Below are 55,861 nucleotides of genomic sequence, written 5' to 3'. Positions count from 1 at the left end.
CGGACTGACCCCCCAGGAGTCGGCGAGGCTCTCCACCAGGATCAGCCCACGGCCGTGCGTACCGTCGTCGGCGGGCGGTGCGTGCGACTCGGGCGGCATGCCCGTGACGAAGTCCCGCACCTCGACACGCAGACGCCGCGGGGCCACGCTCACGGCGACGACCGCGCCGTCGTCCGTGTGCACCAGGGCGTTGGTCACCAGCTCGCTGAGCAGCAGCTCGGCCACCTGCGCCGGCTCCTCCTTCCACCGATGGCGCAGTAACTCCCGCACCGCGCCTCGCACTTCACCCACAGCGGCCAGATCGGACCGGTCCACCCTGCGGTGCATCCGGGCCACTTCGTGACGCTCCATCGTTTCCCCCGCCCACACGGCCATTCGCCCCCTGCCTCGAAGGTGCTCACGCAATGCATGCCCCGCCTACGGGCTGTCACGCTTGCGGAACCCCGCGAACAGGGGTGAATCCGGTGCGGCTCAGGCCCGCTTGTAGTAGTGGTCGAACCCGCTGACGTTGTGCTGGATGCCACCGCCGTTGATGACGGAGCAGGACGGATCCATCTGGCCGCAGCGGTAACCCGGATTGGGGCCGGCGAGCTTGGCGGCGCCGATATTCAGGCGACTGCTGGAGGACGCGCGCGGCGGGGTCCACGCGGTGACCCGCGCCTACCTCCGCTTCGTCCAGGAGCATCCCGACGCGGCCCGGCTCATGCACTCGGTCACCGCGGACCGCGAGATCACCGAGCACGCCCGGCAGATCCGCGGCGCCCAGGAGGCCCGGCCCGCCCCGCTCGCCGCCCGGCTCCGCGCCCACCAGCAGTCGGGCGCACTCGTCCCGCTCCCGCTGCCCGTCCTGGAGTCCCTGATACTGGGTCCGGTGACGGGCATCGCGCGCCGCTGGCTCTCCGTCGGGGACATCGACATCGAGGAGGCCGCCCGCACGGTCCCGTACCACATCTGGCGTTCCGTCAGCCCGTGAGCACACCTCGGACTGCCGTTCGAGCGCCGCACCTGCGTGGGACCACACCACCCCCGGGAGAGGGATGTGTTCCCTCTCCCCGGTCAACTCTCACACATTTCACCCGGGTTGGCGTTGACGCGGCGCTGTCTACGCGCGTCATCATGATGAGTATGCGAATCCCCCCACGGATCACCACGCTCGGCGGCACCGCCGCCCTCCTGTCCGCTCTCTTCGTCGGCGGCCCCCTCACGGCGACCGCCACCGCCTCGGCCACCTCGGTCGGCAGCATCTGCTATTCGGACCTGCCCTCCCAGGCCCACGACACCCTCGACCTCATCGACGCCGGCGGGCCGTTCCCGTACGACCAGGACGGCACCGTCTTCCAGAACCGCGAGGGCGTGCTGCCCTCGCAGAGCACCGGCTACTACCACGAGTACACCGTGATCACCCCCGGCTCCTCGACGCGCGGCGCGCGGCGCATCGTCACGGGCGAGGAGAGCCAGGAGGACTACTACACCGCCGACCACTACGAGACGTTCGACCTGGTCGACCACGACTGCTGACCCGTTTCCCCGGTCCGGTCCGCGCCGCAGTCCCCCACCTGCGGCGCGGATCACCGGACCGTCCGGCTTGTACGCTCGCCCCATGACCGTGACCTATGTGATCGAGGGTTCCCGGGTCACCGGTCCGGAGAGCTTCTGGACCGTGATCGGCGAGGCGGTGAACGGGCCGGGCGGCTACTTCGGCCGGAATCTCGACGCCTTCGCGGACTGCCTGGGCGGCGGCATGGGCACGCCGGACGACGGCGATTACGTCATCGAGTGGCGCGACCACGCCCTGTCGGCCCGTGCGCTGGGGCACGAGGAGACCGCCCGGTACCTGGACGGGCTGGCCGGCCGCGCCCATGAGAGCAACCGGAGCCGCCTGCGCGAGGAATCCGCGCAGGCGGCTGCTGGGCTCGGTCCGACCCTCTTCGACCGGCTGGTGGAGATCATCCGGGACCGGACGCGCCCGGGCACGCTGCGTCTGCGCTGAGACGTGCCCGGGCGCGGGGCCGTACCGCCCGGCCGGGTCAGTACCGCGTGGAGACGCTCACCTGGCCGAAGTCCTGCACCGCGTACAGGCTGATGTAGTGAACGCCTGCCGCCGGGTGGTCGACCGTGAGCGTGTGCGCGTTGCCGCTGCCGGTGGACCGCGCGGTGTACGAACCGGTGGTCGCCCAGCCGTCCGCGCTGTAGTAGAGGTCGGCGTCGCCGGTGCCGCCGCTGCTGGTGATGGTCAGCCGGGCGGTGCCGGCGGGTATGTAGAGGTAGAGGTAGGCGTAGTTGCCCCGGGTGGCCTGCCGGCCGTCGCGGGCGCAGTCCTGGCCGAGCTCGCGGTCGTCGGCGCCGGTGCACCGGGTGGCGGGGTCGGTGGGGTCGGTGGGCGGGTTGGTCGTGGTGCCGCAACTGCCGGCCGCGCACGCCGTCAGCCAGGTGTTCCAGTCGGAGTCGTAGCGGCTGCCGATGGTGGAGGTGAGCAGGGTGCGGGCGCCGTTCCAGTCACCGGCGCGGTAGAGGCCCAGGAGCTTGTCCGTGTCGGCGCGGTGCGACTGGAGCATGTAACGGACGGCCAGGTAGCCCCAGTTGTAGATGCGGGTCTGGTCGGCGTTCTCGTAGGTGGTGTCGAACAGCGTGCGCAGGGTGTAGGTGTGCGCGGCGGCCTGGGTGACCGCGTCGTCGTAGGTGACACCTCGGTAGGAGTAGGAGACGTACTCCGCGAAGCCCTCGACCCACCAGATCGTCGGGGTGGTGACACCGGCCTCGAAGTCGCCCGCCATGTCGAACCGGCCGTCGAGGTAGTGCGTGTACTCGTGGTTGAGGTTCCATATCTGGAAGTCCGGCCGGACCCACTCGGCCTCGTAGGCGATGAAGCGCGGCTGGTTGCCGACTGCCGCCGGGTCGCCCTCCAGGTACATGCCGCCGTTGTTGGTGTCGATGCCGTAGATGGCTCCGGCGTAGGTCTGGTAGTCGGTGCTGGAGTCGAAGACGACCACCTCGATGGTGGTGTTGTGGTCGTTGGCGACGGGCCCGTTGTCCTTGGCCACCTGGTGGAAGTAGGCGTCCTGGCCGCGCAGGCTGGTGCATGCCTTCGTCAGGTCGGCCGATGACATCTGCTGGGCGAGGATGCGGATGCTGTCGCTGCACGTGTACGAGACCGGCAGGACGGCGCTCTTGAGGCGTGCGGCCAGGTCACAGGTGCCGTACGTCGCGCAGTTGGCGCTGTCGTAGTAGTCGGCCATCTCCGCGAGGCCGACCCACAGCGGCGCGGTGCGCCCGGTCAGGGAGCTGCGGCCGAGGAGGTCGGTGACCAGCGGCCGGGCCTTGGGCCGCAGGGTGCCCTCCTGGAGGAAGCGGGCGAGTTCGCGGCCGGCGTTGGAGGTCAGGTACGACTGGTCCGTGCCCAGCAGGTCGAGGTGGTCGCGGGCGAAGCCGGCGAGCGCGTCGAGCAGGCTCGGATCGGCCTCGACGGCGCTGACGAACGCGGGCAGTTGGTGGCCGCGGAAGGTCACGGTGTAGACGTTGTTGACCGCGTTGAGCATGTACCAGGAGCTGTTGTACGAGGAGTTGTAGCCGGCCAGCAGCCGCTTCAGGACGTTCAGGTAGCGGGCGTTCTGCTCGGCGCTGTCGATGAGGGTGACGGCCTCGGCCAGGGTCTCGCCGTTGGCGTCCGTGACGTCACGCGAGTGCGCCGAGGCGAAGAAGGCGTCCAGGCCGCCCTGGATGGCGGTGCGCAGCGGCGCCCCGTAGCTGCCGACGGTGCCGGGGTCGTAGTACTGCACGTAGTAGCCGGCCCGCAGGAAGAGCACCAGTTGCGGCATGCCGGTGCTGCTGTTGCCGGGGTAGGCGGCCGATCCGTCGCGCAGGGCGTTGGCGACGCTGACCATCTGCGCCTCGCGGAAGGCCAGGTAGCCGTCGTCGCCCTTGACGGAGAACAGGGTGTTGACGCAGTCGGTGGTCGAGGACTTGATCTGCTGGACGAGGGCGCTGCCGGTGCGGCTGGTGAAGTCGGCGACGGAGCAGGCGGCGGTGCTCCCCGTCGCCTTCGCCGCGGTGCGGGACTTCGCCTTCATGGAGGGGGCGGGGTGGCTCGGTGCGGCGGCGCGGGGGTCGTCGTAGTCGCGTTTCAGCGCGTCCTTCGAGGCGCTGAGTGGGGCCCGTTCGGCGGGGCTGAGGGCCGTGTCGCCCAGGTGGGCGGCGTCCTGGACGGGTGCGGTGAGGGCCTGCGCCGCGGGGCCGCCGGGCTCGGGCGACGCGGCGTCGGCCGCCCGGTGCGCGAAGGCGGTCGCGGTCGCGGCCGCCGGGGCGGAGGGCCGGGGTTCGGCGGCCCGGGCCGGTGCGGCGAGCATGCCGACACCCAGGCAGGCCGCCAGGGCCGCGGTGGATAGTCCGGTGAATCTCTGTCGGACCGTACGGTTCTTCACGTGCCGCCTCCCAGCGGTGTGGTGGCCGCGCGACGCTGCGCGGCGGTGGGGGATGGTGCGCGGTGGGGCCGGGCGGGATGACCGACCTAGCGGCCTGACATGAACACGACCTCAACGGCGACCGTCTGTACAATGGCACATGTCACATGTTCTTAGGAAGGTGCGGCACGCACATTCATTCGCCCGCCAACTCCGCGCTCACTGCGAGCGCATGACAGCCCGGCACACGCTTACGGGCCCGCGTCCAGGACGCGGGCCCGTAAGCCGTAAGCCGGGTTCCTTCGGAGCGGGCCTGCCCTACGCCTGACCGGCCGGAGTCGTCGCCCGTTCGACCTTGAGCTGACCGGGTACGCCGCTCGGGGTGCTGCCGGCCCAGAGGGAGCGGACGTGTGACATGTGGGCGAGCATGCACGCCTCGGCGCCCTCGACGTCACCGGCGACCACCAGATCGAGCAGCTCCACGTGCTCCTCGGCCGATGCGATCAACTGCCCCGACTCCGCCAGGCGGTTGAGCCCGAAGAGGCGGGAGCGCTTGCGCAGTTCGCCGACCTGCTCGACCAGCCGGCGGTTGCCGGCCAGCCCCAGCAGGGCGAGGTGGAAGCGCCGGTCGGCCTCCAGGTACGCCAGGATGTCCTGCTGCCGCGCGGCCTCGACGATCTCCACCGCGACGGGCCGCAGCGCCTCCAGTTCGCGCCTCAGCCCCATCCGCGCGATCCGGCCGACGGTGGGGACCTCGATCATCGCGCGCAGCTCGGTGAAGTCGTCCAGGTCCTGCTCGGTCAGCTCGGTGATGCGGAAGCCCTTGTTGCGGACGGCCTCGACCAGGCCCTCGCGGGCCAGGTCGAGCATCGCCTCACGGACGGGCGTCGCGGAGACACCGAACTCGGCGGCGAGCGCTGGCGCCGAGTAGACCGTGCCCGGCTGCAGCTCGCCCGAGATGAGCGCCGCCCGCAGTGCGTGCGCCACCTGGTCGCGCAGGTGCTCCTGCGCCGAGATCGTGTTGAGCGACGTCAGGCGGGCCATGTCTGTTCCTCCAGCACCGTGCGGAGTCCCAGACTACAATGTCACGTTGCCCGTGACCGGGGTTGTGCACTGCTGCCGGCCGCAGGCGCGGGTTCACAGCAGGAACCCCTCCGGGAAGGGGTCCGCCGGGTCCAGGAAGTACTGCGCGGTCCCGGTGATCCAGGCGCGCCCCGTGACCGTCGGGACGACCGCCGGCAGTGTGCCCACCATCGTCTCCCCGACCAGCCGGCCGGTGAACCGGGTGCCGATGAAGGACTCGTTGACGAAGTCCCGGTCCAGGGGAAGTTCCCCCCGGGCGTGCAGCTGCGCCATGCGCGCGGAGGTGCCGGTGCCGCACGGCGAGCGGTCGAACCAGCCGGGGTGGATGGCCATGGCGTGCCGCGAGTGGGCCGCGTCGGAGCCGGGCGCGATCAGCTGGACGTGCTTGAGCCCGTGGATGGCCGGGTCCAGCGGGTGGACCGGCCGGTCGTCGGACGCGTTGACCTCCTCCATCAACGCCAGCCCCGCGGCCAGAAGTTCGTCCTTCCGTGACCGGTCGAACGGCAGGCCCAGGTCCTCCAGCCGCACCATCGCGTAGAAGTTGCCCCCGTAGGCCAGGTCGTAGGGCACGGCGCCGTGTCCGGGGACCTTCGCGGTGAGCCCGAGCCCGGCGCTGAAGGCCGGGACGTTGGTGAAGGTGACGGAGGTGGCGGCGCCGGCCTCCACGCGTACGTCGACCGTGACCAGCCCGGCGGGGGTGTCGAGCCGTACGGTCGTGACCGGTTCGGTGACCGTCACCATGCCGGTCTCCACCAGCACGGTGGCCACCCCGATGGTGCCGTGCCCGCACATCGGCAGGCAGCCGGAGACCTCCATGAACAGGACCCCGAAGTCGGCGTCCGGCCGGGTCGGCGGCTGGAGGACGGCACCGCTCATCGCGGCGTGGCCGCGCGGCTCGTACATCAGCAGGGTGCGCACCGCGTCCCGGTGCGCCATGAAGTGGGTGCGGCGCTCGGCCATGGTGGCGCCGGGGAGCGTGCCGATCCCGCCGGTGATCACGCGGGTGGGCATGCCCTCGGTGTGCGAGTCGACGGCGTGGAAGATGTGGCGGCTGCGCAAGGGGTCCTCCTGCAACTTCGTCGGGAGTCTGCGGGTTCAGTCCAGGCCCTCGGCGAGCGCCTTCTCGGTGGCGGCGCGTACGGCGGCCAGGGCCTCGGCGTCGAGCGGCAGGCGCGGGGGCCGGGTGGGTCCGCCGTGCCGCCCGACGATGTCCATGGACGCCTTGATCGCCTGGACGAACTCCGGCTTGGAGTCCCAGCGCAACAACGGGTGCAGCCGCCGGTACAGCGGCAGGGCGGCCTCCAGGTCCCCGGACACCGCCGCCCGGTACAGGGTGACGCAGCCGGCCGGAAGCATGTTGGGGCAGCCGGCGATCCAGCCGACTGCCCCGGCCAGGGCGAGTTCCAGCAGGACGTCGTCGGCACCGACGAGCAGGTCGAGCCCTGGCGCCTCCTCGGCGATCTCGTACGCCCTGCGGACGTCGCCGCTGAACTCCTTGACGGCCACGATCGATCCCTCCGCGTGGAGCCGGCCGAGCAGCCGGGGCGTCAGGTCCACCTTGGTGTCGTACGGGTTGTTGTACGCGACGACCGGCAGGCCCGCCCCGGCGACCTCGGCGTAGTGGGCGCGGACGGCCGCGTCCTCGCAGGAGTAGCCGTTGGGCGGCAGCAGCAGGACGGAACCGGCCCCTGCGTCGGCGGCCTCCTCGGCACGGCGGCGCGACTGGGCGCTGTCGTACGAGGAGACCCCGGGCATCACCCTGGCCCCGTCCCCGGCCGCCTCGACGGCGACGCGCACCACGTCCCGGCGTTCGCGGTCACTGAGGGTCTGGTACTCCCCCAGCGACCCGTTGGGCACCACGCCGTCGCAGCCGGCGGCGATGAGATCGCGGACGTGTGCGGCGTACGCGTCGAAGTCGATGGACCGGTCCTCGCGCAGGGTGAGCGGGGTGGCGACCATGACGCCCCGCCAAGGGGCCGTGTTGCCGGTGTCGGTGTCGGCGTCGGTTCCGGTGCCGGTTCCGGCGTCGGTTCCGGTGCCGGTTCCGGCGTCGGTTCCGGTGCCGGTTCCGGCGTCGGTTCCGGTGCCGGTTCCGGTGTCGGTTCCGGTGCCGGTTCCGGTGCCGGTGTCGGTTCCGGTGCCGGTTCCGGTGCCGGTGTCGGTTCCGGTGGAGTCGGTCGTCATGAGGGCTCCTTGAAAGGTGGGTGCGGGTGGGTGCCGGTGCGGGTGGTGTACGTGCTCACTCGTCCTCGGGCCGGGCGGCCCGGGCGAGCGTGGAGAGGGGTACGGGGCAGGCGAGCGGGCGGCGGTCGGGAGCGCCCGCCTCGGCCCGGCCGGCGAGTTCCCGGACGGCGAAGCCGCACGTGCGGCCCTGGCACCAGCCCATGCCGGCGCGGGTGAGGAGCTTGGCCGTACGGCTGTCGCCGGCGCCGAGCTCGTCCACTGCGGTGCGGACGGCCCCGGCGGTGACCTCTTCGCACCGGCAGACCTCGGTGTCCGGCGCGAGCCACCCGGTCCACCCCGGTCCCGGCCGGTGCACGGCCCCCATCAGCCCGGCGAACCGGCGCATCCGGCGGCGGCCCCGGCGGAGCGCGGCCACGCGCGCGCCGCTCCGGCCGGGGCGGCCGTCCCGGGCGTCCGCGATCACCGAGAGGGCGGCCAGTTCGCCTTCCGCCAGGGCGAGATGCACGCCGCCGATGCCTCCGGTCTCGCCGGCGGCCCAGACGCCTGGCACGGTGGTGCGCAGCTCCTCGTCCAGTTCCAGCGCGGCCGAACCGTCCGTGCCGGGCCGGGTGGCGCAGCCGAGGCCGAGGGCGAGGTCCAGTTGCGGGACGAGGCCGTGCCCGACGGCGAGGGTGTCGCAGTCGATGCGCCGCCCGGTCCCCGGCACCGGGCGCCAGGCGCGGTCGAGCCGGCTGACGGTGACACCTTCCACGCGCTCGGTGCCGTGGACGGCGGTGACGGCGCGGTGCGTGAGCATCCGCACCCCGTGCCGGGCGAGGCCCGCGCGGTGGCGCACGCCCTCCGCGAGCCGGTCCGGGTTCGCGGCCAGGACCAGGGGCGCGCGGGCGTACGCCCCGTACCCGGCGGCCTCCACCAGCGCGGGCACCTGGGCCCCGGCCCGGGCCAGCGAGAGGGCGACGGCCTGGAGCAGCGGCCCGCTCCCGGCGACGACGACGCGCCGGCCCGGCAGCACGAGCCCGGACTTGAGCATGGCCTGCGCCCCGGCCGCGCCCACCACGCCCGGCAGGGTCCAGCCGGGGAAGGGCAGTTGGCGTTCGTGGGCGCCGGTCGCGATGACGAGCCGGCGGGCACGAACGGCGACATCACCGTCACGGCCGTCGGGTCCGGTGACCGCGTGCAGGGTCCAGTCCTCGCCGGTCCGCCGCGCCGCCCATACCTGGTGACCTGTGGCATGGCACAGGCGCCCGGACTCCCGGTGCCGCGCGAGGCGCGCGGTGAGACTGGTGAAGGCCGCCCAGCCGTGGTGCAGGGCCTCCGGCCGGGTGGCGCCGAGGCCGGGGGCGGGCGCGCGGTAGAACTGGCCGCCGGGGGCGTCCGCCGCGTCGATCAGGACCACGTCAAGCCCTCCGTCGGCGGCGGTCACGGCGGCCGCGAGCCCGGCGGGCCCGGCCCCCACCACCGCGAGCCCGGCGCGTTCAGGGACGGGGAGCGGCATGCCCAGTCCCCTCCTGGGTGGTGACGGCGTCACCCGGGCGGGCGGGCACCAGACAGGCGCGCAGGCCGGGCTCCCCATTGACGGTGGCCAGGCAGTCGAAGCAGGAGCCGATGCCGCAGAAGGCGCCCCTGGGGCGGCCGTTGACCCGGGTGGTGCGCCAGCTGAGGACGGAGGCACCCCACAGCGCGGCCGCGACGCTCTGGCCGGGCAGGGCGGTGACCGGCCGGCCGTCGAAGGTGATCTCGAACCCCGGCCCGGGCTCGGCACCGGCCAGAGCGGCCGGGGTGCGTGCGGGGTCGCGTCGGCGTGCTCGTCTCACCGGGGCTCCTGTCTGGTCTGTCACGCGGTACGGGGAGGGGGCTGAGCGGGAGGAAGGGCTGTGCGGGAGGAAGGGCTGTGCGGCCGGGCGGGCTGTGCGGGAGGGGGCCGTGCGGGGAGGCGGGCTGTGCGGGAGGGGGCCCGAGCAGGCAGGCGGGTGGCGAGGCTGCGCACCGGGCGGCTCACCCCGGGGCCTGCGGCCCGGACCCGGTCCCGGACCCGGTCTCGGGCCCGGCTCCGGCTCCAGCCCCGGCCGCGCCCCCGGCCGCCTCGCCGAATCGGTCCGGGCTGAACGGCTTCGGGTCGAGGGGCGGTTCCTCGCCCCGGATCGCCGCCGTGACCAGGGCCGCCGTCGCGGGGGCGAGTCCGATGCCCGCGCCCTCGTGGCCGCAGGCGTGGAAGAGGCCGGGGACGCGGTGGTCGGGGCCGATCGCGGGGAGGTGGTCGGGCAGGTAGGGGCGGAAGCCCTGGTAGGCGCGCAGCACCCGGGTGTCACCGAGGACCGGGAAGAGCGCGGCCGCCGCAGCGGCCAGTCTGCTGACCACCGGCACGGACAGGGTGCGGTCGAAGCCGACCCGCTCCCGGCTGGCCCCGACCAGGACGGGCCCCGAGGGGGTGCCCTCCACGACCGGTGACGTCTGGAGGGCGGCCGAGGCGCTCGCCACGTCGGCCACGTACTCCGCCGCGTACACCTTGTGCCGGATCAGGGGCGGCAGGGGCTCGGTCACCAGGACGAAGCCGCGCCGGGGCAGCACCGGAAGTTCCACCCCGGCCAGTGCGGCGAACTCCCCGCCCCGCACACCGGTCGCGTTGACCACGGCGGGCGCAAGCAGATCCCCAGCCCCGGTGCGTACGCCTCGCACCGCGCCCGTCGGGCCGGTGAGCACGGCGGTGACCGGTGTGCCGAGGTGCAGGCGCGCCCCGGCGTCCCGGGCGGCCCGGATCAAGTGGGCCGCGGCGAGGGCGGGTTGTACCTGGGCGTCCTGCGGGTAGAGGACGCCACCGGCCAGCCCGGGCGCGAGGTGCGGTTCGACCTCGGGCAGTTCGTGCGGGGCGACGGCCGTGGTGCGTACCCCTGCCTGCGCCTGCCCTTCGGCGGTCGCGGTCAGGGTGGCGAGGGACGCCTCGTCCGCCGCGACGACCAGTCCGCCCTTCTGCTCGAACTCGACCGTTTCGGGCAGGACTTCGGACAGCTCACGCCAGAGCGAGGCGGAGAGGAGCGCGAGGGAGAGTTCGGGGCCGGGCGGTTTGTCGGAGACCAGGAGATTGCCCTCCCCCGCCCCCGTGGTGCCACCGGCGACCGGTCCGCTGTCCACCACCGCGACCGAGAGTCCGGACCGGGTGGTGTAGTACGCGCAGGCGGCGCCGACCACACCGGCTCCGACGACGACAACATCCAGGGGCTGTCTCGTGAACACGTCAGTAATATGTCACATGGCGCAGAGGGTGCCAAGGGGCCGCCTACAGAACATGTATGACACCTCGTCACAACCGGAACTGCGCCGCGTTTCACGCTGTCGTTTCGATAGCGTGTCGCCAATCCCCGCTGATCCCGACCCTTATTGATGCCCCGTCAGCCAGCTGACCGCCCTTCCCCCCGCGGCCGCTGGTCACTGGAGGAGAGGCACACCTAGGGCCGGGGCACGTTGCGGAGGTTGGAGCGGGCCATCTGGACCATCCGGCCCACTCCGCCGTCCAGGACGATCTTGCTGGCGGAGAGGGCGAAGCCGGTCACCATGTCCGCGCTGATCTTGGGCGGGATGGAGAGGGCGTTGGGGTCGGTGACGACGTCCACGAGCGCCGGGCCCTTGTGTTTGAAGGCGTCCTTGAGGGCGCTCGTCAGCTCCTTGGGCTTCTCGACGCGCACGCCGTACGCCCCGGCCGCGCGCGCGACGGCGGCGAAGTCCGGGTTCTTGTTGGTCGTACCGAAGGACGGCAGGCCCCCGACCAGCATCTCCAGTTCGACCATGCCCAGCGAGGAGTTGTTGAACAGCACGACCTTGACCGGCAGGTTGTACTGGACGAGGGTCAGGAAGTCGCCCATCAGCATGGTGAATCCGCCGTCGCCCGACATCGAGACGACCTGCCGGTCGCGGTCCGTGAACTGTGCGCCGATCGCCTGCGGCAGCGCGTTGGCCATCGAGCCGTGGCTGAACGAACCGATCACCCGCCGCTTGCCGTTGGGCGACAGATAGCGGGCCGCCCACACGTTGCACATGCCGGTGTCCACGGTGAACACGGCGTCGTCGTCGGCGAGTTCGTCCAGTACCGAAGCCACGTACTCGGGGTGGATCGGGATGTGCTTGTCGACCTTGCGGGTGTACGCCTTGACCACGCCCTCCAAGGCGTCGGCGTGCTTCTTGAGCATCCGGTCGAGGAACTTGCGGTCGCTCTTGGCCTTGACCCGGGGCGTCAGACAGCGCAGCGTCTCACGGACGTCGCCCCAGACGGCCAGGTCCAGCTTGGACCGCCGCCCGAGGTGTTCGGGGCGCACATCGACCTGCACGATCTTCACGTCGTCGGGCAGGAAGGCGTTGTACGGGAAGTCCGTGCCGAGCAGGATCAGCAGATCGCACTCGTGGGTGGCCTCGTAGGCGGCCCCGTAGCCGAGCAGGCCGCTCATGCCGACGTCGAACGGGTTGTCGTACTGGATCCACTCCTTGCCGCGCAGGGCGTGCCCGACCGGGGCCTTCACCCGCTCGGCGAACTCCATGACCTCGGCGTGCGCGCCGGCCGTGCCGCTGCCGCAGAACAGCGTCACCCGTTTGGCCTCGTCCACCATCCGGCAGAGCTTCTCGATCTCGCCGTCCCCCGGCCGCACGGTGGGCCGCGAGGTGACCAGGGCGTGTTCGATGGACTTCTCCGGTGCGGGCTGCGAGGCCACGTCACCCGGCATGGAGACGACGCTGACTCCGCCCTGGCCGATCGCGTGCTGGATGGCGGTCTGGAGCAGCCGGGGCATCTGCTGCGGGTTGGAGATCATCTCGTTGTAGTGGCTGCACTCCTGGAAGAGCAGCTCGGGGTGGGTCGCCTGGAAGTAGTTGAGGCCGATCTCGCTCGACGGGATGTGCGAGGCGAGCGCGAGCACGGGGGCCATGGAGCGGTGGGCGTCGTAGAGGCCGTTGATGAGGTGCAGGTTGCCCGGGCCGCAGGACCCGGCGCAGGCCGCCAGCGTGCCGGTGATCTGCGCCTCCGCGCCGGCCGCGAACGCGGCCGTCTCCTCGTGCCTGACCTGGATCCACTCCATGCCCGCGCGACGCCGGATGGCGTCGACGACCGGGTTGAGGCTGTCGCCGACGACCCCGTACAGGCGTTTGACGCCCGCCCGGGCGAGGATGTCGACGAACTGCTCCGACACGTTCTGCTTGGCCATGGGTGTCGCACTCCCTCTGCCTGGGCTCCGTGTACGTTCGGCTGTCCGGGACGCGGGGCGCGAAACCCGGCCGGACGGGTCTTCGGAGTCCATCAACCCATGGCGTGCGCCGTTACGCCTCCCAGACGCCGACCGCCGTCCGGTCGTCGGCGTACCCCGTGACCCGGATCTGGGTGTCCGCGAGGAACGCCCCGAGGCCGGGCGCCGCCACCGGCGACCAGCGCGCGGCGAGCTCGTCGGCCAGGGCGGGTTCGCCGCGCAGCGGCTCGGCGAGCCCCGTGCCGCACAGCAGCAGGGTGTCGCCCGGCCGGGCGACGGAGGCGCGGAAGCGGAACGGTTCGGCAGGTGGCGGGAGCGGGTCCTCGACGTACGGGGCCGGGCCGGTCGTGATCCCCAGGTCCATGGTCAGCCGGTCGCCTTCGGGCCCGCTCTCGGGCGCGGACGAGCCGAAACCGACCACGGGTTCCCCGGTGAGCCGCGCCGCAGGCACATCCGGTTCGAGGTCCTGCCAGCTGCCGTCCCGCAGCCGGAAGAGCCCGCCGTCGCCGATGCCGAAGAAGACCCGGGTGCGGCACTCGGGGTCGGCGGACAGCAGCAGGCAGCGCAGGCTCGCGGTGTACGCGTCCGGCTCCAGGCCGAGTTCGGCGGCACGGGTGCGCAGCTTGCCGTAGCCCCGGTCGGTGAGCCGGTGCAGCCCGGACTTGAGGTCGGCACGACGCCCCGCCCTTATGTCGTCGGAGAGCCGGGCGTGGCTGCGTCCGACGGCTTCGCCGATCCAGCGGCAGGCGTCGGCCGCGGCCGTGTGCACGCCCTCCGCGCCCCGGGCGGCGCCGGCGACGGCCACGAGGACGAGGGCGTCGTCCCCGGTCCCGAAGCGCACCGTCAGCAGCGCGTCGCGGCGCGGCTCGCCCCGGAACCGGGCGGAGTCACCGCGCACGGAGGCGGCCCGCAGGGTGTACGTCCCGTACCGGGCGCCGTCCAGCACCGTGTCGGGCACCAGGCTGTCGAGCTCGTACGGGTCGGTGTCGGGCAGCGCCGTGGGCTCGGCCTCGTAGGTGGGTGGCCGAGGGCCCACATGGGCGACGACGGGCCGGGGGACGGGGATCTCCTCGGCGGCCGGCCCGTCGTCGGCCGCCTCCGTCTCGGCGGGCTGCCGTCCCGTCGCCGGCCGGTCGGCGACGGGGCGCCTGGGCAGCGGGCGGGTCCCGGCGACACGGGGGTCGGCGGCGGGAGGATCGGGTTCCGGTTCCGGCTCGGGGGGTGGCGGCGGTCCGGGGAACGTACGCGGCTTCGCCGGGCCGGCCGGCGGCTCCCACGGCGCGCGCCCGGGCTCCGGCGGCGAGCCGCCCGCCATCCGGGTGACGGCCGGCGGTGGCGCCACCCCCCGACCGGGGGTCGCCCTCGGCGCCGGTGCCTCTCTCGGTTCCGGCACCTCCCTCGGTTCCGGCACCTCCGGGGCCGTCTCGTAGGCCGGGCGGCTGTCGGGCGCCACCGTGTCGGATGCCGAGTCGAAGCGGTCGTCGAGACTGTCGGCCGCCTGGCTCGCCCCGGCGTCCGGGGCGGATTCGTCATACAGCCGGCGCCACCAGTCGTCCTCGTGGGCTGCGGGCCTCTCCCCCTGCTGACTCATGCCCTTATTGTCCACCGCGGGGGCCGCGCGAAAACGGGCATCGGGAAAATGGTCCGCCGGGCGACCCCACCCCCCACGGGAAGGACGCCCGGCGGACCGGTCGGTTGAGCCGGCGTCAGCACCCGGCGCAAGCAGCGGCGCCGGACCGGACGGACGTATCGGCCTCCCCCGCCGATACCGCCCGAGGCGGGCGCAAACGTACGCGTTCCGGGGTTGTCGAGGCCACTGTGCCGCCACCTTGGCAGAGTGACGTGCGGTACGGGGATGATGTCCACGGCGGGTTTGCGCCGTGGCCGTTTTCCGCCACGGCCGACCGGCCGAGAGGCACGCCATCGCACGGGAACACTGCGCCCGGGGAGGGTTCGCGGATGCTGGGAGCCATAGGTCTCGACGAGAGGCAGGAGTCGGCCTACCGCGCGCTCGTGGCGCTGGGGGCGGCCGAGGTGTCCGACCTCTCGCACCGGCTGGCGCTGCCCGAACGGGACACGGAACGGGCGCTGCGCAGGCTGGAGCAGCACGGCCTGGCCGCCCAGTCCTCCGCCCGCACGGGCCGGTGGGTCGCGGCGCCGCCCGGGGTCGCGCTGGGCGCGCTGCTCACCCAGCAGCGCCACCACTTGGAGCAGGCGGAGCTCGCGGCGGCGCTGCTGGCCGAGGAGTACCGGGCGGACGCCGCCGAACCGGCCGTCCACGACCTGGTCGAGGTGGTCACCGGGGCGAGCGCGGTCGCGCACCGCTTCCACCAGCTCCAGCTGGGGGCGACGAGCGAGGTGTGCGCCCTGGTCACGGGCAAGCCGATCGCGGTCAGCGGTCTGGACAACGAGTCGGAGGAGCAGGCGGCCACGCGCGGGGTCTCGTTCCGGGTGGTGATCGAGCGCGAGGTGCTGGGCCTGGAATCCGGAATCCTCGAACTGTCGGCGGCGCTCAGCCGTGACGAGCAGTGCCGGGTCGTCGACCGGGTCCCCACGAAGCTGGTGATCGCCGACGCGGTGCTGGCCATGGTGCCGCTGACCGGCCGGGGCGCGGAGCCCGCGGCGCTGGTCGTGCACGGCTCGGGGCTGCTGGAGTCGCTGACGGGGCTGTTCGAGGCGGTGTGGCGCGAGGCCATGCCGTTGCGGCTCGGCGAGAGCGGGGCGGTCCTGGCGGAGGCGGGCGGCCCGGACCCGACGGACCTGGAGATCCTGTCGCTGCTGCTGGCCGGCCTGACCGACGCGAGCGTGGCCAAACAGCTGGACCTGGGGCTGCGGACCGTGCAGCGCCGGGTCAAGGGCCTGATGGAGCTGACCGGCGTCTCGACCCGCCTCCAGCTCGGCTGGCACGCCTACGAGCGGGGCTGGGTCGCCCGCGAACCCCGCACGCGCTCGTCGCCGTGACCGCGGCGTCTGGGCTGCGCGCTCGTCGCCGTAACAGCCTCTGAGCTGCGCCGACGGCCCCCGGTACGGCTCCGCGAACGGGCGGGAGCGGTCGCTCTCCGGCAGGCTGGTCAGATGAGTGTGTGGCAGCTCGTCGCCGTCGGTCTGGTCATGCTGCTCGGCCTGATCGGTGTGCTGGCGCCGGGTGTGCCCGGGCAGGCGATCGTCTGGGCCGCCGTCCTGTGGTGGGCGCTCACCGAGAGGACGCCGGTCGCCTGGGGCGTCCTGATCGGGGCGACGGCGCTCCTCCTGCTCAACCAGGCGCTCAAGGCCTTGCTGCCGCTGCGCCGGCCCCGTGAGTCGGGGGCGCCGCGCCGGACGCTGCTGCGGGGCGGGCTCGGCGCGATCACCGGCTTCTTCGTCGTCCCGGTCGTCGGCGCGGTCATCGGGTACGTCGGCGTGATCTACGGGGCGGAGCGGCTGCGCCTCGGCAGCCGGGGGGCGGGCTGGGCGTCGGTCCGCTCGGTGATGCGGGCGACCGGTTACTCGGTGCTGGCCGAACTCTTCGCGTGCCTGCTGGTGACGGGGGCGTGGCTGGGCGCGGTGGTCTGGGGCTGACCGTCCTGCCGCCGCCGTGCCCGGCGCACGCCGTAGGAGCGCCACGGCCGCCAGCGGTGCGCGCCGGGTGTGCCGTACGGGTCCACGTCGGGGTCGCCCAGGGCGCGCATCCGGATCAGCGCGGCGGTCGCGGGGCCGATGCCGGGCAGCCGCAGGAGGGCCTGTTCGGCCTCGTCCCGGTCGGCGCCCGCGTCGAGCCGTACGCCGCCGTCGGCGAGCGCGGCCGCGAGCGCCCGCAGCGACGGGTCGACGTCCGCGTCGGCGAGCACGTCCGGCTCGGGGAAGACATGGGTCAGCCCGCCGCACGGCACGTCCAGGGCCTTGCCGTACGCGGCGACGAGTTCTCCGGCGGCCGGGTGGCCGACCAGGGCCCGTACGGCGAACTCCTCCGCGTCCGCCGCCCCCGGCGAGCGCACGCCGGGCCGGGCGGCGACGTCCGGGGCGAGCCGCGGATCGGCGGCCAGCAGCTCGTCCACGGCGTACGGGTCGGCGTCCAGGTCGAAGAGGCGGCGCAGCCGCTGCACCGCCGTGGTCAGGTCGCGCAGATCGGTGAGGTGGAGGCGGGCGTCCAGCCAGTTGCCTGCGGAGCGCTCGTCCACGGCGGCGATGGCGGTGCCGTACGGGAGGCGCAGCGTGCGCCGGTGGGTGCGGGCGCCCGGTTCCCCGCTGACCTCCTCGACCCGGGCGACCGTATGGGCGGCGAGCAGGTCGAAGACGTCACCGGCCGCGTACGGGCCCCGGTGGGCGAGGCGGAGCGGGATGCCGGTGGTGCGGGCCTCCCGGACCGCCGCGCCGAGCCCGGTGCCGGCCTCGGCGCGCAGGGCGCTCGGGGTGCGGGCGTAGATCTGCCGGACGGTGTCGTTGAACTGGCGCACGCTGCTGAAACCGGCCGCGAAGGCGATCTCGGTGACGGGCAGCAAGGTGGTCTGGAGCAGGATCCGGGCGGTGTGCGCGCGCTGCGCGCGGGCCAGGGCGACGGGCCCCGCGCCCAGTTCGGCGTTGAGCTGGCGCTGCACCTGGCGGGAGCTGTAGCCGAGCCGGTGGGCGAGACCGGGGACGCCTTCCCGGTCCACCACACCGTCGCCGATCATGCGCATGGCGCGCCCGACGACATCGGCCCGCACGTTCCACGCGGCGGAGCCGGGGACGGCGTCCGGGCGGCAGCGGCGGCACGCCCGGAAACCGTTGGTCTGGGCGGCCGCCGCCGTCGGGTAGAAGCGGACGTTCTTCCGCTTGGGGGTGACGGCGGGGCAGCTCGGCCGGCAGTAGATGCCGGTCGTTTCGACGGCGAAGAAGAACTCGCCGTCGAAACGCGCGTCGCGGCTGCTCACCGCCTCGTACCTGGTCTCTTCGTCCATCACACCGTCCAGTGTGCGCCCCCTCGGGCACCCGCACTCGCGGTATTCGGACGTCGACCAGGGCGCCGCGGCTACGGCACGGCTACCGGATCCGGCCGCGCTTGGCCTCCATCGCGGCCCGGCCCTCGGCGCCCTTGCGCTTCCAGTCCCGCCGGATCTCGGCCCGGACGCGGGCGTCGGTCTTGGCGACGATGCGCTCGTTCTCGCGGAGCAGCTTGCGGTAGCTGTCGAAGCGACGCTGGGGCAGTGTGCCGTCCTCGATCGCGGCCAGCACCGCGCAGCCGGGCTCCGCCTCGTGGACGCAGTCGTGGAACCGGCAGCCCTCGGCCAGGTCCTCGATCTCGGAGAACACCTGCTCTACGCCGACCCCGGCGTCCCAGAGGCCGACCCCGCGCAGGCCGGGGGTGTCGATCAGGACCCCGCCCGAGGGCAGGACCAGCAGGTTGCGGGTGGTGGTGGTGTGCCGGCCCTTGCCGTCGACATCGCGGGCGGCCTGGACCTCCATCACCTCCCTGCCGAGCAGCGTGTTGGCGAGGGTGGACTTGCCCGCGCCGGAGGCCCCGAGGAGCACGCTCGTACCGCCGGAGACGATCGCCGCGAACACGTCGATGCCCTCGCCGGTGGCGGAGCTGACCGGCAGCACCTGCACCCCGGGGGCGATGTGTTCGATGTCCTGGACGAGGTGGGAGAGGACGGCCGCGTCCGGGACCAGGTCGGCCTTGGTGAGGACGACGAGCGGTTCGGCGGCCCGCTCCCCGGCCCCAGCGGCGGCGTCGCCGAGCAGCGCGTCGCCGCCGGCGCTGGACATGGCCAGGGCGAGGAAGCGCTCGACCCGGCCCAGGTCGAGCTCCACGGCCAGCGAGACGCAGATCGCGATGTGGTCGACGTTGGTGGCGAGCACCTGGCCCTCGGAGCGCTTGGACGAGGTGGAGCGGACGAACGCGGTGCGCCGCGGCAGCAGCGTACGGACGAACCGCGGGTCGCCGTCGGCGTCGACGGCGGCCCAGTCGCCGGTGCAGATGATCCGCATCGGGTCGCGGGGCACGACGAACGCGGTGTCCGCCCAGACCGTGCCCTGCGGAGTGGCGATGTCGCACCGGCCCCGGTCCACCCGCACCACACGGCCGGGCACCAGCCCCTGGGCGGCGTACGGGGCGAACTCGGCCGCCCAGTCGTCGTCCCAGCCGTACGCGGCCAGCGGGTGCGCGGCGGCGGAAGAGGAGGAGAGGGAAGAGAAGGAGGAAAGGGATGAAGACGGGAAAGACAAGGGAAACCCTTCACAGGGTGGCCCCGGCGGTGCGCGCGTCGGCGCGGAAAGTCCTGAAGGAGGTCAGCCGGTGGCCACGGGGGCGGGAACGAGGAACTTCGGCTCGTGGGCAGCGCCCATCACAACGACCGTCGCCAATGTCCTCACCTCCGCACTCATCCGTGTCCGGCACCGGCAGCCTGTCCGCCGTCCGTCTCGTCCCACACCATAGCCCCCGGTGCTCCGGCGGCCAACGCATTATTCGGCCCGGCTCGACTTGCCACCAGTCGTCCCCCGATCGGGTGATACGCATGGAGTTCGACCGGTCGCGGACGGTTAGGGTGCCGGACATGACCTCCCCTCAGACAGCCACCGGCACGTTCACGCAGGCCCAGTTGGGCACCCTCATCCTGATCGGCTGGAGCGGCGAGTACCAGCAGAGCGGCCGCGACGCCGCCTTCCTGCTCGCCTACTCGCTGGGCGACGGATCGGACGGCCCGGCGGCCGGCGAGCACGCCATGCGCCTCGCGTTGCAGCGCAGCGGACTCACCGTCGGCGGCGCCCCGGTGCGCGCCGACGAGACGCCGGGGCTCCCCGTGAAGCTCCTCGTCCAGGCCGGCCAGGCCGTCCTGACGCTGCCTCACTTCACCGCCCAGTACCCGGTGCCGCCCGAGTGGCTGGCGGCGGCGCGCGAACAGGGCGAGGTCCACGCGATGTTCGCCACCCGCCCGTGGCCGCAGGGCGCCCCGGGGCTCCCCATCGGCGAGGCGGAGCTGCGGGCCTTCGCCGGTGACCCCGAGGTCATCGCGACCTCGGCCCACTGCGTGCTTCCGGTCCGAAGCCTCGGCTGACCTCCCCGGCCCTCAACGGCGAGGCCCACCACCCGCGGAGGGTGGTGGGCCTCGGTCATGCCGTGCGTACACACGCGTCGCACAGGACGGACGACGCACGGCGGGCGGCCCGGAGGCCGGACCGCCCGCCGTCGGTGCACGGAATCAGTTGTTGCCGATGCCGTTCCCGGAGAGGACCGGGATGTCGTCCACCAGGTGCGACAGGGACTCGTCGCCCTTGGCCTGGGTGGAGTTCTCGGCGCACTGCTGGTTCTGCGGGTTGGACAGGACGTTGACGTCCTGGACCGTAACCGGGACGAGACCGACGAGCGAACCCAGGTTGGCCTTGACCGGGGCACCCACGCACAGCTTGTTCAGCGAGCCCTGGATGAGCTGGGCCTGCGGGCTGCCGTCGCCCCGGGTCACGCTGTTGCCGAACGAGCTGGCGGCGCCGTTGCCGTTGACCGACGTCGTGCCCCCGTCGTTACCGATCGCCATGGCCGAGGGGGCCGCGGCGGCCGACAGGCCGACCAGGGACACGGCTACTGCCGCGCCGGCCATCATCTTCTTCATCACGCTTCACCTTTCGGAGCGTTCCGTTCTGGAACGTACTGATCAACACCGTGCGGAGGTTTCGGTTCCGCTGATCCACCCGAATGGGTTGGATGCCGCATGAGTTCGACGGGCCGCCGTCAGCCCCGGCCGGCCTCGCCCGAGCTCCGCGCCGCGGGCACGAACCCGCCCGTGCGACAGGGGCCGGGCGCCGCGGGCTCGGCCGGGACCGGGTCGGCCCGCGCGGCCTGCCACTCGGCGAGGAGCCGGTCGTAGATCGGGGTGGCGCTTTCCGGGTGCCGACTGTCGTACTGGTCCATGAGGAGGCCCTACCCGTTACGGCGGAATCCCGCCGCCCCGGCTACGGCAACCGGCCCAGCGGGCCGCCCGTTCGAGCGAGCGGACGGGCGTGCGCACCCGCCCCGGACACGCACATGGGGCCGGCGGGTCCGGGCGGCCGGCAATGCGGCTGCCCGGGCCCACCGGCCCCACAGGTGCGTCAGGAAGGACGAGGCGCTCCGGGAACTACCCGTGTGTCAGGACCCGTTCAGGAGCCGCTCAGTCGTTGGCGGCACCGTTGCCCGAGAGGATCGGGATGTCGTCCAGGATGTGCGACAGGGCCTCGTCGCCCTTGGCCTGGGTGGAGTTCTCGGTGCACTGCTGGTTCTGCGGCGAGGACAGGACGTTGACGTCCTGGACCGTGACCGGGACGACCCCGAGCAGGGAACCGACGTTGGCCTTGGCCGGCAGGGCGATGCAGGGCTTGTTGAGCGAGCCCTGGATGAGCGCGAACTGCGGGCTCCAGTCACCGTGGGTGGCGGAGTTGCCGTACGACTGCATGGCGCCGTTGCCGTTGACCGTCGTGGTGCCCTGGTCGTTGCCGATGGCCATGGCCCCCGGGGCGACGGCGGCGGAGACGCCGACGATCGATGCGGCGACGGCTGCCGAGGCCATCATCTTCTTGATCATGAAACTGCCCTTCTGGTTTTCTCTGTGATGCCCGCCGGTGCCGAGCGCACTGATCAACTCGGCGTGACGGGAATGGTTGTGGCACTTCACCCGAAAGGTGCGCGCACACTCGAAAGGTGCGTACGCACTCGAACGGCGCGGGGGCCACGCCGCCGGTGCGAGGTCAGCGGGCGAGCGGGAGGCCGCCCAGCAGGGGCGCCGCACCCTTCACCGCTCCGGTGGCCTGGTCGGCGACCTCGGTGACGGTTCCGTTCTCGTGCAGGTTGTCGGCGGCGCCGCTGACGGTGTCGAGGACCGGGTCGACCGCCTGCGGAGCGGCCGCCACCACCTGGTTGACGCCTCCGTCGAGGCTGAAGCTGGGGGCCGTGGCGGTGGTGACGGCGAAGGCGGGGGCAGCCGTGCCGAGCGCAACCACGGAACCGGCAACGAGCGCGGCGGTCTTCGCGTACTTCACTTTCGGGTTCCCTTCTGCAGCGGCGTCTGTTTCGGTCGCGTCCCCGCGCCGCACGAGCCTTCTTTAGCCGTGACTTCTGCCGCTTTCCCCCTGACTAACGACCCGAATGCGGCCGGGCAACTGGACGGCGCGGCCTTTCTCGAAATCCCGGGTTCCGGAGCGCACGGGAAAGCCCCGGAACGCGGGGAGTGCGCTCCGGGGCCTTCGGTGCCGAGAAGAATTCGGCGGGGGTGAATCAGTCGTTGGCGCAGACGTTGCCGAAGGCCGGGTTCAGCAGGCCGATGATGTCGATGGTGTTGCCGCAGACGTTCACCGGGATGTGAATCGGAACCTGGACGACGTTGCCGGACAGGACGCCCGGGGAGTTGACGGCGGCACCCTCGGCGCCGGAGTCGGCGAAGGCCGGGGCAGCGGCACCCATGGCCATGAGGGTACCGGCGGCGACGGCGGCGATCTTGGTGTACTTCACGTGAAACCCTTTCTTCGGCGGAGTCCGGAGCGGCCACGGCTTTCGTGCCGCACGAGCGCGGACCTGATCGCTCGTGACCCCGCCGTTGTCATTCGTAACGATTTCGGACGGTAAGCGAAACTCTTCAACCAGAAGATTCTTCGAAGACCGCCCGAATGATGCAGTTCCAGTCAGCGGCCGACGTTCCCGCTGGAATCATTCGATTCCGGCCGGACGTGTGGGGCAGCAGCAGGCCCGGGCCGCTCGGAGGAGGAACGCCGGCGGCCCGGGCCTGGTGACGGCCGGATCAGCGGTTGCCGGCGCCGTTGCCCGACAGGACCGGGATGTTGTCCAGGATGTGCGACAGCGGCTCGTCGCCCTTGGCCTGGGTGGAGTTCTCGGTGCACTGCTGGTTCTGCGGGTTGGACAGGACGTTGACGTCCTGGACCGTAATCGGGACGACACCGATGAGTGAACCGACGTTGGCCTTGAGCGGCAGGCCGACGCAGGGCTTGTTCAGCGAGCCCTGGACCAGGTCGAACTGCGGGCTGCCATCGCCGTGCGTCACGGCGTTGCCGAAGGACTGCGAGGCGCCGTTGCCGTTCACGGAGGTCGTGCCGCCGTCGTTGCCGATGGCCATCGCCTGCGCGGCGCCGAGCCCGAGGATGGAGGCGGCGACAGCACCCGTAGCCAGGACCTTCTTGATCACGATGAACCCTTCTCGTACTGGGAGCCCCGTACCGGAGCGCCCTGCCCAACTCGTCCCCGGACGTTTGGTTATCACCATTCACCCGAATGCCAGGAAGTGGCGGACGCCCGTGCGAAAGCGATCGGGACATACTGACGGAAATCGACAGCGTCTCCCTTACGCGTAGCCCGTACGGGTGATCACAGAAAATTCACTGGTTTCACGTTTCTCGCGCACGCAGGCGTCGTTATGGGTGTCGTCAAGCTCGCCCGCCGGGAGGCTCCCCCAAGCATCACGGTCGGAACTGACGGCTGCTGCACCGCCTGACGAACGAACTGCGGCCGCGCGTTCGCGAGAAATGTCCCAAGGAAGGGCCCCAATGCGAAAAGCCTTGAGTAAAAGCGTGCTCGTCATGGCGGCGGCGTCAGGCATCCTGACCGCCTCCGGCGGCTACGCCTTCGCCGACGCCTCGGCCGACGGCGCCGCTGTCGGTTCGCCCGGCGTCGGGTCGGGCAACGTCGTGCAGGTCCCGGTGCACGTCCCGGTCAACATCTGCGGCAACACCGTCAACGTGATCGGCGCGCTGAACCCCGCCTTCGGCAACGAGTGCGAGAACGAGGGCGGCGACGCGGCCCCCGGCGACACCCAGGGCGCGAGTGCCGAGGGAGTGGCCGTCGGTTCCCCCGGCGTGCTCTCGGGCAACGTCGTGCAGGCCCCGGTCGACATCCCGGTCAACGTCTGCGGCAACAGTGTCAACGTGGTCGGTCTGCTGAACCCGGCCGCCGGCAACGAGTGCGAGAACAGTGGCGGCGAGGTCGAGAACCCGCCGCACCACAACCCCCCGCACAAGCCGCCGCACCACAAGCCCCCGACGCACAAGCCGCCGCACCACCACGACGACAACTGCCCTCCGGGACACCACCACAAGCCGCCGGCCCCGCCGGTGCACCACAAGCCGCCGCACCACAAGCCGCCGACGCACCACAAGCCCCCGACGCACAACCCGCCCACGCACAACCCGCCGACCCACGCGTGGCACCCGCACAACCCGCCGGCCCACACCTGGCACCACACCCCCAAGCACCACAAGCCGCCGCAGATGGCGCACACCGGCACCAACGACAAGCTGGGCATCGCCGGTGGCGCCAGCGCCGCGATGGTGCTCGGTGGCGGCCTGCTGATGCGCCGCGCCCGCGCCGCGCAGAAGTGAGCTGACGCTCCCCCACGCACCAAAGGTCCGGCCCGACAGCCTTCGCTGTCGGGCCGGACCTTTCGGTGTCCGGTGCTGCCGCCGTGTCAGACCGCGGCGATGCCCGCGCGCTCCAGGCAGGCGGCGATCGTCGCCGTCTCCTCGGCGTCGAGCCGGCGCATCGGCGGGCTCATCACGTTGGTGGCGATGACGCCGCGCAGCATCAGCGCGGTCTTGAACGCGCCGAGCCCGGCCGCCGTGGCGGATGCCGTGCCGGGGCGGGCGGCGCGGATGATGTCGAACAGTGCGACGAGGCGGTCCTGTTCGGCCCGGGCGGCGGCCCAGTCGCCGCGCACCGCGGCCTCGTGGAGGCGTACGTACCCGTGCGGGTCCACGTTGCCGAGCCCCGGCACCGACCCGTCGGCGCCACCCAGCATCATCGCGTCGACGACCAGCTCGTGGCCGGTGAGCACGGAGAACTCCGGGAGCTCGCGGGCCCCGATGGCCAGCCGCCGGAACGAGCCGTCGTCGCCGCTGGAGTCCTTCACACCGGCCAGCACGCCGTCGGCGGCGAGCGGGAGCAGCAGTTCCGGGTCGAGCTTGCTGTGGACGCAGACCGGCACGTCGTAGGCCAGGACCGGCAGGTCGAGGGCGGCGGCGACGTCCCGGAAGTGCCGGTCGATCTCCGTGTCGTGGGTGCGGGTGTAGAAGGGCGCGGTGACGACGACGGCGTCGGCACCGAGCTCCGCGGCGCGGCGGGCGCGCTCGATCGCCCGGTTGGTGGTGGTCTCGATAGCGCCGACGAGGACCGGCACCTGGCCGCCGGCCGCGGCGGTGATGGCCCTGATGACCCGGTCCTGCTGTCCGGGGGTGAGGTAGGCGGTCTCGCCGGAGCTGCCGAGGGCGAAGAGCCCGGTGACGCCGCCGTCGATCAGGTGCCCCACGACCCGCTCCAGCGAGGGGATGTCGAGCTCGCCGTCCGCGGTGAGCGGGGTGACGACGGGCGGGATGACTCCCGTGTAGCGGGGGGTTCGGGCGGTCATGCGGTGCTCCTTGCGGACGGTACGGGGGTCGGGTCCCCGGAGGGGGAAGCGGGGGTCTGGGGGTGGACGCAGTGCCAGCGGTGTTCCCGGGGCCCGAAGGTCTCGGCCGGGAAGGCGGTGGTGCACGCGTCGTCGGCCTTCCAGCAGCGGGTGCTGAACGGGCAGCCGGGCGGCGGGTTGGTGGCGGAGGGCACCGGGCCGGTGAGCACGATGCGCTCGGTCGCCTCCATCAGACTGGGCGTCGCGGAGAGCAGGGCCTCGGTGTACGGGTGCGAGGGGGCGCCCGCGACGTCGGCCGCGCGGCCCTCCTCGACGATGCGCCCGAGGTAGAGGACGGCGATGCGGTCGGCGAGGTAGCGCACGGTCTGGATGTCGTGCGAGATGAAGACCATGCCGAGGCCGAGGCGTTCGCGCAGGTCCACCAAGAGGTTGAGGACCTGGGCGCGGACCGAGACGTCGAGCGCGGAGGTGGGTTCGTCGGCGACGATCAGCTCGGGTTCGAGGGCCAGGGCGCGGGCGATGGCGACGCGCTGGCGCTGGCCGCCGGAGAGCTGTCCGGGCAGGGCCGCCAGGGTGTGTCCGGGGAGGCCGACCAGGTCGAGGAGTTCCTCGACGCGGGCCTCGCGCTCCTCGCGGGTGCCGCGGCGGTGCACGTCGAGCGGGTCGCGCAGGATCTGGCGGACCGTGAGCCTCGGGTTGAGCGCGGTGGACGGGTCCTGGAAGACGACGCCCACGGCCGAGCCGAAGTCGCTTCGCCGCTCGGCGCCCGACATCGCCCACAGGTCCTTGCCGTGGAAGAGGACCTCGCCCTCGGTGGGCTTCTGCAGTCCGGTCAGCACCCGGGCGAGCGTGGACTTGCCGCAGCCCGACTCGCCGACCAGGCCGACGATCTCGCCGCGTTTGACCTCCAGGGTGGCGTCGGTCAGGGCGTGGACGGCGTCGCGGCTGAAGATGCCTCCGCTGCGTGCCTTGTGGCGTACGTGAACGCCGTTGAGCCTGATCACAGGGCGCTCCCTTCGAGCTTCTTCGCGGTGGCACCGGCCGGGTGGTGGCACGCGAAGCCGTGGTCCTTCGTGTCGCCGCGCCCGGTGATGACGGGGGTGGTGGTGCGGCAGAGGTCGGTCGCCGCACCGCAGCGGCCGGCGAAGCGGCAGCCCGCGCCGAAGCCCTGGGGTGCGGGGACGACGCCGCGGATCTGGTGGAGCCGCTCGGCGCCGGCCTCCAGGGAGACGACGGAGCCGAGGAGGCCGCGGCTGTAGTGGTGGGCGGGGTCGGTGAGGACCGCCCGGGTGTCGCCGACCTCGGCGAGCCGTCCCGCGTACATCACGGCGACCCGGTGCGAGAGGTCGCCGACGAGGGCGAGGTCGTGCGAGACCAGCACCATGGCGAAGCCGAGCTCGTCGCGGAGCCGGATGAGGAGTTCGACGACCTGGGCCTGGACGGTGACGTCGAGGGCGGTGGTCGGCTCGTCCGCGATCAGGAGGCGGGGGCTGCGGGAGAGGGCCATGGCGATGAGGACGCGCTGGCGCTGGCCGCCGGAGAGCTCGTGCGGGTAGCTGCGCAGGGTGCGCTCGGGCGAGAGGCCGACGAGCTCCAGGAGCTCGGCGGGGGTCTTCGTTCCGCCGCGCGAGGTCAGCTGCTTGAGCTGGGTGCCCACGAGCACGGAGGGGTTGAGGGAGGACAGCGCGTCCTGGTAGACCATCGCGATCTCGGGGCCCATCAGGGCGCGGCGTTCCTTGGGCGGGAGCTTCAGCAGGTCCCGGCCGCGGTACATGATCTCGCCGCTGACCTCGGCGTTGCGGGCGAGGAGGCCCATGACGGCGAGGCTGGTGATGGACTTGCCGCAGCCGGACTCGCCGACCAGGCCGAGGGTCTCGCCCTCGTGGACGGTGAAGTTCAGCCTGTCGACGACGGGGATCTCGCCGTAGCGGTCCGGGAAGCGGATCGCGAGGTCGCGGACGACGAGGAGTTCGGCGGCGTCCTCGCGTACCGGTGTGATGGTGGGCTCGGTGGCGTTGACGTGCCGGGCGAGCTTGGCGAGGGCGGCGTCGATGTCGACGGTGGCGGCGGCCTCGACCGGGTCCGGTGCGGTGGCGGCCGTGGGGTCGACGGCGGCGCGGGCGCTCTTGGGCGCCGCGGAGGCGTCGGTGAGCCCTTCGGAGAGGATGTTGAGCGCGAGGACGGTGATCAGCAGGGCGAGGCCGGGGAAGAAGGTGGCCCACCAGCCGCCCGCCAGGAGGATCTGCCGGCCGTAGGCGAGGACGCTGCCCCAGCTGGGGTCGGGGTCCTGCACACCGGCGCCGATGAAGGAGAGGCTCGCCTCGAAGATGATCGCCTCGGCGACCATGACGGTGGCGAACACCATGACCGGAGCCATGCAGTTGACGGCGACGTGGCGCAGGATGATGTAGGCGCGCCGGGCGCCGATGACCTTCTCGGCGGCGACGTAGTCCTCGCCGTACTGGGAGAGGACGTTGGCGCGGACCACGCGGGCCAGCGAGGGGGTGTAGACGAAGGCGATCGTGAAGATGATCACCGGGATGCTGGTGCCGAACACGGCGACCAGGACGGCCGCGAGCGCGATCGGCGGGAACGACATGATGACGTCGAGGGTGCGCATGACGGACTCGTCGCCGAGCTTGCGCGAGGTGGCGGCGAGCGAGCCGAGGACGGCTCCGGCGACCAGGGCGCAGGCGGTCGAGCCGAGGCCGATGATCAGCGAGTAGCGCGAGCCGTGCATGACGCGGGCGAACACGTCGCGGCCTGCCCGGTCGGTGCCGAACCAGTGCGCGCCGCTCGGGGCCTGGACGGGGTTGCCCGTGGCCAGCGGGTCCTGGGTGAGCAGGGGGGCCAGTACGGCGCCGAGGAGGACGAGGATCAGGACGCCGAGGGCGACGCGGGAGGTTACCGGGAGGGCGCGGAAGGCGACGCCCGGTCGGGAGAGCTTCTTGGCCAGACGGCCCGTGGCGAACATGTCACACCGTCCTGATGCGCGGGTTGACCAGCAGGTAGAGCAGGTCGACGATGACGTTGACCACCAGGAACGCGATGGCGATGGTCAGTACGGTGCCCTGGACCAGGGCGATGTCGCCTCCGGTGACACCTTCGAGGATGAGTTTGCCCATGCCGGGCAGGTCGAAGATCGCTTCGATGACGACGGCGCCGCTGAGCAGGTAGCCGACCTTGACCCCGAGCACGGTGAGCGGGGTGACCAGGGCGTTGCGCAGCACCGAGCGGATGACCAGGAAGACCGGCAGGCCGTTGCCCTGGGCGGTGCGCACGTAGTCCCGGTCGAGTTCGGTGACCATCGCGGTGCGGATGAGGCGGGCGAGCGACGCGGCGACGGGCACGGCGAGCGAGACGGCGGGCAGGAACATCGTCCGGAGCCAGCCGCCGAACGAGTCGGCGATGTTGGTGTATCCGCCCGTCGGGAAGATCTGGCTGTTCAGGGCGAACTGCTGGATGAGCAGGACGCCGAGCCAGAAGGACGGGACGGCGACCCCGGCCATGGACAGGACCCGGAAGAGCTGGTCGGGCCAGCGGTCGCGGTACATCGCGCCCAGGACGCCGCCGATGACGGCGAGGACGATGGCGATGACGAGCCCGAGAATGGTGAGCTGGAGGGTGAGCGGGAAGGCGGCGGTGATCCGGTCGACCACGGGCTGGCTCGGTGGGACGGTCGAGCCGAGGTCCAGGTGGATCAGCTGGCCGAGGAAGTGGAAGTAGCGTACGGGCAGCGGGTCGTTGAGCCCGTTGGCCTCGGCGAATGCCTCCCGGGCCTCCGGGCCGGCGCTCTCCCCGAGCGCGTTGTAGGCCGGGTCGACCGGCGAGAACTGCAGCACCACGAAGACGAGCAACGCGATACCGAGGATCATCACCGGCATCATCGCGACGCGGCGCAGCGCGAGCCGGAGAAAAGCAACCATCGTCGGGTTCCTTGCGGTTGGGCGGTCGTCCGGTCCGGGACACCGGGGTGGTCGGTGTCCCGGACCGGGGTGTGGGGCGCGGGCGGGCCGCGCCGTTCGGGTGGCCGGGGTGCGGCGGCCGCCGGCCGGGCGCCGGTCAGGCGCGGCTGACGTCCAGGAAGGACAGGCCGGTGGTGGGCAGCGGCTTGAAGCCGGGGAGCGCCTTCTCGTTCCAGGCCGTGGGCAGCTTGCGGTGGAGGATCGGGTAGAGCGGGACCTCGTCGGAGAGGAGGTCGGTGGTCTGGCCCCACAGCTGCTTGCGGTCTGCCTCGTCGGCGGCCTGGGCGGCCTTGTCGAGGAGCTGCTTGACCTTCTTGTACTCGGCGGTCTTGGACCAGCCGTAACGGTTCTCCGGCCAGAAGCCGTAGTAGAACCAGCGCAGCAGCAGGTCGACGTCGTTGCCGAAGACCGAGGGGTCGCCGGGGGCGACGAGGACCTCGAAGTCGCCCTTGTCGACCTTGGCGTACTGGGCGGCGGACTGGGCGATGCCGAGGGTGGCCTCGATGCCGGCGGCGGCCCAGCTCTCCTTGATCAGCGGGGCGATGTCCTTGACCCAGCCGGTGTCCACGGTCAGGACGGTGAACTTGAGGTTCTTCACCCCCGCTTCGGCGAGCAGCTTCTTCGCCTTGGCCACGTCGTGCGTGTAGACGGTGGCGGCCTTCTGGTAGTCGGGGTGCGTCGTCGGGACGTAGCCCGTGGCGGCCGTCGCGTTCCCGACCATGGCGGTCTTGATGATCTTCTCGGTGTCCAGCGCGTAGTGCAGGGCCTGGCGGACCCGCTTGTCGGCGAACCGCTTGTCGGCGGTGTTGAACATCAGGAAGAGCAGGCCGAAGGACTGCACGGACTCGGTCTTCGCCGAGCCCGAGAGCCCCTTGACGTCGATGTACGGGACGTCCTCGATGGCCTGGACGCGGCCCGACTGCATGGCGCTGACCCGGGCCGACTGGTCCGATATCAGGCGCCAGATCATCTTCTTGGCCTTGGCGGGGTGCGAGCCGTTGTACTTGTCGTACTTCTCGAAGACGATCTTGTCCTCGCGGGTCGCCGAGACGAACTTGTACGGGCCCGAGCCGACCGGCTTGGCGTCGAAGCCCTTGACGTCCGCCTCGACGATCTTCTTCGGCACGATCCGGGCCACGGCGATGCGGGACGGGAAGAGCGCGAAGGGGTACTTGAGCTTGAACTCGACCGTGGAGGCGTCGACGGCCTTGACGGTGTCGATGAAGGGCACGAACTGCGCCATGAGGGAGGCGTTCTTCGGGTCCAGGATGCGTTCGAAGCTGAACACGACGTCGTCGGCGGTGACGTCCGATCCGTCGTGGAAGGTCGCGCCCTTGCGCAGGGTGGCGCGGTAGGTGGTGGCGTTGATCTTCTTCGGCATCTCGGTGGCGAGAGCAGGCCGTGCCACGAGCGTTGCCGGATCGAGATCCACCAGGCCCTCGAAGATGTGCATATTGGCGGCGTACGGGGTCGCGCCCGAGGTGATCATCGGGTCGAAGCCGGTCGACAGGGGGTAGGACAGACCGGCCTCGATGAGGTCGCTGCCGCTGCCCTTGTCCGTCGAGCCGTTGGTGGTCGAGGACGGTCCGCCACACGCGGACAGGCCGGCCGTGATGGCGGCCGCGGCACCGATGGCACCGGTGTAACGCAGGAAGGTGCGGCGCTCGACACCGGCTGATCTCAGCTCGGGCACGGGTCCTCCAGGGACTTGAGGTGGGGCGTCGTGGATGGGAAAGGGGGGCTGGCGCAGGTTCACGGGGGGCCGCGGTACCTGGAGCATCAGACGTCAGATGTCTGATGCCTTGATAGCGTGGGAACGTAGCTTGACAATCGAGAGGGGTCAAGAGGTGGGGAGTTCACATATGTCCGGAACGAGGCCCGGCCGGCAGCTGCTCCGGCAGGAAGTCGTCGACGGCATCAAGCGGTACATCCTCGAAGAACGGCTCCGTCCCGGGGACCCGCTGCCCACCGAGCCCGCCCTGTGCGAGGCGCTCGGCGCCAGCCGCTCCAGCGTCCGCGAGGCCGTCAAGATCCTCAACGCGCTGGACATCGTGGAGGTCCGCCACGGCCACGGCACCTACGTCGGCCGGCTGAGCCTGTCGGCCCTGGTGGAGAGCCTGACCTTCCGGGGCCTGCTCTCCCCCGACGACGACTTCCAGGTGATGGCCGACCTGGTCGACGTACGCGAACTCTTCGAGCGCGGGATGGCCGACCGGATCGTCTCGCAGCTCAGCGCCGAGCAGCTGGACGCGCTGGACGCCCTGGTGGCCACCATGCGCGAGACGGGCGCCCAGGAGGGCCACGGCTTCGTCGACGCCGACCGCGCCTTCCACGCCCTGCTCGTCGCCCCGCTGGGCAACGAGCTGATCGGCCAGCTCTCGATGGCCTTCTGGGACGTGTACACGATCGTCGCACCGCACCTGGACGGGTTCACGCAGGCCGACGAGACCGAGACGATCACCGCCCACCAGAACATCGTGGACGCCGCCCGGGCCGGTGACATCGCCGGGTTCATGAAGGCGCTCGGAGAGCACTACGCGCCCGTGCGGCGCCGGATCTCCGAGGCCCGCGCCCGGCGCTGAGCCGCCGAGCCGCCGCTCGCGGCCGGCGGAGCCCGCGGACGGACCCTGGAGCGCCCCTTGACGGCCGCCACAGGCGGTGCCTAGGGTCCGTGTGCCGACAGGACATCTGACGTCATCCGTCTGATGATCCGGTGCACGACCTCGCACACGGCACTCCCGCCGCGCCCCCAGGAGGGCACCTCCATGCCGTTGACGGACCTCTCGCTCGACGAATGCCGCGACTATCTGCCGCCGTTGCCCGTTCCCGCGGACTTCGACGCCTTCTGGTCCCGGACGCTGGAGGAGGCCCGCTCCTGCGCGTCGGAGAAGCCCGTGTTCACCGAGGTGGAGACCGGGCTCACCCAGGTCCGCACCTATGACGTGACGATCCCCGGGTTCGCCGGGCAGCCGGTGCGCGGCTGGCTGCGGATGCCGGCCGGAGCCACCGAACCGCTCGGCTGCGTGGTGGAGTTCCTGGGCTACGGCCGCGGCCGGGGCCTGGCGCACGAGAACCTGCTGTGGGCATCGGCCGGCTACGCGCACCTGCTGATGGACACCCGCGGCCAGGGCTGGTCGGCGGCCGGCGGGGCCACCGCCGATCCGCACGGTGGCGCCTCCGGGGTCGTACCCGGCTTCCTGACCCGGGGCATCGAGAGCCCCGAGACGTACTACTACCGGCGGCTGTACGCCGACGCCGTGCGCTGCGTGGACGCGGCGCGCGAGCACCCGGAGATCGACCCGGACCGCGTCGTGGTGACCGGCGTCAGCCAGGGCGGCGGCATCACCCTGGCCGTCGCCGGACTCGTGCCGGGACTCGCCGGGGTCATGCCGGACGTGCCGTTCCTGTGCAACATCCCCCGGGGCGCCCTGATCGCGGGCCGCCCGCCGTACACCGAGATCGCCGAATACCTCAAGCTGCACCGGGACCGCACCGAGTCGGTCTTCGCCACCCTCGCGTACTTCGACGCCGCACTGCTCGCCACCCGGGCGACGGCCCCCGCGCTGTTCTCCATCGCGATGATGGACGACATCTGCCCGCCCTCCACGTGCTTCACCGCCTACAACGGCTACGCCGGCCCCAAGGACGTACGGGTCTACGCGTTCAACGGGCACGAGGGCGGCGCGGAATACCAGCAGCGGGAGCAACTGGCCTGGGTGGCCTCCTTGTTCGCGGGCCTGTCATCGGGGCAGGCCGGCCACTCCTGACCGGAGGCACCTTCCGTGCGCAGACGATCCATGCTTTTCGCCGCGGGTGCGGCAGCGCTGAGCACCCAGCTCGGCGGCCGCGCCTTCGCCGCTGCCCAGGGCGGCGGTCCGATCCTGGACCACACCACCCCGGTGGACCTGGACGGCAGCGAGTACGTCGACCTGTCGAACCGGACCGGCGTACTCGCCCCGCTCGCCGCGGGAACCATCGTCGTCACCTTCCGCACCACCAGCCACAACCAGGCGATGACGCTGATCAGCGCCTCGGACCCGACCGCCCCCTCCTCCAACATCACGCTCAACCTGAGCGGCGGCGCCCTTCAGTTCTCCGTGCGCGAGAAGGGCGCCGTCCTCGTGAATGTCATGACCCGGACACGATACGACGACGGAGAGCTCCACACCGTCGCCGTCACCGTGGACGCCTCGGGCACCCGCCTGCACGCCGGGGGCCGTACGGTCTTCGAGACGGCCTCGCACCCCTTCTTCGGCAGCGTCTCGAAGCTCACCTCCCTGTCGCTCGGCCGCAACACCGACAGCGACCACCCCGGCGGCGAGTGGTTCTGCACCGGCACCATCGAGCGGGCCGCGGTCTGGGACCGGGTGCTGAGCGAGAGCGAACTCGTCGCGCAGTGCCCGCGCCCCGACCTCGCGGACCAGGGCAGGATCTCCGTCATCCTCAACAGCGACACCCCGGCCACCTGGGTCGTCACCGGCGACAGCATCACGCACGGCGCCCTGCACACCAACGGCTGGCGCAGCTACCCCGAGCACTGGACGGAGCGCGTCCGCTGGGAGCTGGGCAAGCCGAAGAACCGGGACTTCGTGATCGACTCCGGGGTGAGCGGGGCGACCAGCGCCGAACTCGTCGCGCAGTTCGCCCAGCGGGTCACCGCCTTCTCGCCGCAGGTCGTCTCGATCATGATCGGCACGAATGACATCGCGACGGCGGGCCTCGGCCTCGACACCTACCGGTCCAACCTCGTCTCGCTGGTGCGCTCGGTGCGCGCGCTGCCCGGCTCGCCGGTGCCGGTGCTCCAGGCCCCCAACCCCGTCGATCCGGCGAAGTGGCCGGGGCGGGTGGAACTCTCCGGCTACGCACGGGTGATGGGCGAGGTCGCGGCCCAGCAGAACGCGGTCTTCATCGACCACTACAACGACTGGCTGGCCGGCAACGGCGGCCAGGTCCCCCTGTCCCTGCTCAGCGACGGGCTCCACCCCAACGAGCGGGGCCACCACCGCATCGTCCTGAAGATGATCAAGGCGTTGCGGATCTTCGAGGCGGACAGCCGGGTCTGCTCCCTTCACATCCCGTAGTCCGGCGACCGCCCGCCTCCAGCAATCTCCCACCCTTCGAGAAGCAGCAACCTTCCGAGAAGAGAGATCGTCCATGCAGCGAACCGTCCCAGTCGCACTGATCGGCGCCACCCTGATGGTGGTCGCCGCGACCGGTACCGCGCAGGCCGCCACGCCCGCCCCCGGCACGCTCACGTCCCAGGACCTGACCGTCGACGGAGTCGGCTCCCCCCACTACCGCATCCCCGCCCTGACCACGTCGAACAAGGGCACCCTGCTCGCCGCGTACGACGCCCGCCCCACCCTGGGCGACCTGCCGTCCCACATCAGTGTCGTGCTGCGGCGCAGCACCGACGGCGGTACCACCTGGCAGGAGCAGAAGGTGGTCCGCTCGGACGCCGCACCCAAGGGCTTCGGCGACCCGAGCCTGCTGGTCGACCGCACCACCGGCCGGATCTTCCTGTTCTACGCGGCCGGCGAGAACCAGGGTTTCTTCGGCTCGGCCACCGGCAACGACGAGAGCGACCCGAACGTCCTGCAGGCCGACTACAGCTACTCCGACGACGACGGGCTGACCTGGACCCACCGCCGGATCACCAAGCAGATCAAGAACCCGGCCTGGGGCGGCATGTTCGCCGCGTCGGGCGAGGGCATCCAGCTGCGCAACGGGCCGCACAAGGGCCGGCTGATCCAGCAGTACGCCATCCGCGACAACGGGGCCAACTACGCGGTCAGCGCGTACAGCGACGACCACGGCGAGACCTGGAGGACGGGCACGCCGGTCGGTCCGGGCGGCGACGAGAACAAGACCGTCGAGCTGAACGACGGCAGGATCATGCTCAACAACCGCTCGGCGCCCTACCGGACGATCGCCTACTCCTCGGACGGCGGGGCCACCTACACCCCGTTCGTCCAGGACACCCAGCTCCCCGACCCGGCGAACAACGGCTCGATCGTGCGCTACGCCCCCGACGCGCCGGCCTCGAACCCCCAGTCCTCCTGGCTGCTGTTCAGCAACACCGAGGCCACGTCGCGGAAGAACCTCACGGTCAAGATGTCCTGCGACAACGGGAAGACCTGGCCGATCAGGAAGGTGGTCGACGCGGGCGCCGCGGCCTACTCGACGCTGACCCGGCTGCCGGACGGCCGGCTCGGCCTGCTGTACGAGCGGGGCAACGCCGAGCACATCACGTACGACTCCTTCGACCTGAAGTGGCTCGGCGGCACCTGCGCGGACATCACCATCACCCCGCCGGCCACCCTGAAGGCCGGCACCACAGCGGAGGTCACCGTCCGGGTCGTCAACCGGATGGACGTCACCCGCAGCGCCGGCACGGTCGAGCTGACCGTGCCGAGCGGCTGGACGACGAAGCAGGTGGCGTTCCCGGCGACGCGTCCGGGCCAGGGGGCCAACATCAAGGTGCCGGTCACGATCCCGGCCGGCGCGTCGGGCGACGCGAAGCTGACCGCGACGTTCCGGTCGGACGGCAAGACGGCGTCGGGCAGCAGGACGGTGACGGTCACTCCGTAACCGGGAGGGGAGGGACGGGTCCGTGTGCCGCCGGGGCGGCGCACGGACCCGCCCCGTTCAGGTGGCCCTCAGCCGGCTTCGAGCCGGTCGCGGATGCCGTCAAAGTGGGTGCGCATGGCCCGTACCGCGCGTTCGCCGTCGGCCGCCGCGACCGCTTCCACGATCTCCCGGTGCTGGGAGCAGGTGACCGAGGGGTCCTGGTGGCCGTCGTCGAAGTCCTCGCGCACCCGGTCCATCGCGGCCCAGAACGCGTCGAGCACCTCGCTGAGCAGGTGGTTGTCGAGCGAGGCGTAGAGCGCGAGGTGGAAGGCCCGGTCGGTGGCGCGCGCGACGCGGCCGCCGCCGGCCTCCGCCTCCATCTTGGCGACGAGCGCGCGCAGCACCTCGATGTCCTCGTCCGGGACGCCGGCCGCGACGGACCCGACGAGCCCGGCCTCCAGCGCCTCGCGCACCTTCATCAGCTCGGCGATCCCCGGCTCGCCCTGGCGGTGGCGGACGGCTGCGCGGAAGGCGAGCCCTTCGGCGAACGGCGACAGGGAGAGCGAGCCCACGAAGGTGCCGTAGCCCCGGCGGATCTCCACGACGTTGACCGCCTGGAGCGACTTCAGGGCCTCGCGCACGGAGACCCGGCCGGCCTCGAAGAGGTCCATCAGCTCGCTCTCCGTGGGCAGGGCGTCGCCCGGCGCGAGGCGGCGCTCCAGGATGAGCTCCTTGATCCTGCGCTCGATGTCCTGAGCCATGGTGGGCCGCGCCACAACGTCCTCCTGAGGTGCCGTTGCCCCTTGACCGGTCACAGGAGCATCTGATTAAGGTGAAGCAGACATAGGACATCTTACGTCTCACGTCTCGATCCGGGTAGCCGTTCGGCCCCGGAGCGGCATCCCGATCAGCTGGAGCCTTCCACCATGTCTCTGACCGCACCGCTGCGCGGCGTCGTCCCGCCGGTCTGCACCCCGCTCGACTCCCACGGGGAGGTCGACACCACCTCCCTCGCCCGGCTCGTCGAGCACCTCATCGGCGGAGGCGTGCACGGTCTGTTCGCGCTCGGGTCCACCAGCGAGGTCGCCTACCTCACCGACGAGCAGCGCGCCACGGTCCTGGAGACCGTCGTCAACGCCACGGACGGCCGCGTCCCGGTCCTGGCCGGAGTCATCGACACCACCACCGCCCGGGTCGCCGAGCACGCCCGGGCCGCCGCCGCGCTCGGCGCCGACGCCCTGGTCGCGACCGCGCCGTTCTACACCCGCACCCACCCCAAGGAGATCGCCGCCCACTTCCGCCGGCTGCGCGCCGAGGTGGACCTGCCGCTGTTCGCGTACGACATCCCGGTCGCCGTGCACAGCAAGCTCTCGGCGGCCCTCGTCCGCGAGCTGGCCGAGGACGGCACGCTGGCCGGCCTCAAGGACAGCAGCGGCGACGAGGGCGGGCTGCGCCGGCTCGTGGTCGAGCTCGGCGGCCGCGAGGGCCGCGCGCACGGCCCGGTCCCGGACTTCAGCATCCTCACCGGTTCCGAACTGACCGTGGACGCGGCCCTGCTGGCCGGCGCCGACGGGGTCGTGCCCGGCATCGGCAATGTGGACCCGGCCGGTTACGTACGGCTCTACGACGCCGCGCGCGCCGGGGACTGGACGCTGGCCGCCAAGGAGCAGGAGCGGCTGATCGAGCTGTTCGCGATGGTCGACGCCGGGCCGGAGGCGGACATGGGCCGCAGCTCGTCGGCGCTCGGCTCGTTCAAGGCGGCGCTCCAGCTGCTCGGGATCATCGCGTGCGGCGACACCGTCTTCCCGCAGATCCAGCTGTCCGCGGAGTCCGTCGCGCTCGTCTCGGGACGGCTGCGCGACGCCGGTCTGCCGCCGGTCCGATGACGCGTCCGGCACAGCGCCCCGTCGTCGGCCTCGACCTGGGCGGTACGAAGATCGCCGCCGCGCTGTTCGGCGCGGACGGCGCGGTGGTGGCCCGGCACAGCCGGCCCACCCCGGCCCGGGAGGGCGCCGCGGCGGTGCTCGACGCGCTCGCGGCGGCCGCCGCCGAAGTGGACCCGGACCGCGGCGCCGCCGTGCTCGGCATCGCGGCGGCCGGGGTGATCGACCCCCGTACCGGCATGGTCACCAGCGCCACGGACTCCCTCCACGGCTGGGCGGGCACCCCGCTGGGCGTCGGCCTCGCCAACCGCACGGGTTACGCGGTGGCCTGCGACAACGACGTGCGCGCCACCGCCGGCCCCGAACTCGACGCGCTGCGCGCCGAGGGGAACGAGCACGCCTCGCTGCTGTTCGCGGCCATCGGCACCGGGGTCGGCGGCGCGATCGCCGTCGACGGGCGGATGCTGCACGGCGCGTCCGGCATCGCCGGGCACCTCGGCCATCTGCCGAGCCCCGAGGCGGCCGGGCTGCCCTGCACCTGCGGGGCCGCCGGCCATCTGGAGGTCATCGCCTCCGGACCCGGCATCGCCGCCCACTACGCCCGGCTGACCGGCGCCCCGGTGGACCGCCTGGAGACCGTCGCCGCGCGCGCCGCCCAGGGCGACGCCGACGCCGTCACCGCCATCACCACCGGCGCGGCGGCCGCCGGCCACGTCCTCGGCGGGCTCGCCAACGCGCTCGGCCCCGACCGGGTCGTCGTCGGCGGCGGCGTCCCGCGCATCGGCCCGCTGTACGAGGACGCGCTGCGGGCCGCGTTCGCCGCGGAGCTGATGGGGCCGCTGCGCGGGCTCGTCCCGCGCGCCCCGCTGTTCGGCCACGACGCCGCCGTGCTCGGCGCGGCCGCCCTCACCACCACTCTTCCCCTCCACCACCCGGGAGCTCTCCGATGAGCGCACAGGAACTGGCCACCACTCTCCAGGGCAAGCTGATCGTGTCCTGCCAGGCGCCCCCCGGCGATCCGATGCGGGAGACCGCCACCCTGGTGCGGCTCGCGCAGTCGGCCGTCGCCGGCGGCGGCGCGGCGATCCGCGCCAACGAGCCGGAGGTCGTCGCCGCGATCACGGCCGCCGTGGACCTGCCGGTCATCGGCCTGTGGAAGGACGGCGACGTCGGGGTGTACATCACGCCGACCGTCCGGCACGCCCTGGCGGTCGCCGAGGCGGGCGCGGCCGTGGTCGCCGCGGACGCCACCGACCGGCCGCGCCCCGACGGCTCGACCTTCGCCGAGCTGGTCGATGCGGTCCACGCGGCCGGCGCCCTCGTGATGGCCGACGTCTCCACCCTCGCCGAGGGCGTCACCGCCGCCGGGCTGGGCGCGGACTTCGTCTCCACGACCCTGTCCGGCTATGTGCCGGGACAACCGAAGCAGACCGGCCCCGACCTCGACCTGGTCGCCGCCCTCGCCGCCGCCATCGACGTGCCCGTCGTCGCCGAGGGCCGCGTCAACACCCCCGAGGACGCGGCCGAGGCCCTGGCGCGCGGCGCGCACAGTGTCGTCGTCGGCACCGCCATCACCGCTCCCACGGCCCTGACCGCCCGTTTCGTCGCGGGTATCGCCCGGCCCTGATCCCCCACCACGCGGGGCGGCTGTTCAACGACGAGCGCCGTCCCGCATCCTGGAGTCACCGTGCACACCACCACACCCCCCACGCTCCCCTGGTACCGCCAGGTGAGCCGCACCCAGTGGAAGTCGTTCTTCGCCGCCTGGATCGGCTACGTTCTCGACGGCTTCGACTTCGTGCTGATCACCCTGGTCCTGACCGAGATCAGTGACGATTTCGGGCTGAGCACGATGCAGGCGGCCAGCCTGATCTCCGGTGCGTTCATCACCCGCTGGCTCGGCGGTGCCGTGCTCGGCGCCCTCGGCGACCGCTACGGACGCAAGCTGTCGATGGTGGCGAGCATCCTGCTGTACTCGGTGGGCACCTTCGCCTGCGGGTTCGCGTGGAACTACACCAGCCTGTTCGCCGCCCGGCTGGCCATCGGCATGGGCATGGCCGGTGAGTACAGCGCCAGCTCCACGTACGTCATGGAGAGCTGGCCCCCCGCCCTGCGCAACCGGGCCAGTGGCTTCCTGATCTCCGGTTTCTCGGTGGGCTCGGTGCTGGCCGCCCAGGTCTACGACTGGGTGGTGCCCTCGCTCGGCTGGCGCTGGATGTTCTACCTCGGCCTGATCCCGATCGCCATCGCGCTGTGGATGCGCAGGGCGCTGCCGGAGGCGGAGGAGTGGACGGAGTCCGTCGCGGACGAGGGTGCCAAGCCCAACCCGTTCCGGCCGCTGTTCCTGACGCCGCGCCTGGCCACCGCCAACACGGTCCTGGTGGTCGTCGCCACGCTCTCGCTGTTCCTCGTCTTCACCCCGGGCGGCGCCGGCATGGTGCCGGTGCTCTCGGTGGTCGCCGGACTCTCGCTCGCCGCGCTCGCGGTGCAGCTGGGCGGGAAGCGCGGCTGGGTGCTGTACCTGTCGATGATCGTGACGCTGTTCTTCGCGTTCCTGTACTCCTGGCCGATCCAGGCCCTGCTGCCTACGTACCTGAAGACGGAGCTGGGCTACACGACGGGCCAGGTCACCGACGTGCTGTACTTCGCTGGCTTCGGCACCATGGCCGGCTGCTGGACGGCCGGCTTCCTCGGCGACTGGATCGGTACGAAGAAGGCGTACGCGCTGACGCTGCTGGCCTCGCTCGCCTTCGTCTACCCGGTCTTCGCGGTGGAGGACAACCTGCTGCTGCTCGGCATCCTGCTCTTCCTGCTCCAGGCGACCAGCTTCGGCATCTCCGGCCTGCTCCCCCGCTACATCGGCGGCCACTTCCCGACCCGCAGCCGGGGCGCCGCGCTCGGCTTCACGTACAACGTGGGCGCCCTCGGCGGGGCGGTCGCCCCGGTGCTCGGGGCGCATCTCGCCTCCGGCATGGACCTGGGCCAGGCGCTGGCCGTGCTGACGTTCGCCGGCACGGTGATCGTGGTCCTGCTGGTGGGCCTCGACGTACCGGCCCGGCTGAACCGGCTGGCCGACCCGGACGCCCAGGACGACCACCTGGCGGCGGGGCCGGTGGCGGACGAGCCGGTCGCCGTGAAGCGGTAGGACCGGCCGGTCCGTAGCGCTGCCGGGGCCGTGCTCCCGGCAGCGTTGCGGCGGTTTCAGGCCGCGACGCGCTCGAAGACCGCGGCGAGGCCCTGGCCGCCGCCGATGCACATGGTCTCCAGGCCGTAGCGCGCCTCGCGGCGGTGCAGTTCCCGGGTGAGGGTGGCGAGGATGCGGGCTCCGGTGGCGCCGACGGGGTGGCCGAGCGAGACGCCGGAGCCGTTCACGTTGATCCGCTCCTCGTGGTCCTTCTCGCCGAGGCCCAGCTCCCGGGTGCAGGCGAGCACCTGGGCGGCGAACGCCTCGTTGAGCTCGATCAGGTCGAGGTCGGCGAGGGTGAGGCCGGCGCGGCCGAGCGCGGTGCGGGTGGCGGGGACGGGGCCGAGGCCCATGGTGGCGGCGGGGACTCCGGCCCGGGCGAAGGAGACCAGCCGCACCAGCGGGGTGAGGCCGAGGCGTTCGGCGGTGGCGGCGCTCGTGACCAGGCAGGCGGCCGCCGCGTCGTTCTGGCCGCTGGCGTTGCCCGCGGTGACGGTGGCCTCCGGGTCGGTCTCGGCCATGACCGGGCGCAGGGCGGCGAGCTGTTCGGCGGTGGTGTCGGGGCGGGGGTGCTCGTCGGCGGTGACCACCGTCTCGGCCTTCCTGGTCCGCACCGTGACCGGGACGGTCTCCGCCTCGTACCGCCCCTCGGCCGCCGCCCGGCCGGCCCGCCGCTGCGAGCGCAGGGCCAGCGCGTCCTGGTCGGCGCGGCTGATGCCGTACGCGCGGCGCAGGTTCTCGGCGGTCTCGATCATCCCGCCGGGCACGGGGTGGTGGACGCCGCCCGCGGTGACCCGGCCCCGGGCGAGCGCGTCGTGGAGCTGGAGGCCGGGTCCCTTGATGCCCCAGCGCCCGTCGTGCGTGTAGTAGGGGGCGGCGCTCATCACGTCGACGCCGCCCGCGATGACGACCTCGCTGAATCCGGCGCGGATCTGCATGGCCGCGTCCAGGACCGCCTGGAGCCCGGAGCCGCAGCGGCGGTCGGTCTGGACGCCGGTGACCGTCTGCGGAAGCCCGGCGTCCAGGGCGGCGACCCGGCCGATGGCGGGGGCTTCGGCCGAGGGGTAGGAGTGGCCGAGGATCACCTCGTCCACCCGGTCCGGGTCGATGCCGGTACGGGCGACGACCTCGGCGATGACGCGGGCGGCGAGGGCGGCCGGCCGCTGCCCGGCGAACACCCCGCCGAAGCGGCCGATGGGGGTGCGCAGGGGTTCGCAGATCACTACGTCGAGGGGGTCCGGCACGGCGGGGCCTTTCCAGGGTGTGGTGGCAGGAGACAAGGGGGTGATCCGACCCTCGCACCCGGTGGCTGAGTCGGTCCAATATCCAGTTCGCCCTGATTCAAGACGCGTCGCGTCTCAATGGGGTGGGCAGGGCCGTCTCGGCGACGGCGAGCACGGCGCGCAGGGCGGCCGAAGGGTTGTCCGCCCGCCAGGCCAGCGCCGCCTGCCGCCGGATCGGCGGCCCGGCGAGGGGCCGGTAGACGAGGCCGTTCTGCTGGATGTGCTGGACGGAGGTGACGGTCAGGGTCACCCCGACGCCCGCCGCGACCAGCGCCAGGATGGTGTACGAGTCGGGCGCCTCCTGCACCACCCTCGGGTGGAACCCGGCGGACTCGCACGCCTCCACCATCGCGTCGCGCACGGTGGAGCCGGTGTTCGCGGGGAACGAGACGAACGGCTCCCCGGCCAGCGCGCCGAGGGGGATCTCCTCGCGGGCGGCGAGCGGATGATCGAAGGGCAGCGCGCACACCAGCACCTCCTCGTCGATCACCCGGCAGACCACGCCCGGCTGGGTCACCGGCAGCCGGACGAAGCCCAGGTCCAGGGAGCCGTCCGCGACCCGGGCGAGCGCCACGTTGGCGTAGGTCTGGCCGGTCATGACCAGCTCGATCGCGGGGTGGGCGGCCCGCACCGCCCGAGTGAGCAGCGGCAGCGTCTCGTGGCTGGATGCGCCCGCGAAGCCGATGCCGACGCGCCCGTACTCGCCCCGCCCGGCCGCCCTCGCCGCCCGTACCGCCGTGTCCAGGTCGTCCAGCACGGTCCGCACCGGCTGGAGGAACGACTCGCCCGCGCTGGTGAGCCGCACCGAGCGGGTGCTGCGCTCGAAGAGCTGGACGCCGAGTTCCTTCTCCAGCTGCCGGATCTGCTGGCTCAGCGGCGGCTGTGCCATCTGGAGCCGCTTGGCGGCCCGGCCGAAGTGCAGTTCCTCCGCCACGGCGAGGAACGCGGAGAGATGGCGCAGCTCCACGCCGGTCCTTCCTGTCGGTCCACCGACGCCATTGATTCGTCCAGCGTCTTGATCCGACCTTAATTCGGTATTGGACACTCCTCAATGGCTGCTGGCACGGTGGTGCGGAGCCCGCGCGGACGGAGGAGCACCGTGGCCCGCAAGGACAAGACGATGTCGATGAGCGCGGCCGTCGCGGCGTTCGTCCACGACGGCGCCACCGTCTGCCTCGAAGGCTTCACCCACCTCATCCCGGTCGCCGCCGGGCACGAGATCATCCGCCAGGGCCGCCGGGACCTCACGGTCGTGCGGATGACCGCGGACATCGTGGTGGACCAGATGATCGCGGCGGGCTGTGTGACCCGGCTGGTCTCCTCGTTCGTGGGCAACTCATCGGCCGGCTCGCTCGGGGAGCTGCGCCGCCGGGTGGAGCGCGCGGACCCGGCGCCGCTCATCTTCGAGGAGTACAGCCACTACGGGATGGTCTGCCGCTACCTCGCCGGCGCGCAGCGGCTGCCGTTCTACCCCCTGCGCAGTTACGGCGGCAGCGACCTGCCGTCCGTCAACCCCGCCCTGCGCAAGGTGACCTCGCCGTACCCCGGCCCGGACGGCGAACCCGAGCAGATCTACGTCGTACCGCCCGTCAACCCGGACGTGACGATCATCCACGCCCAGCGCGCCGACCGGCGCGGCAACACCCAGATGTGGGGGCTGACCGGAGTGCAGGCCGAGGCGGTGTACGCGGCGGACAGGGCGGTCGTCGTGGTGGAGGAGATCGTGGCGGACGAGGTGATCCGCTCGGACCCCAACCGCACGCTCGTCCCCGCGCACGCGGTCGACGCCGTCGTCCACTGCCCGCGCGGCGCGCATCCGTCGTTCGCCCAGGGCTACTACGACCGGGACAACGCCTTCTACCGGGCCTGGTCGCACATCAGCAAGGACCCGCAGCGGCTCCGGGAGTGGCTGGACACGTGGGTGTACGGCACGGCGGACCACGCCCAGTACGTGGCCGGGCTCGGCGAGGAGCACTGGGCGGGGCTCGCGGTCGGCGAGGCGCCGAGTACGCCGGTGGACTACGGACGGCGGCTGTCATGACGGTCACCTCCTCCGAGCTGCTCTCCGTCGTCGCCGCCCGCGAACTGGCCGGGCGCAGCACGGTGTTCGCCGGGATCGGGCTGCCGACGCTCGCCACCGAGCTGGCCCGGCTGACGGTCGCCCCGGAGCTGGAGGTGGTGTACGAGTCCGGGGTGTGCGGCGCCCACCCCTCGCATCTGCCGGAGACCATCGCCGACGCGGTCCTGGTCACGGGCGCGGAGGCGGTCGTGCCGATGCCGATGCTGTTCGGCTCGGTGCTCCAGGGCGGCCATATCGACGTGGGCTTCCTGGGGGCCGCGCAGATCGACCGCCGGGGCAGCCTCAACACGTCGGTGATCGGCGACTGGGCCGCTCCGTCGGTGCGGCTGCCCGGTTCGGGCGGTGGGGTCGAGGTGATGGCCAACTCCCGCGAGGTCTTCGTGGTGATGCGCCGCCACCACCCCCGCTCCTTCACCGCGGAGCTCGACTTCTGCACCACGCCGGGCCCGGACCGCGCCCTGGCCGACGGCATCCGCCCGCTGGGCGCGGGTGTCACCCGGGTCATCACGGAGCTGGGCATCCTGGCCCGCGAGGGCGTCGGCGACGAGCTGCGGCTGGAGGCCGTCCAGCCCGGGGTCACCGTCGAGCGGGTCCGGGCCGCCACCGGCTGGGACCTCCGGGTCGCCGGCACGGTGGACGAGGTGGCGCCCCCGACCCGGGACGAGCTGCGGCTGCTGCGCGAGGATGTCGACCCGGGCCGCGTCTACCTGCGCTGAACCCCCACGCCCGACCCCGCCCCATCGAGAGGACCGTGACCCGCATGCGTATCAGGATCGTCGGCGCCGGAGCCATGGGCCGCGGCATCGCCCAGTGGGCGGCCTCGGCCGGACACACCGTCGAGCTGTGCGACGTACGCACCGAGGCGGTGACGGACGCGGTCGCCTTCGTCGGGTCCATGCTGGAGCGGGCCGTGGCCAAGGGCCGGATGTCCGCCGGGGACGCGGCGTCCGCGCTGGAGCGGCTGGTCCCGCTGGACGATCCGTGGGCGGCGGGCCCGGACGTCGAGCTGGTGATCGAGGCGGTGCGCGAGGACCTGGCCACCAAGACCGAGGTGTTCGGCCGGCTGGAGCGGGCCCTGCCCGCCTCCGCCGTCTTCGCGACCAACACCTCCTCGCTGTCCGTGACCCGGATCGCCGCCGCGCTGAAGGACCCGGCGCGCCTGGCGGGGCTGCACTTCTTCAACCCGGTGCCGCTGATGCGGATCGTGGAGGTGGTGCCGGGCGCCGCCACCCGGCCGGACATCCCGCCGCTGCTGACCTCGCTCGTGGAGAGCTGCGGCCACCGCGCGGTGACGGTCGCGGACACCCCGGGCTTCCTCGTCAACCACGCCGGGCGCGGACTGGTGACGGAGGCGCTGGCGCTGCTGGAGGAGGGCGTCGGCGAGCCGTCGGACATCGACCGGATCGCGCGGGACGTGCTCGGGCTGCGGATGGGCCCGTTCGAGCTGATGGACCTCACCGGGCTCGATGTGACCGCCGCCGTCATCGACTCGATCTGGGAGGGCTTCCGCCACGAGGACCGGCTGCGCCCCTCCTACCTGACCCCGAACCGGGTGGCGGCCGGCCTGCACGGCCGCAAGACCGGACGCGGCTGGTACGCGTACGGTCCCGAGGCGCCCGGCCCCGCGCCCGAGCCGCCGGTCACCGGGGACGCGGACCGCCCGGTGCACGTCTTCGCCCCGGACCCGGCGCGGGAGGCGGACGCGGCGGCGCTCCGGGAGGCGCTGGCCTCGGCGGGCGCGACGGTCGGGAGCGGGCAGCGGCCGTCCGGCGGGGCGCTGGTCCTGGTCCCGGTCTGGGGCACGACGGTCGCTTCGGCGGTGGCCGCGCACGGGCTGCCGGCCGCCCGCACCTTCGGCGTGGACCCGCTGCCGGCGGCCGGGCGGCGGCGGGTGCTGGCGGTGACCCCGGCGGCGGATCCGGCGGCGGCCCGGGATGCTCGCGCGGTGCTGACCCGGGCGGCGGACGGCGGCGAGCCGCACGCGGTGTCGGTGGTCCGGGACACGGCGGGGTCGGTCGCGCAGCGGCTGCTCGCCTCGATCGTGTCGGTCGCGGCGTCCATCGCGGAGCGTTCGCTCGCCGCCCCGGCCGACATCGACGTGGCCGTGACGACCGGGCTCGGCTACCCGGTGGGGCCGCTGGCCTGGGGCGAGCGGATCGGGGCGGCCCGCATGCTTCAGCTGCACCGGGCGCTGTACGCCACGACCGGCGACCCGCGCCACCGCCCCACCCGCTGGGTCACCGAGCGGGCCGCGCTGGGTCTGGCGCTGACGGACCCGGGCACCTCCCCGGCGGACGTGCACCGCGCTCCTGCGGGGCCATGACCGGATTCGTACAAGACCGTGGGCCGGGGCCCTGCCTACGGTCGGGGCACGACTCCACGACTCGACGCGATCGGCATCACCACCGCCGATCTTCCCGCATCGCTCGCCTTCTACCGCCGGCTCGGCCTCGACGTCCCGGCCGGCGCGGAATCCGCACCCCATGTCGAGGTGACCCTGCCGGGCGGCGGGCGCCTGCTGTGGGACACCGAGGACACCGTCCGCTCGTACGACCCCGACTGGGCCCCGCCGTCCGGCGGGGACCGGCGTGCGTGTCCGGTCCCGCGACGAGCAGCCGGTCCCCGCTCCACCGCAGGTCCATGCAGCCGTCGGGCAGCACCGGGTGGGCCGTGCCCGGTGGCACGGTCAGGGTCCAGACCTTCGCGCCGTCCAGCCGGGACGCGCGCTCTTCGTAGCTGTCGCCCATGCCGCCGGTGTCGTCCACGGACGCGGCGGGTGCGTAAGCGGCTGCCGGGGGCGAAGGAGCGGGACCGCAGGCCCGGGCCGCCGGCGCCCGTCACTCACTCGTCGTAGGGGTGCGGCTTCTCCGCGTCCTTCTCGCGGCTGGGCTGGAGCCGTGACTTCACGTCGTCCGGCGGCAGGAACCGCGACCAGCGCTCGGGGAACTCGGACGGCATGTACGGGCTGTCGCCCACGTCGCCCTCGTCGTCGTCGTCCTCCTCGTCCTCGTCCTCGTCGTCGTTCTGCGGTCCGCCGTGCCAGCTCGCCGCCTGGGTGCGGGCCACGAACTCGGCGGCCTGGGCGGCGCGCACCCGGTCGTTGGCGGCGCGGGCGGCGGCCGTCGCGACCGAGGGCCAGACCCGGTCGATGGCCGCGTTCACGGCGGCGCCCACCAGGACCGCGAAGGCGGAGACGCCGATCCACAGCAGTACGGCGATGGGGGCGGCGAGCGATCCGTAGATGGTGGGGCCCTCGACCGTACTGGTGAGGTAGATCCGCAACAGGAAGCTGCCGACCACCCACATCGCCAGCGCCATCAGGGCGCCCGGCATGTCCTCGATCCACGGCGAACGCACGGGCACGGACACGTGGTAGAGGGTCGTGAGGAAGGCGACCGACAGGAGTATCACCAGGGGCCAGTACAGGACGCTTATGACCTCGGTGCCCCACGGTATGAGCTCCACGACCCGGTCGGGGCCGACCACGAGCAGCGGCAGGACCACCGCGCCGAGCAGCAGCGCCACCACGTACAGCAGGAAGGCGAGCATCCGGGTCTTGACGATGCCGCGCTGGCCGTCGAGCCCGTACATCACGGTGATGGTGTCGATGAAGACGTTGACCGCGCGGGAGCCGGACCACAGGGCGATGGCGAAGCCGATGGAGATGACGTCGGGCCGGGCGCCGGTGGTGACGTCCGCCAGGAGCGGCTTGGCGAAGTCGTTGACGCCGCGCTCGGAGAGCACGGTGTGCGCCGCGCTGAGGATGTTGCGCTCGATGGAGGCGACCGTGGTGGTGCTGGTCCACTCGTCCACGTAACCGAGCAGGCCGATCAGGCCGAGGAGCAGCGGGGGCAGGGACAGCAGGGTGAAGAACGCCGCCTCGGCGGCGAGTCCCAGGATGCGGTACTCCATGCACGAGTTGACCGTGTCCTTGAGCAACTGCCAGGCGAGCTGCCGCTTGGAGACGTTGCGGTAGAGCACTCGGGCCCGGTGGAGCCGGCCCGGTGGCCGCTCGGGTGTTTCGTTTGCTGCCTGCACGTCCTTACCGTATCGGCATGGCAGCCACCACCCACACTGTGTCCAATCAGCCCCCTCCCCTGCTCGGCTACGACGTGTTCGGCGCGGACCGGGTGCTCGGCGAGGCCGTCGAACGCCACCTTCCGGCCGAGGTGCTGGACGAGGCCAGGGAGGGGCTGGCCCGGCTCGGGCAGTCCGCCGGCTCCGCCCAGGCGGTGACCTGGGGGGCGCAGGCGAACGAGAACCCGCCGAGGCTGCGCACCCATGACCGGTACGGGCACCGCATCGACGAGGTGGAGTTCCACCCGGCCTGGCACCGGCTGCTGGGCCACGCCGTCGGCTCGGGTCTGACCGGGGCCTGGGACCGGCCGGGCGGGCATGTGCGCCGGGCGGCGGGCTTCCTGGTGTGGACGCAGGCCGAGGCGGGGCACGGCTGCCCGCTGTCGATGACGCACGCGGCGGTGCCGGCCCTGCGCGCCGAGCCCGCGGTGGCCGCCGAGTGGGAGCCGCTGCTGACCTCGCGGGTCTACGAGCAGGGGCTGCGGCCGGCCGGGCGGAAGGCCGGGGCGCTGCTGGGCATGGCGATGACGGAGAAGCAGGGCGGCTCGGACGTACGGGCGGGCACGACGCGCGCCGAGCCGCTGTCCGGGGAGGGCGAGTATCTGCTGACCGGGCACAAGTGGTTCTGCTCGGCGCCGATGTCCGACGGTTTCCTGGTGCTGGCCCAGGCTCCGGGCGGGCTGACCTGTTTCCTGCTGCCCCGGGTGCTGCCGGACGGCACGCGCAACCCGTTCGCGATCCAGCGGCTCAAGGACAAGCTGGGCAACCGGTCCAACGCCTCGGCGGAGGTCGAGTTCGACGGGACGTGGGCGCGCCGGATCGGTGAGGAGGGGCGCGGGATGCGCACGATCATCGACATGGTGGCGGCGACCCGGCTGGACTGTGTGACGGGCTCGGCCGCGCTGATGCGGCAGGCGGTGGCGCAGGCGGTGCACCACACGACGTACCGCTCCGCGTTCGGCGGGCCGCTCGTGGACAAGCCGCTGATGCGCAATGTGCTGGCCGATCTGGCGCTGGAGTCGGAGGCGGCGACCGTGCTGGCGATGCGGTTGGCGGCGGCCTACGACGACGGGGGCGAGAGCGAGTCGGCGTTCCTGCGGATCGCGGTGCCGGCGGCGAAGTACTGGGTGACCAAGCGGAGCACGCCCGTGGTGGGCGAGGCGCTGGAGTGCCTGGGCGGCAACGGCTACGTGGAGGAGTCGGGCATGCCCCGGCTGCTGCGCGAGGCGCCGCTCAACTCGATCTGGGAGGGCTCGGGGAACGTCCAGGCGCTGGACGTGCTGCGGGCGCTCCAGCGCGAACCGCTCGCGCTGAACGCGTTCCTCCAGGAGGTCGGGCGGGCCCGGGGCGCCGATCACCGGCTCGACGCGGCGATCAGGGGCCTGCTGACGGAGCTCGCCGATCTGGCGGGGATCGAGGCGCGGGCCCGCCGGGTGGTGGAGCGCGTCGCGCTGGTGCTCCAGGGCTCGCTGCTGGTGCGCTGGGCGCCGCCGGAGGTGGCGGACGCCTTCTGCGCGTCGCGCCTGGGCGGGGACGGGGGCGCGGCGTTCGGGACCCTGCCGCACACCCTGGATCTGGCGTCGGTCGTGGCCCGGGCCCGGCCGGTGGATCACTGACCGGGCAGCAACAGGGGGTGGTGCTGCGCCGACACGGCACCACCCCCATGCTGTACACACCGGACTCGGGGCGGAGCCCTGCCGTGCGGTGTACCGCCACTCTTGTACGGGCCCGGGGCCCTCGCCAGAGTTGCAGAGGGTTGCAACCATTGTGCGGAGTTGCGGTTTCGGGCGCTGCGTGGCGGCAGGATGGGTGGCACGGTCCCGCGTACGGGCCGGGCAGGGTGTGAGGGGGAACCGGCGTGGAGACGACTTCGGCCGCGGTGGCGCGGCTGACGGCCCAGGAGACCGCGCAGGCCAGGCGCCTGGTGCACCGGACCCGGGAGGCGCGGATGGCGGGCGAGCGCATGCCCGCCGCGCCCCGGGCGGAGATCGGTGCCTCGTGGGACCGGATGCTGCGCAGCGGCATCGATCCCGAGCAGACGACGCAGAGCCGGCTGCTGGAGGCGGACGAGATCGAGCACCGGCGCCGCAGTTCCGCGCTGGGCGAGGTGATGCCGCTGCTCAGCGACGGCCTGGCGAGCATCGCGGACGCCTCGCAGCAGATCATGGTGGTCACCGATGTGGAGGGCCGGGTGCTGTGGCGCCAGGGCCACACGGGGGTGCTGCGCCGGGCCGACGGCATCTGCCTCGCGGAGGGCGCGGCGTGGTCGGAGGAGAGCACCGGCACCAACGCGATCGGTACGGCGCTGGCCTCGCGCGCCCCGGTGCGGGTGCACTCGGCGGAGCACTTCGTGCGCAGTCTGCACGGGTGGACGTGCGCGGCGGCGCCGGTGCGTGATCCGCGGGACGGCCGGCTGATGGGGATCGTCGACATCAGCGGTCCCGCGTCCACGTTCCACCCGACGACGCTGGCCCTGGTGGGTTCGGTGGCCCGGCTGGCGGAGAGCGAGATCCGGGTCCGGCATCTGGAGGCGATCGACCGGCTGCGGGCGGTGGCGGCGCCGATCCTGTGCCGGCTGGGCGGGCGGGCCCTGGCGGTGGACGGGCACGGCTGGACGGCGGCGGTGACGGGGATGCCGCCGGTGGACCGGCTGCCGCTGCCGAAGTCGCTGGAGCCGGGCCGGGTGTGGCTGCCGTCGCTGGGAATGTGCCGGGTGGAGCCGCTGCCGGGCGGCTGGCTGGTGCAGGTGGCGGACGGGGCGATGGACAGCCCGCCGCGCCGGGTGGTCCTCGATCTGAGCCGGCCGCGCACGCTGGCGGTGAACGTGGTGAGCCCGGTGGGGACGTGGACGCAGCGGCTCTCCCCGCGCCACGCCGAGCTGCTGTTCGCGCTGGCGGTGCGGCGCGAGGGCAGTACGGCGTCGGAGCTGGCGCAGGACCTCTTCGGGGACGCGACCCGGACGGTGACGGTGCGGGCGGAGATCTCGCGGCTGCGGCGCCACCTCGCCGAGGTGCTGGCTCACCGCCCGTACCGCTTCGGTGAGGGCGTGGAGGTGGAGGTGATCCATCCGGAGGACCCGGCGGATCTGCTGCCGCGTTCGAAGGCCCCGGTGGTCGTGGCGGCGCGCGGCGCCTCCTGAGCGGGGGTGTCCGGGCAGGCCCCGGGCGCCGGCGGCGGCACGGGACCCGGCTTGGGGGCGGGCGGCGGGGCATGGTTGTCTGGCAGCCATGAGCAACCCCGTGCGCCCCGCAGGTCCCGCCGTCGACGAGGTGACCATCTGGTCGCTGGAGCAGACCTCGCCCGGGGATCTGCGGCCGGCCGCCGTGCCGGACGCGGACGTCCGGATCGTGCGTTCCGAGGTGCCGCTGCCCGAGTTCAGCCGCTTCCTGTACACGGCGGTCGGCGGGGACATCCGGTGGACGGACCGGCTGGCGATGAGCTACGCGCAGTGGCAGGAGGCCCTGGACCGGCCGGGTGCGGAGACCTGGGTCGCCTACGCGAACGGGACCCCGGCCGGATACATCGAGCTGGACCCGCAGGACGACGGCGTGGTCGAGGTCATGTACTTCGGGCTGATCCCGGTCTTCCGGGGCCGGCGGATCGGCGGTCATCTGCTGTCGTACGGCACGGCCCGCGCCTGGGACCTGGCCGAGCGGTGGCCGGGGCGCCCGGTGACGAAGCGGGTGTGGCTGCACACCTGCTCGAAGGACGGTCCACACGCGATGGACAACTACCTCCGGCGCGGCTTCCGGCTCTTCGACACCCGCACGGAGTTGGAGGAACCGGTGACCACCCCCGGCCCTTGGCCGGGCTCGGGCCGCGAGCTGCTTCCATAGCAATTCCCCGTGCTTGTCCGGTTTTACGCTCCGCCCCGGCGCCCGTCACTCGCGTGACGGGCGCCACACTGTCTTATATACCGGGACAGTCTCGTCCACATCATGGATAGTGGTGGACTGCTCCGAGATCCCCATGACACGCTTCCGTCATGTCCGGAACTGGAATTGCCTTGGTGAGTCGACGCCACGTCGACCTCGGCCGCATGTCCAGCGCCATCTGTCCGGCGAGCTGAGAGTCCCAGCACCGCCGAGATCTTCTTACTTCAGTTCAGCCCTGCGCACCGCCGCGCCAGACGCGAGTGTGCAGTTCAGAGCCGCCCTCCTGCAGTCCCGAAGGACGTATTTGCCATGGCCTCCAGCCCGGAGAAGACCGCTACCGCGACGCCCCGCCGCAAGGCCGGGCGCCATCGTGGTGAGGGCCAGTGGGCCATGGGACACCACACGCCTCTCAACGGGAACGAGCAGCTCAAGAAGGACGACGACAGTCTCAATGTGCGGACACGCATTGAGACGATCTACTCCAAGCGCGGATTCGACTCGATCGACCCCAACGACCTTCGCGGACGCATGCGTTGGTGGGGGCTCTACACCCAGCGCCGGGCCGGCATCGACGGCGGCAAGACGGCCGTTCTGGAGCCCGAGGAGCTTGAGGACAAGTACTTCATGATGCGGGTCCGCATCGACGGCGGGAAGCTGACCACCCGGCAGCTGCGCGTCATCGGCGAGATCTCCCAGGAGTACGCACGCGGCAGCGCGGACATCACCGACCGGCAGAACGTCCAGATGCACTGGATCCGCATCGAGGACGTCCCGGCGATCTGGGAGAAGCTGGAAGCCGTCGGGCTCTCCACCACCGAGGCGTGCGGCGACTGCCCCCGCACCATGATCGGCTCCCCGGTGGCGGGCATCGCCGCCGACGAGATCATCGACGGCACGCCGGCGCTGGAGGAGATCCACGCCCGCTACATCGGCAGCCCCGAATTCTCCAACCTCCCCCGCAAGTTCAAGACCGCGATCTCCGGCTCCCCCGTGCAGGACGTGGTGCACGAGATCAACGACATCGCCTTCGTCGGTGTCGAACACCCCGAGCACGGCCCCGGCTTCGACCTCTGGGTCGGCGGCGGACTCTCCACCAACCCCCGGCTGGCCGAACGCCTGGGCGCCTGGGTACCGCTGGACGAGGTCGCGGACGTGTGGGCCGGCGTCGTGGGCATCTTCCGCGACTACGGCTACCGCCGGCTGCGCAACCGCGCCCGGCTGAAGTTCCTGGTCGCCGACTGGGGTGTCGCCAAGTTCCGCCAGGTGCTGGAGGACGAATACCTCAAGCGCCCGCTGCTGGACGGTCCCGCACCCGCGGAGCCCAGCAGCCGGTGGCGCGACCACATCGGCGTGCACCAGCAGCAGGACGGCCGTTTCTACGTCGGTTTCGCCCCGCGGGTCGGCCGGGTCGACGGCTCCACCCTCGCCAAGATCGCCGGTCTGGCCGAGGAGCACGGCTCCGGCCGGGTGCGTACCACCGTCGAGCAGAAGATGATCATCCTCGACGTGGAGCAGGACCGGGCCGAGTCCCTGGCCGCCGGCCTGGAAGCGCTCGGCTTCCAGGTGAAGCCGTCCACCTTCCGGCGCGGCACCATGGCCTGCACCGGCATCGAGTACTGCAAGCTGGCCATCGTCGAGACGAAGGCGCGCGGCGCCTCCCTCATCGAGGAACTGGAGCGCAGGCTCCCCGACTTCGACGAACCGCTCACCATCAACATCAACGGCTGCCCCAACGCCTGCGCCCGCATCCAGACCGCGGACATCGGCCTCAAGGGCCAGCTCGTGCTGGACGACGACGGCAACCAGGTGGAGGGCTACCAGGTCCACCTGGGCGGCGCCCTCGGCCTGGAGGCCGGCTTCGGCCGCAAGGTCCGCGGCCTGAAGGTCACATCGGCCGAACTGCCCGACTACGTCGAGCGGGTCCTCGGCAGGTTCCAGGAGGAGCGCGAGGAGAACGAGCGCTTCGCCACCTGGGCCGCCCGGGCCAGTGCGGAGTCGCTGTCATGAGCGAGCGCGCCGCCCCGTTCCACTGCCCCTACTGCGGCGACGAGGACCTGCGCCCGCACGAAGCCGGGCACGGGGCGTGGGAATGCGCCTCCTGCAATCGCGCGTTCCAGCTGAAGTTCCTGGGGCTGCTGAGCCGGGGACTGAAGCCCGACAACGTGGGAGGGGACGGGATATGACGGTCACTCGGGAAACCGACACGCTCACCGACGAGGCCCTGAGGGAGCTCGCCGAGCAGGCCGGACGCGAGTTGGAGGACGCCTCCGCGCTCGACATCCTCAAGTGGGCGACCGAGACCTTCGGGCCCCGGTTCTGCGTCACCTCCTCCATGGAGGACGCGGTCGTCGCCCACCTCGCCTCCCGGGTGCTGCCCGGGGTGGACGTGGTGTTCCTGGACACCGGCTACCACTTCGAGGAGACCATCGGGACCCGCGACGCGGTGGACGCCGTGATGGACGTCAACGTCATCACGCTGACCCCGCGCCACACGGTGGCCGAGCAGGACGCCGAGTACGGGCCGAAGCTGCACGACCGCGACCCCGACCTGTGCTGCAAGCTGCGCAAGGTCAAGCCGCTGGAAGAGGGCCTGACCTCCTACACGGCCTGGGCGACCGGGCTGCGCCGCGACGAGTCCCCCACCCGGGCCAACACCCCCGTGGTCGGCTGGGACGAGAAGCGCCGGAAGGTGAAGGTCTCGCCGATCGCCCGCTGGACCCAGGACGACGTCGACGCGTACGTCGCCGAGCACGGCGTGCTCACCAACCCGCTGCTGATGGACGGTTACGCCTCCGTGGGCTGCGCGCCCTGCACCCGCCGGGTGCTGGAGGGCGAGGACGCGCGGGCCGGCCGCTGGGCCGGGCGCGGCAAGACCGAGTGCGGGCTGCACGGCTGATGACGACTGATCAGGAGACTTCGATGAGCGTGACGGAGACGGGAGCCACCGTCTGGCTGACCGGTCTGCCGAGCGCGGGCAAGACCACCATCGCCTACGAACTCGCCGGGCGGCTGCGCGGCGAGGGCCACCGGGTGGAGGTGCTCGACGGCGACGAGATCCGCGAGTTCCTCTCGGCGGGCCTCGGCTTCTCGCGCGAGGACCGGCACACCAACGTCCAGCGGATCGGCTTCGTCGCCGAACTGCTGGCGGCCAACGGCGTGAAGGTCCTGGTCCCGGTCATCGCCCCGTACGCGGACAGCCGCGACGCGGTCCGCAAGCGGCACCAAGCCGAAGGCACCGCGTATCTGGAGGTGCACGTCGCCACTCCGGTCGAGGTGTGCTCGGAGCGCGATGTGAAGGGGCTGTACGCCAAGCAGGCTGCGGGCGAGATCAGCGGGCTGACCGGGGTGGACGACCCCTACGAGGCGCCCGAGTCGCCCGATCTGCGGATCGAGTCGCACCGGCAGACCGTGCAGGAGTCCGCGGCGGAGCTGTACGCGCTGCTGAGCGAGAGGGGTGCAGCGTGACGACCGTCGCGACTGTGTCGGAAGGCACCGACAATCCGTACGCACTCAGCCACCTGGACTCGCTGGAGTCCGAGGCGGTGCACATCTTCCGCGAGGTGGCGGGCGAGTTCGAGCGGCCGGTGATCCTGTTCTCCGGCGGCAAGGACTCGATCCTGATGCTGCACCTGGCGCTCAAGGCGTTCGCGCCGGCGCCGGTGCCGTTCGCCCTGCTGCACGTGGACACCGGGCACAACTTCCCCGAGGTCCTGGAGTACC

At 72.4% G+C, this 55,861-nt stretch carries 54 protein-coding genes and 2 pseudogenes (1 of these 56 cut by a window edge); 28 read left to right on the top strand and 28 right to left on the bottom strand.

Features of this window, described 5'->3' with window-relative positions:
- Positions 1-315: the 5' portion of an ATP-binding protein gene (locus E6R18_RS07800; RefSeq protein WP_136316202.1), read on the bottom strand. 51 nt of this gene lie to the left of the window's left edge; 315 of the gene's 366 nt are visible here — the first part of the coding sequence; it begins with the start codon at positions 313-315; its stop codon lies beyond the left edge, outside the window.
- A gap of 277 nt (positions 316-592) precedes the next feature.
- Between E6R18_RS07800 and E6R18_RS07795 the strand changes: the two genes are divergently transcribed.
- The 3 genes from E6R18_RS07795 (at position 593) to E6R18_RS07785 (ending at position 1,990) form a co-directional block, all read left to right on the top strand.
- Positions 593-973 carry a hypothetical protein gene (locus E6R18_RS07795; RefSeq protein WP_240799636.1) on the top strand — a complete coding sequence of 127 codons (381 nt, stop codon included), beginning with the start codon at positions 593-595 and terminating at the stop codon, positions 971-973.
- Between the two features lie 152 nt (positions 974-1,125).
- Positions 1,126-1,518 (top strand): ribonuclease domain-containing protein, encoded by a 393-nt coding sequence (locus tag E6R18_RS07790; protein WP_136316106.1) that lies wholly within the window; start codon positions 1,126-1,128, stop codon positions 1,516-1,518.
- An 82-nt stretch (positions 1,519-1,600) separates the two neighbouring features.
- A complete protein-coding gene (locus E6R18_RS07785; protein ID WP_136316105.1) occupies positions 1,601-1,990 on the top strand; it encodes a barstar family protein in 390 nt (129 codons plus the stop codon).
- 37 nt (positions 1,991-2,027) lie between these two features.
- On the opposite strand, the gene E6R18_RS07780 is transcribed toward E6R18_RS07785, so the two are convergent.
- The 9 genes from E6R18_RS07780 to E6R18_RS07735 form a co-directional block, all read right to left on the bottom strand.
- On the bottom strand, positions 2,028-4,418 hold the full coding sequence (locus E6R18_RS07780; protein WP_136316104.1) for a M9 family metallopeptidase: 2,391 nt from the start codon (positions 4,416-4,418) through the stop codon (positions 2,028-2,030).
- 297 nt (positions 4,419-4,715) lie between these two features.
- Positions 4,716-5,441 carry a GntR family transcriptional regulator gene (locus tag E6R18_RS07775; protein WP_136316103.1) on the bottom strand — a complete coding sequence of 242 codons (726 nt, stop codon included), beginning with the start codon at positions 5,439-5,441 and terminating at the stop codon, positions 4,716-4,718.
- Positions 5,442-5,534: 93 nt separating this feature from the next.
- Positions 5,535-6,539 (bottom strand): proline racemase family protein, encoded by a 1,005-nt coding sequence (locus tag E6R18_RS07770; protein ID WP_136316102.1) that lies wholly within the window; start codon positions 6,537-6,539, stop codon positions 5,535-5,537.
- 36 nt (positions 6,540-6,575) lie between these two features.
- Entirely contained in the window at positions 6,576-7,439 is an 864-nt protein-coding gene (locus E6R18_RS07765; protein ID WP_136316201.1) for a dihydrodipicolinate synthase family protein, read from the bottom strand.
- A gap of 280 nt (positions 7,440-7,719) precedes the next feature.
- The gene (locus E6R18_RS07755; protein WP_136316101.1) at positions 7,720-9,159 is read right to left on the bottom strand and encodes an NAD(P)/FAD-dependent oxidoreductase; all 1,440 of its coding nucleotides are present in this window, start codon (positions 9,157-9,159) and stop codon (positions 7,720-7,722) included.
- A complete protein-coding gene (locus E6R18_RS07750) occupies positions 9,140-9,478 on the bottom strand; it encodes a (2Fe-2S)-binding protein (RefSeq protein ID WP_136316100.1) in 339 nt (112 codons plus the stop codon). The genes E6R18_RS07755 and E6R18_RS07750 overlap by 20 nt, the downstream gene beginning before the upstream one ends.
- A gap of 181 nt (positions 9,479-9,659) precedes the next feature.
- Positions 9,660-10,895, bottom strand: a complete 1,236-nt coding sequence (locus tag E6R18_RS07745) for an FAD-binding oxidoreductase (RefSeq protein ID WP_240799635.1) — start codon at positions 10,893-10,895, stop codon at positions 9,660-9,662.
- Between the two features lie 212 nt (positions 10,896-11,107).
- Positions 11,108-12,850, bottom strand: a complete 1,743-nt coding sequence (locus E6R18_RS07740; RefSeq protein ID WP_136316099.1) for a pyruvate dehydrogenase — start codon at positions 12,848-12,850, stop codon at positions 11,108-11,110.
- A gap of 112 nt (positions 12,851-12,962) precedes the next feature.
- On the bottom strand, positions 12,963-14,480 hold the full coding sequence (locus E6R18_RS07735) for a protein phosphatase 2C domain-containing protein (protein ID WP_136316098.1): 1,518 nt from the start codon (positions 14,478-14,480) through the stop codon (positions 12,963-12,965).
- Between the two features lie 368 nt (positions 14,481-14,848).
- On the opposite strand from E6R18_RS07735, the gene E6R18_RS07730 reads away from it, so the two are divergent.
- Positions 14,849-15,850, top strand: a complete 1,002-nt coding sequence (locus E6R18_RS07730; RefSeq protein WP_136316097.1) for a helix-turn-helix domain-containing protein — start codon at positions 14,849-14,851, stop codon at positions 15,848-15,850.
- Positions 15,851-15,964: 114 nt separating this feature from the next.
- Positions 15,965-16,447 carry a DUF456 domain-containing protein gene (locus E6R18_RS07725; protein WP_168712293.1) on the top strand — a complete coding sequence of 161 codons (483 nt, stop codon included), beginning with the start codon at positions 15,965-15,967 and terminating at the stop codon, positions 16,445-16,447.
- Here E6R18_RS07725 and E6R18_RS07720 read toward each other — a convergent pair.
- Both E6R18_RS07720 and rsgA read right to left on the bottom strand, forming a co-directional pair.
- Positions 16,372-17,805, bottom strand: coding sequence for a DNA-3-methyladenine glycosylase 2 family protein (locus E6R18_RS07720; protein ID WP_136316200.1), 1,434 nt, complete (start codon positions 17,803-17,805; stop codon positions 16,372-16,374). The two genes, E6R18_RS07725 and E6R18_RS07720, sit on opposite strands and share 76 nt — an antisense overlap.
- An 82-nt stretch (positions 17,806-17,887) precedes the next feature.
- Entirely contained in the window at positions 17,888-19,072 is a 1,185-nt protein-coding gene (gene rsgA, locus E6R18_RS07715) for a ribosome small subunit-dependent GTPase A (RefSeq protein WP_136316096.1), read from the bottom strand.
- A gap of 329 nt (positions 19,073-19,401) precedes the next feature.
- Here rsgA and E6R18_RS07710 point away from each other — a divergent pair, with 329 nt between their 5' ends.
- Entirely contained in the window at positions 19,402-19,902 is a 501-nt protein-coding gene (locus E6R18_RS07710; RefSeq protein ID WP_136316095.1) for a DUF5949 family protein, read from the top strand.
- Between the two features lie 144 nt (positions 19,903-20,046).
- Here the strand turns inward: E6R18_RS07710 and E6R18_RS07705 are convergent, their stop codons facing one another.
- The 6 genes from E6R18_RS07705 to E6R18_RS07680 form a co-directional block, all read right to left on the bottom strand.
- Positions 20,047-20,454: a rodlin gene (locus E6R18_RS07705; RefSeq protein WP_136316094.1), complete on the bottom strand. Its 408-nt coding sequence runs from the start codon at positions 20,452-20,454 to the stop codon at positions 20,047-20,049.
- Between the two features lie 119 nt (positions 20,455-20,573).
- Positions 20,574-20,753: a hypothetical protein gene (locus E6R18_RS07700; protein WP_136316093.1), complete on the bottom strand. Its 180-nt coding sequence runs from the start codon at positions 20,751-20,753 to the stop codon at positions 20,574-20,576.
- 238 nt (positions 20,754-20,991) lie between these two features.
- Complete coding sequence (locus tag E6R18_RS07695; protein WP_136316092.1) at positions 20,992-21,402, bottom strand: rodlin; 411 nt, start codon at positions 21,400-21,402, stop codon at positions 20,992-20,994.
- 163 nt (positions 21,403-21,565) lie between these two features.
- A complete protein-coding gene (locus tag E6R18_RS07690; protein WP_136316091.1) occupies positions 21,566-21,856 on the bottom strand; it encodes a hypothetical protein in 291 nt (96 codons plus the stop codon).
- Between the two features lie 235 nt (positions 21,857-22,091).
- Positions 22,092-22,283, bottom strand: coding sequence for a chaplin (locus E6R18_RS07685; protein ID WP_276607257.1), 192 nt, complete (start codon positions 22,281-22,283; stop codon positions 22,092-22,094).
- A 328-nt stretch (positions 22,284-22,611) separates the two neighbouring features.
- Complete coding sequence (locus E6R18_RS07680) at positions 22,612-23,013, bottom strand: rodlin (RefSeq protein ID WP_136316089.1); 402 nt, start codon at positions 23,011-23,013, stop codon at positions 22,612-22,614.
- Positions 23,014-23,371: 358 nt separating this feature from the next.
- On the opposite strand from E6R18_RS07680, the gene E6R18_RS07675 reads away from it, so the two are divergent.
- Positions 23,372-24,202, top strand: a complete 831-nt coding sequence (locus E6R18_RS07675; RefSeq protein WP_240799634.1) for a chaplin — start codon at positions 23,372-23,374, stop codon at positions 24,200-24,202.
- A gap of 86 nt (positions 24,203-24,288) precedes the next feature.
- On the opposite strand, the gene E6R18_RS07670 is transcribed toward E6R18_RS07675, so the two are convergent.
- From E6R18_RS07670 to E6R18_RS07650, 5 genes are all read right to left on the bottom strand, one after another.
- Positions 24,289-25,224 (bottom strand): dihydrodipicolinate synthase family protein, encoded by a 936-nt coding sequence (locus E6R18_RS07670; protein ID WP_136316088.1) that lies wholly within the window; start codon positions 25,222-25,224, stop codon positions 24,289-24,291.
- A complete protein-coding gene (locus tag E6R18_RS07665; RefSeq protein ID WP_136316087.1) occupies positions 25,221-26,228 on the bottom strand; it encodes an ABC transporter ATP-binding protein in 1,008 nt (335 codons plus the stop codon). The genes E6R18_RS07670 and E6R18_RS07665 overlap by 4 nt, the downstream gene beginning before the upstream one ends.
- Complete coding sequence (locus tag E6R18_RS07660) at positions 26,225-28,198, bottom strand: dipeptide/oligopeptide/nickel ABC transporter permease/ATP-binding protein (protein ID WP_136316086.1); 1,974 nt, start codon at positions 28,196-28,198, stop codon at positions 26,225-26,227. The genes E6R18_RS07665 and E6R18_RS07660 overlap by 4 nt, the downstream gene beginning before the upstream one ends.
- Before the next feature lies 1 nt (position 28,199).
- Positions 28,200-29,150 carry an ABC transporter permease gene (locus tag E6R18_RS07655; protein WP_136316085.1) on the bottom strand — a complete coding sequence of 317 codons (951 nt, stop codon included), beginning with the start codon at positions 29,148-29,150 and terminating at the stop codon, positions 28,200-28,202.
- Between the two features lie 136 nt (positions 29,151-29,286).
- Positions 29,287-30,882, bottom strand: a complete 1,596-nt coding sequence (locus E6R18_RS07650) for an ABC transporter substrate-binding protein (RefSeq protein WP_136316084.1) — start codon at positions 30,880-30,882, stop codon at positions 29,287-29,289.
- Between the two features lie 169 nt (positions 30,883-31,051).
- On the opposite strand from E6R18_RS07650, the gene E6R18_RS07645 reads away from it, so the two are divergent.
- The 4 genes from E6R18_RS07645 to E6R18_RS07630 all read left to right on the top strand — a co-directional run bounded on the left by E6R18_RS07645 (position 31,052) and on the right by E6R18_RS07630 (position 35,780).
- A complete protein-coding gene (locus E6R18_RS07645) occupies positions 31,052-31,771 on the top strand; it encodes an FCD domain-containing protein (RefSeq protein ID WP_136316083.1) in 720 nt (239 codons plus the stop codon).
- A 183-nt stretch (positions 31,772-31,954) separates the two neighbouring features.
- Positions 31,955-32,956 (top strand): acetylxylan esterase, encoded by a 1,002-nt coding sequence (locus E6R18_RS07640; RefSeq protein WP_136316082.1) that lies wholly within the window; start codon positions 31,955-31,957, stop codon positions 32,954-32,956.
- 15 nt (positions 32,957-32,971) lie between these two features.
- Positions 32,972-34,270 (top strand): GDSL-type esterase/lipase family protein, encoded by a 1,299-nt coding sequence (locus E6R18_RS07635; protein ID WP_240799633.1) that lies wholly within the window; start codon positions 32,972-32,974, stop codon positions 34,268-34,270.
- A 73-nt stretch (positions 34,271-34,343) separates the two neighbouring features.
- Positions 34,344-35,780 (top strand): sialidase family protein, encoded by a 1,437-nt coding sequence (locus E6R18_RS07630; protein ID WP_136316080.1) that lies wholly within the window; start codon positions 34,344-34,346, stop codon positions 35,778-35,780.
- A 68-nt stretch (positions 35,781-35,848) separates the two neighbouring features.
- Here the strand turns inward: E6R18_RS07630 and E6R18_RS07625 are convergent, their stop codons facing one another.
- A complete protein-coding gene (locus tag E6R18_RS07625) occupies positions 35,849-36,535 on the bottom strand; it encodes a FadR/GntR family transcriptional regulator (RefSeq protein ID WP_136316079.1) in 687 nt (228 codons plus the stop codon).
- A 150-nt stretch (positions 36,536-36,685) separates the two neighbouring features.
- Here E6R18_RS07625 and E6R18_RS07620 point away from each other — a divergent pair, with 150 nt between their 5' ends.
- The 4 genes from E6R18_RS07620 to E6R18_RS07605 are packed head-to-tail and all read left to right on the top strand — an operon-like array spanning position 36,686 to position 40,787.
- Complete coding sequence (locus E6R18_RS07620) at positions 36,686-37,645, top strand: dihydrodipicolinate synthase family protein (RefSeq protein ID WP_136316078.1); 960 nt, start codon at positions 36,686-36,688, stop codon at positions 37,643-37,645.
- Complete coding sequence (locus E6R18_RS07615) at positions 37,642-38,592, top strand: ROK family protein (protein WP_136316077.1); 951 nt, start codon at positions 37,642-37,644, stop codon at positions 38,590-38,592. The genes E6R18_RS07620 and E6R18_RS07615 overlap by 4 nt, the downstream gene beginning before the upstream one ends.
- Positions 38,589-39,269 (top strand): putative N-acetylmannosamine-6-phosphate 2-epimerase, encoded by a 681-nt coding sequence (locus tag E6R18_RS07610; RefSeq protein ID WP_136316076.1) that lies wholly within the window; start codon positions 38,589-38,591, stop codon positions 39,267-39,269. The genes E6R18_RS07615 and E6R18_RS07610 overlap by 4 nt, the downstream gene beginning before the upstream one ends.
- Positions 39,270-39,329: 60 nt before the next feature.
- Positions 39,330-40,787, top strand: a complete 1,458-nt coding sequence (locus E6R18_RS07605) for a sialate:H+ symport family MFS transporter (RefSeq protein WP_136316075.1) — start codon at positions 39,330-39,332, stop codon at positions 40,785-40,787.
- Positions 40,788-40,843: 56 nt separating this feature from the next.
- On the opposite strand, the gene E6R18_RS07600 is transcribed toward E6R18_RS07605, so the two are convergent.
- Positions 40,844-42,070, bottom strand: a complete 1,227-nt coding sequence (locus tag E6R18_RS07600) for an acetyl-CoA C-acetyltransferase (protein ID WP_136316074.1) — start codon at positions 42,068-42,070, stop codon at positions 40,844-40,846.
- Positions 42,071-42,167: 97 nt separating this feature from the next.
- Positions 42,168-43,076, bottom strand: coding sequence for a LysR family transcriptional regulator (locus E6R18_RS07595; protein ID WP_136316073.1), 909 nt, complete (start codon positions 43,074-43,076; stop codon positions 42,168-42,170).
- Positions 43,077-43,229: 153 nt separating this feature from the next.
- Here E6R18_RS07595 and E6R18_RS07590 point away from each other — a divergent pair, with 153 nt between their 5' ends.
- The 4 genes and pseudogenes from E6R18_RS07590 to E6R18_RS34730 all read left to right on the top strand — a co-directional run.
- A complete protein-coding gene (locus E6R18_RS07590) occupies positions 43,230-44,150 on the top strand; it encodes a CoA-transferase (protein ID WP_136316197.1) in 921 nt (306 codons plus the stop codon).
- Entirely contained in the window at positions 44,147-44,905 is a 759-nt protein-coding gene (locus E6R18_RS07585) for a CoA-transferase (protein ID WP_136316072.1), read from the top strand. The genes E6R18_RS07590 and E6R18_RS07585 overlap by 4 nt, the downstream gene beginning before the upstream one ends.
- 44 nt (positions 44,906-44,949) lie before the next feature.
- Entirely contained in the window at positions 44,950-46,512 is a 1,563-nt protein-coding gene (locus E6R18_RS07580; RefSeq protein WP_136316071.1) for a 3-hydroxyacyl-CoA dehydrogenase, read from the top strand.
- An 18-nt stretch (positions 46,513-46,530) separates the two neighbouring features.
- Positions 46,531-46,776 (top strand): annotated as a pseudogene (locus E6R18_RS34730) (VOC family protein); the annotation flags it as partial.
- On the opposite strand, the pseudogene E6R18_RS34725 reads toward E6R18_RS34730, so the two are convergent.
- A pseudogene (locus tag E6R18_RS34725) lies at positions 46,775-46,936 on the bottom strand (AraC family transcriptional regulator); the annotation flags it as partial. The pseudogenes E6R18_RS34730 and E6R18_RS34725 sit on opposite strands and share 2 nt — an antisense overlap.
- A gap of 94 nt (positions 46,937-47,030) precedes the next feature.
- Positions 47,031-48,170, bottom strand: a complete 1,140-nt coding sequence (locus E6R18_RS07565) for a YihY/virulence factor BrkB family protein (protein ID WP_136316196.1) — start codon at positions 48,168-48,170, stop codon at positions 47,031-47,033.
- Between the two features lie 74 nt (positions 48,171-48,244).
- Between E6R18_RS07565 and E6R18_RS07560 the strand changes: the two genes are divergently transcribed.
- The 9 genes from E6R18_RS07560 to E6R18_RS07525 all read left to right on the top strand — a co-directional run.
- The gene (locus E6R18_RS07560; RefSeq protein ID WP_136316070.1) at positions 48,245-49,882 is read left to right on the top strand and encodes an acyl-CoA dehydrogenase family protein; all 1,638 of its coding nucleotides are present in this window, start codon (positions 48,245-48,247) and stop codon (positions 49,880-49,882) included.
- Positions 49,883-50,214: 332 nt separating this feature from the next.
- Complete coding sequence (locus E6R18_RS07555) at positions 50,215-51,405, top strand: helix-turn-helix domain-containing protein (RefSeq protein WP_240799642.1); 1,191 nt, start codon at positions 50,215-50,217, stop codon at positions 51,403-51,405.
- Between the two features lie 88 nt (positions 51,406-51,493).
- On the top strand, positions 51,494-52,102 hold the full coding sequence (locus E6R18_RS07550) for a GNAT family N-acetyltransferase (protein ID WP_136316069.1): 609 nt from the start codon (positions 51,494-51,496) through the stop codon (positions 52,100-52,102).
- Positions 52,103-52,251: 149 nt separating this feature from the next.
- Positions 52,252-52,335, top strand: coding sequence for a putative leader peptide (locus tag E6R18_RS35360; RefSeq protein WP_309486338.1), 84 nt, complete (start codon positions 52,252-52,254; stop codon positions 52,333-52,335).
- A gap of 115 nt (positions 52,336-52,450) precedes the next feature.
- Positions 52,451-54,148 carry a nitrite/sulfite reductase gene (locus E6R18_RS07545; protein WP_136316068.1) on the top strand — a complete coding sequence of 566 codons (1,698 nt, stop codon included), beginning with the start codon at positions 52,451-52,453 and terminating at the stop codon, positions 54,146-54,148.
- Positions 54,145-54,324: an IS1 family transposase gene (locus tag E6R18_RS07540; RefSeq protein WP_136316067.1), complete on the top strand. Its 180-nt coding sequence runs from the start codon at positions 54,145-54,147 to the stop codon at positions 54,322-54,324. Before E6R18_RS07545 ends, E6R18_RS07540 begins: the two co-directional genes overlap by 4 nt.
- Positions 54,321-55,037, top strand: coding sequence for a phosphoadenylyl-sulfate reductase (locus E6R18_RS07535; protein ID WP_136316066.1), 717 nt, complete (start codon positions 54,321-54,323; stop codon positions 55,035-55,037). The genes E6R18_RS07540 and E6R18_RS07535 overlap by 4 nt, the downstream gene beginning before the upstream one ends.
- Positions 55,037-55,606, top strand: a complete 570-nt coding sequence (gene cysC, locus E6R18_RS07530) for an adenylyl-sulfate kinase (RefSeq protein WP_093705017.1) — start codon at positions 55,037-55,039, stop codon at positions 55,604-55,606. Before E6R18_RS07535 ends, cysC begins: the two co-directional genes overlap by 1 nt.
- Positions 55,603-55,861: phosphoadenosine phosphosulfate reductase family protein (locus E6R18_RS07525; protein WP_168712292.1), on the top strand; the 259-nt coding region annotated here is incomplete at its 3' end. The genes cysC and E6R18_RS07525, both read left to right, overlap by 4 nt.

The organism is Streptomyces sp. A1277, assembly GCF_004795015.1.
GTDB lineage: Bacteria > Actinomycetota > Actinomycetes > Streptomycetales > Streptomycetaceae > Streptomyces.
This window is presented reverse-complemented; position numbering and strand designations above follow the sequence as displayed.

Coding starts and splice junctions, on each gene's coding strand:
- E6R18_RS07790 (WP_136316106.1), top strand. CDS start 1,126: ATGCGAATCCCCCCACGGATCACCACGCTCGGCGGCACCGCCGCCCTC.
- E6R18_RS07785 (WP_136316105.1), top strand. CDS start 1,601: ATGACCGTGACCTATGTGATCGAGGGTTCCCGGGTCACCGGTCCGGAG.
- E6R18_RS07775 (WP_136316103.1), bottom strand. CDS start 5,441: ATGGCCCGCCTGACGTCGCTCAACACGATCTCGGCGCAGGAGCACCTG.
- E6R18_RS07765 (WP_136316201.1), bottom strand. CDS start 7,439: ATGGTCGCCACCCCGCTCACCCTGCGCGAGGACCGGTCCATCGACTTC.
- E6R18_RS07755 (WP_136316101.1), bottom strand. CDS start 9,159: ATGCCGCTCCCCGTCCCTGAACGCGCCGGGCTCGCGGTGGTGGGGGCC.
- E6R18_RS07740 (WP_136316099.1), bottom strand. CDS start 12,850: ATGGCCAAGCAGAACGTGTCGGAGCAGTTCGTCGACATCCTCGCCCGG.
- E6R18_RS07735 (WP_136316098.1), bottom strand. CDS start 14,480: ATGAGTCAGCAGGGGGAGAGGCCCGCAGCCCACGAGGACGACTGGTGG.
- E6R18_RS07730 (WP_136316097.1), top strand. CDS start 14,849: ATGCTGGGAGCCATAGGTCTCGACGAGAGGCAGGAGTCGGCCTACCGC.
- E6R18_RS07725 (WP_168712293.1), top strand. CDS start 15,965: ATGAGTGTGTGGCAGCTCGTCGCCGTCGGTCTGGTCATGCTGCTCGGC.
- E6R18_RS07720 (WP_136316200.1), bottom strand. CDS start 17,805: ATGGACGAAGAGACCAGGTACGAGGCGGTGAGCAGCCGCGACGCGCGT.
- E6R18_RS07710 (WP_136316095.1), top strand. CDS start 19,402: ATGACCTCCCCTCAGACAGCCACCGGCACGTTCACGCAGGCCCAGTTG.
- E6R18_RS07705 (WP_136316094.1), bottom strand. CDS start 20,454: ATGAAGAAGATGATGGCCGGCGCGGCAGTAGCCGTGTCCCTGGTCGGC.
- E6R18_RS07700 (WP_136316093.1), bottom strand. CDS start 20,753: ATGGACCAGTACGACAGTCGGCACCCGGAAAGCGCCACCCCGATCTAC.
- E6R18_RS07695 (WP_136316092.1), bottom strand. CDS start 21,402: ATGATCAAGAAGATGATGGCCTCGGCAGCCGTCGCCGCATCGATCGTC.
- E6R18_RS07685 (WP_276607257.1), bottom strand. CDS start 22,283: ATGGCCATGGGTGCCGCTGCCCCGGCCTTCGCCGACTCCGGCGCCGAG.
- E6R18_RS07675 (WP_240799634.1), top strand. CDS start 23,372: ATGCGAAAAGCCTTGAGTAAAAGCGTGCTCGTCATGGCGGCGGCGTCA.
- E6R18_RS07670 (WP_136316088.1), bottom strand. CDS start 25,224: ATGACCGCCCGAACCCCCCGCTACACGGGAGTCATCCCGCCCGTCGTC.
- E6R18_RS07660 (WP_136316086.1), bottom strand. CDS start 28,198: ATGTTCGCCACGGGCCGTCTGGCCAAGAAGCTCTCCCGACCGGGCGTC.
- E6R18_RS07655 (WP_136316085.1), bottom strand. CDS start 29,150: ATGGTTGCTTTTCTCCGGCTCGCGCTGCGCCGCGTCGCGATGATGCCG.
- E6R18_RS07645 (WP_136316083.1), top strand. CDS start 31,052: ATGTCCGGAACGAGGCCCGGCCGGCAGCTGCTCCGGCAGGAAGTCGTC.
- E6R18_RS07640 (WP_136316082.1), top strand. CDS start 31,955: ATGCCGTTGACGGACCTCTCGCTCGACGAATGCCGCGACTATCTGCCG.
- E6R18_RS07630 (WP_136316080.1), top strand. CDS start 34,344: ATGCAGCGAACCGTCCCAGTCGCACTGATCGGCGCCACCCTGATGGTG.
- E6R18_RS07620 (WP_136316078.1), top strand. CDS start 36,686: ATGTCTCTGACCGCACCGCTGCGCGGCGTCGTCCCGCCGGTCTGCACC.
- E6R18_RS07615 (WP_136316077.1), top strand. CDS start 37,642: ATGACGCGTCCGGCACAGCGCCCCGTCGTCGGCCTCGACCTGGGCGGT.
- E6R18_RS07610 (WP_136316076.1), top strand. CDS start 38,589: ATGAGCGCACAGGAACTGGCCACCACTCTCCAGGGCAAGCTGATCGTG.
- E6R18_RS07590 (WP_136316197.1), top strand. CDS start 43,230: ATGTCGATGAGCGCGGCCGTCGCGGCGTTCGTCCACGACGGCGCCACC.
- E6R18_RS07585 (WP_136316072.1), top strand. CDS start 44,147: ATGACGGTCACCTCCTCCGAGCTGCTCTCCGTCGTCGCCGCCCGCGAA.
- E6R18_RS07580 (WP_136316071.1), top strand. CDS start 44,950: ATGCGTATCAGGATCGTCGGCGCCGGAGCCATGGGCCGCGGCATCGCC.
- E6R18_RS07560 (WP_136316070.1), top strand. CDS start 48,245: ATGGCAGCCACCACCCACACTGTGTCCAATCAGCCCCCTCCCCTGCTC.
- E6R18_RS07555 (WP_240799642.1), top strand. CDS start 50,215: ATGGCGGGCGAGCGCATGCCCGCCGCGCCCCGGGCGGAGATCGGTGCC.
- E6R18_RS07550 (WP_136316069.1), top strand. CDS start 51,494: ATGAGCAACCCCGTGCGCCCCGCAGGTCCCGCCGTCGACGAGGTGACC.
- E6R18_RS35360 (WP_309486338.1), top strand. CDS start 52,252: ATGTCCGGAACTGGAATTGCCTTGGTGAGTCGACGCCACGTCGACCTC.
- E6R18_RS07545 (WP_136316068.1), top strand. CDS start 52,451: ATGGCCTCCAGCCCGGAGAAGACCGCTACCGCGACGCCCCGCCGCAAG.
- E6R18_RS07540 (WP_136316067.1), top strand. CDS start 54,145: ATGAGCGAGCGCGCCGCCCCGTTCCACTGCCCCTACTGCGGCGACGAG.
- E6R18_RS07535 (WP_136316066.1), top strand. CDS start 54,321: ATGACGGTCACTCGGGAAACCGACACGCTCACCGACGAGGCCCTGAGG.
- cysC (WP_093705017.1), top strand. CDS start 55,037: ATGACGACTGATCAGGAGACTTCGATGAGCGTGACGGAGACGGGAGCC.